A 57,422-nucleotide genomic window follows, 5' to 3' on the forward strand; every position below is an offset into this window, starting at 1 on the left:
CGCCGGACAGGCGGATCAGCGGATCGATGCCGTTCCAGTCGACCAGCACGCCGCCCAGATCGAACACCAGCACAGTCGGTTTCTTGCTCATTGCGTCCTGCTCTCCATTGCGTGGTTCACGGATACGTGTTGCTAGCTTGAGTGGCGCCGGCGCGGCATGGTTCCCGGCCGGCCTCAGAGTATCAAGGGCTCCGGCTCCAGCCTGACGCCGAAGCGCTGCGCCACGGTGTCCTGCACCTTGCGGGCCAAGGCCTCGATTTCGCTGCCTCGCGCCTGGCCGTAGTTGACCAGCACCAGCGCCTGTTTCTCATGCACGCCGGCGTCGCCATCGCGATAGCCCTTCAGCCCGCATTGGTCTATCAGCCAGCCGGCGGCCAGCTTCACCTGGCCGTCCGGCGCGGGGTAGTGCGGCAGCTGCGGGTGTTCGGCCAACAACGCCTCGGCGCGGGTCAGCGATACCACCGGGTTCTTGAAGAAGCTGCCGGCGTTGCCCAGCGCCGCCGGGTCGGGCAGCTTGCTCTGGCGGATGGCGATGACGGCGCGGCTGACGTCCAGCGGCGTCGGCGCGCTGATGCCTTGCCGCTCCAGCTGCTGCAGGATGTCGCCGTAGCCGGTGCGCGGCCGCGCCGCGCGGGAGAGGCGGAAGCGCGCCGCGGTCACCAGCAGCTTGCCGGCGGCTTCATGCTTGAACACGCTGTCGCGGTAGCCGAAGCGGCAGTCGGCGTTGGACAGCGTCAGCGCTTCGCCGCCGCGCTCCAGCTGCGCGCACGCCACTTCTTGCAGATGGTCCTTCACCTCGACGCCGTAGGCACCGATGTTCTGCACCGGACAGGCGCCTACGGTGCCGGGAATCAGGCTGAGGTTTTCCAGGCCGTACCAGCCTTGCGCCAGCGTGTGCAGCACGAAGTCGTGCCAGTTTTCGCCGGCGGCGGCCTCGACCAGCACATCGTCGCCGTTCTGTTCCAGCAGGCGAATGCCGGTCAGCGCCACTTTCACCACCAGGCCGGGGTAGTCGCGGGTCAGCAGCAGGTTGCTGCCGCCGCCCAGCCACAGCACCGGGCCCTGGCGGTAAAGCGGATGCGCCAGCAGCGCGGACAGGTCGGCCAGGTCGTCCAGCCGGCAGAAGTGCGCGGCGCGGGCGGCCAGGCCGAAGGTGTTGTGCGGGCGCAGATCGTAGTCGGCGCTAAACTGCAGGCTCATAGCAGGATTCCTTGGTCGCGGCGCAGCCGGCGGCGGCTGGCGCGGGCCAGATAATAGGTTAGCAGCAGGCCGGCCACGGTGAGGCTGATCACCAGCGCGGTCCAGAAGCCGTAAATGCCCATCCGCGGCACGATATGGTCGGTCAATCCCAGCAGGATGCCCAGTCCCAGGCCCACCACCCAGAACGAGGTGATGTGGATCAGCATCGGCACGGCGGTCACTTTGTAGCCGCGCAGCGCGCCGGAGGCGATGGTCTGCGCGGCGTCGGTCAGCTGGTAGACGGCGGCGAACAAGAGCAGCGTGGTGCCCATCGATATCACGCGCGGGTCGGCGCTGTACATCCACATGATGGGCGCGCGCAGCAGCAGCACCAGCACCATGGCCATGCCCGCCATCGCCAGCCCCATCAGCAGGCCGACGCCGGAAATGAAGCGCGCGGCCTGGTAATCGCCGGCGCCGGCGTGGTGGCCGACCCGCACCGACAGCGCGGTGGCCACGCTCTGCGGCAGCATGTAGATCAGGCTGGAGAAATTCAGCACCGACTGGTGGGTGGCGACGACGACGGTGCCTAGCTCGGCGATCAGCAGCGCGATGAAGGAAAACAGGCTGACTTCGACGAAGAAGGACAGGCCGATGGGCAGGCCCAGTTTCAAAAAGGCGGCGAAGCGGCGCCAGTCGGGGCGGGCGATGCCGGCGAGGATGCGGTTGCCGGCGAATTTCTTATGCCAGCTCACGTAGCCTAGCAAGGCCAGGCAGTTGAACCAGAACACCGCGCCGGTGGCCCAGCCGCAGCCGGCGCCGCCCATGCGGGGGAAGCCGAACAAGCCGTGGATCAGGATGTAGTTGAGCGGAATGTTCAGGGCCAGCGCGATCAGGCTGACCACCATGATGGCCTTGGGGTGGCCCAGGCTGGACGCGTAGGCGTGCAGCGCGCGGTGGGCCATCGCCGCCGGCATGCCGACGGCGGCGCCGGTGATGAACAGCATCACCTTGGCTATCACTTCCTGCGGCAGGTGCAGCCACTGGCGCAGCGCGGGTTCCAGCGCGATCATCAGCGCGCCGCCCAGCGTGCCCAGCAGCAGGCCGAACCACAGGCCCTGGCCGGCGTCGCGGCCGAAGCCGCGCGCGTCGCCGGAACCCAGATGGTGCGACAGGATGGGATTGAGCGCGGCCACCACGCCCATCAGCGTCACGTAGACGGTGATGAACACGCTGGCGCCGAGCGAAACCGCGGCCAGATCGTCGGTGCCGACGCGGCCGGCCATTACGGTGTCGACGAAGCCGGTGGCCACCTGGGCGATCTGGGCCACCATCATCGGCAGAGCCAGGCGGGCGATCTGGCGCCCTTCGCGCAGAATCTCCGAGCGCGAGGCGTGGTTGAGTTCAAACAGCATCAAATCCTGCCGGCATGGGTGCGAAACAGCACATTATAGCCGGCGCGCCCGCTTACTGTCTGCGTGCGTACCGACTAGAAGCGCACCGGCGGATCGCGGCGCAGATCGCAGCTGATGATCAGCGTTTCTCCGAAGCGGGTGTTGATCGCCAGCGCGTCGGCAAGGCTGATGTCGTGCACGGTGAGATGCTGTTCATGGTGATCGAGGCTGTAGCCCTGTTCGCGGGCGAAGGCGGCGAGATCGTAAAGGGCGCTGTCGTCGCTGGACGGCAGCGGTGTGGCGCTCAGGCTGCCACAGAGGGGGCGAGGTCTTCCCACGGCGTCGTAAATCGCAAAAGAAAAATCGGCATAGCTGTCTTGCTGGCAATCGTACATACGGCTCTCCCAAGGTCGGTCGCGCTGCGCGTGCCGGGCGGGTGGCCGTCGGCGACGCTTTAGCAGGATTTCTCGGCGCCCTGCAAGTTGTCATTAACTCGGCGCCTGGACGACCGCCGGATGGCGGCGCGTCCCGCGTCGATCAGACGGCTTGCGGGGGAGAGCGGTACGGCGCCAAGGCTGTGTCGCAGCCATGAAAAAACCCGCTGGCCACTTTACATCAGGAGCGCAAGCGGGTTCACCGTATACGCTTTAGCTGGCATTTGTATCGCGCCCGCAAGCTGTGTCAAATCGGCGCATGAACATCAGAATATGCCGCTGGCAGGGGGCTGTCAACCCTGGCCGCCGCGCTCAGGCGGTCTGGTTGCGGCTGGGGTCGCTTTCCACCAGCCGGTAGCCGACGCCGGTTTCGGTGACGATGTGGCGCGGCATCGCCGGGTTGTCTTCCAGCTTTTGCCGCAGGTGGCCCATGTAGACGCGCAGGTACTGGTTGTGCTCGGAGAACGACGGCCCCCATACCGCCAGCAGCAGCTCGCGGTGGGTGATGACTTTGCCGGCGTTGCGGATCAGCGTGGACAACAGCCGGTATTCGATCGGCGTCAGGTGCACCGGCGCATCGCCCTTGTGCACCAGGCGGTTGACCAGGTCGATCTTGATGTCGCCGAAGTGGAAGTTCTGCTGCGGCGCGGCGCTGCCCTGGATGCGGCGCCGCAGCAGCACGCGGATGCGCGCCAGGCATTCGGCCACGCCGAAGGGCTTGGTCAGGTAGTCGTCGGCGCCGGCGTCCAGCGCCGCCACCTTTTCCGTTTCCTGGGTGCGGGCCGACAGCACCAGGATGGGAATGTCGGTCCACTCGCGCAGGCTCTTGATCACGTCGATGCCGTTCATGTCCGGCAGGCCCAGGTCCAGTATCACCATGTCGGGTTTGCGGGTGGCCACTTCTATCTGGCCCTGCTTGCCGGTTTCGGCCTCGTAGACGGTGAGCCTTTCCTCATCCAGCGCCGACGACAGGAAGCGGCGGATCGGTTTTTCATCTTCGATGATCACTACGGAAATCGGTGCGTCGTTCATAGGGGTTCGCTCTTCTGGTTTCAGGCGTCTTCCGGCGGCAGCTCGGGCGGCGCGCCGGCGGGCAGGGTGAAGGAGAAGCGGGCGCCGTGCGGGCTGAGGTTGCCGGCTTCTATGCTGCCGCCGTGGTTTTCGATGATGGCGCGGCAGATGGCCAGCCCCAGCCCGACGCCGGGCGTGGTGGATTCCGGCGCGCCGCGCGAGAATTTCTCAAAGGCTTTCTGTTCCATATTGGCCGGCAGGCCGGGGCCGTCGTCGCTGACGCTGATGCGCACCCGGGCGCCGTCGTGCTGGGCCGCCAGCTCGATGCGCGAGCCGGCCGGCGTGTATTTGGCGGCGTTTTCCAGCAGGTTGACCAGCACCCGCTCGATCAGCACCGCGTCGTATTCCAGCACCGGCAGGTCGCGGTTCAGTTTTAGCGCCAAATGATGGCGGCGCAGGCTGTGCTCGCAGGCGCGTACCGCGCTGCCCACCACCTCGTCCAGCAGTTGCCATTCCTTGTTCAACTTGACGCCGGATTGCAGCCTGGCCATGTCCAGCAGATTGGTCACCAGCTTGTTCATCCGCATCGCCTCATCCTGGATCGACTGCGAGATGTCGGCCTGCTGCTCCGGCGGCAGGCTGGGCGAATTCAGCATATTGGCCAGGCCCAGCATGGTGGTCAGCGGCGTGCGCAGATCGTGCGACACCACCGACAGCACGCTGTTGCGCAGCCGTTCCGACTCCATCGCCACGATGGCGTCTTGCGCCACTTCCACATAATGCACCCGCTCCAGCGCCAGCGCGATCTGCGCGGCGCAGGTTTCCAAGAGCCGCTGCTGCTCCGGCAGGAAGGCCGGGATCGTTTCCTCCGGCAGCAGCGCGATCACGCCGCGGGTGCGCATCGGCGCCTTCAGCGGCACGTAGAGCGCGGCGTTGGACGGCAGCGTGTTGGTGCCCAGGCCGGCCGGCTGCAGGTTGTCGAACACCCATTGCGCGACGCCGGTGTCGGCGCCGTTGCCGGCCTCGGTGGCGGCGCGCAGCTGGTCTTCGCTATTGGGGATGAACAGCATCACCTTGGCGCGGAACAGCGGCTCCAGCCGGCCGACCGCGGTGTCGATGATCTGCGACGCGGTCAGCGCGCCGGCCAGCTCGCGGCCCAGGTCGTACAGCGCGCGGGTGCGGCGCTCGCGGTAGGTGGCGATGGTGGCCTCGAAGCGGAAGCGGGCGGTCAGCTGGCTGATCACCAGCGCCACCACCAGCATCACGATGAAGGTGAGCAGGTACTGGGTGTCGGACACCGCGAACGACAGCTGCGGCGGCACGAAGAAGAAATCGAAGGCCGCCACCGACAGGAAGGACGCCAGCACGCCGGGGCCGCGGCCGTAGCGGGTGGCGATCAGCACCACCGCCAGCAGGTGCACCATGATGACGTTGGACAGCGCGAAGTAGGGCACCAGCAAGTGGTTGAGCGCGGTGGTGGCGGCGCAGACCGCGGCGGCGGCCAGGTAGCCGCGCTGCGGCTTGCCGGATTCGCCGTCGCTGAACAGCAGGCTGGGCACGCGCTTGCCGCTCTTTTCGTCGGACGGGTCCAGGTCGTGGGCCACCACGTAGACGTCGACGTCGCCGGACTGACGGGTAAGCTCCTCCACCAGCGAGCCGCGCCACAGCCGCGCCAGCGGGCTGCTGGCCGACTTGCCGACCACCAGCTTGGAGACGTTGCGGGTGCGGGCGTAGGCCAGCAGGGTGGCGGCCAGCGAGCTGCCGCCCAGCACCGTGGTTTCCGCGCCCAGCTCTTGCGCCAGCTTCAGGCCCTTGAGGATGCGCGCGCGCTTTTCCTCCGGCAGCCGCTGCAGGCTGGGGGTTTCGACATAGACAGCGATCCAGTCGGCGTCCAGATTGGCGGCCAGCCGCTTGGTGCTGCGGATCAGCTTGTCGGTGCCCGGGCCGGGGCCGACGCAGACCAGCAGCCGTTCGCGCGCGTGCCAGACTGGGTTGATCGACTGGTCGGCGCGGTAGGCGCGCATCTGCGCGTCGACGCGGTCGGCGGTGCGCCTGAGCGCCAGTTCGCGCAGCGCCAGCAGATTGCCCTTGCGGAAGAAATTCTTGACCGCGCGCTCGGCCTGGTGCGGCAGGTAGACCTTGCCGGCGGCGAGGCGGGACAGCAGCTCGTCCGGCGGCAGGTCCACCAGCGAGACTTCGTCGGCCCTGTCGAACACATGGTCGGGCAGCGTTTCCCTGACGATGATGCCGGTGATCTGGCCGACAACATCGTTAAGGCTCTCCAGATGCTGCACATTGAGAGTGGTGTAGACGTCGATGCCGGCGGCGAGCAGCTCCTCCACGTCCTGCCAGCGCTTGGGATGGCGCGAGCCGGGGACGTTGGAGTGGGCGAACTCGTCGATCAGGATCAACTGCGGGCGGCGCGAGAGGGCCGTGTCGATGTCGAATTCCGACAGCGCGCGGCCCTTGTACTCGATCTGGCTGGGCGGAAGCACCTCCAGCCCGGCCAGCTGCGCCTCGGTTTCCTTGCGGCCGTGGGTTTCCACCACGCCGACCAGCACGCCGACCCCTTCCTGCTGCTTGGTTTTCGCCGCCGCCAGCATCGCGTAGGTCTTGCCTACGCCGGCGCAGGCGCCGAAGAAGATTTTCAGCCGGCCGCGCTGGGCGTCCAGCTCTTCGCGTTTCAATTCGTCCAGCAGGGCATCCGGGTCGGGGCGCAGATCGGTCATGCGGGTTTAGGCTTTCTTGGAAAGTTCGTCCAGCGCCAGGTTCAGCTCCAGCACGTTGATGCGCGGTTCGCCCAGCAGGCCGAAGGTTTCGCCGATGATGCGGCCTTCCACCAGCTTGCGCACTTCGGTTGCCGGCAGTTTACGCGCCGCGGCGACGCGGTCAACCTGGTAATAGGCGGAGGCGACCGAGATTTCCGGGTCGAGGCCGCTGGCGGAGGCGGTCACCAGGTCCACCGGCACCGGGCCGGTCTGGGTCGGGTGCGCCTTGCGGATGGCGTCGACATTGCCTTTCACCGCGTCCAGCTGGGCCTTGTTGGTGGGGCCCAGGTTGGAGCCGCCGGAGTTGCCGGCGTTGTACGGCATCGGGCTGGTGGCCGACGGGCGGCCCCAGAAATACTTGTCGCCGGTGAAGTTCTGGCCGATCAGGCGCGAACCCACCACTTTGCCGTCTTTCTCGATCAGGCTGCCGTTGGCTTGCGCCGGGAACAGCGCCTGGGCGATGCCGGTGGTGGCCAGCGGGTAGGCGAGGCCGGTGAGCAGCGACAGGCCGCCGAAGATCACCAGCAGGGGACGAATGACTTTCACGATAATCCTTTCCATTCTCTTGGCGAGAGGCCCGTTGCGCGTTCCGTGCGCCGGGCCTGCCGTGCGCCCGCTCCCCGGCGCGCCGGGAGGCGGGCTTGCCTGTTACACCAGACCCAGCGCGCCCAGCGCCATGTCGATCAGCTTGATGCCGGCGAAGGGCACCAGCAGGCCGCCCAGGCCGTAGACCAGCAGGTTGCCGCGCAGCAGCTCGGCGGCGCTCTTGGCGTGGTACTTCACGCCCTTCAGCGCCAGCGGGATCAGGAACACGATGATGACCGCGTTGAAGATCACCGCCGACATGATGGCGGAGGCCGGGCTGTTCAGGCCCATCACGTTCAGCGCGTTCAGCTGCGGGTAGGTGCTGGCGAACGCCGCCGGGATGATGGCGAAATACTTGGCCACGTCGTTGGCGATGGAGAAGGTGGTCAGCGAACCCCGCGTCATCAGCATCTGCTTGCCGATTTCGACGATCTCGATCAGCTTGGTCGGATTGGAGTCCAGGTCCACCATATTGCCGGCTTCCTTGGCCGCCTGGGTGCCGGTGTTCATCGCCACCGCCACGTCGGCCTGGGCCAGCGCGGGGGCGTCGTTGGTGCCGTCGCCGGTCATCGCCACCAGCTTGCCTTCGGCCTGATGGCTGCGGATCAGCTTCAGCTTGGCTTCCGGCGTGGCTTCCGCCAGGAAGTCGTCGACGCCGGCTTCGGCGGCGATGGCGGCCGCGGTCAGCGGGTTGTCGCCGGTGATCATCACCGTCTTGATGCCCATCTGGCGCAGTTCGGCGAATCGCTCCTTGATGCCGCCCTTGACGATGTCCTTCAGTTCGATCACGCCCAGCGCGCGGTTGCCTTCGGCCACCAAGAGCGGGGTGGAGCCGCGGCGGGCCACTTCGTCGGCGCTTTTCGCCAGCGCGTCCGGGAACTGGCCGCCCAGTTCGGCGATGTGGCGGCGGATCGCGTCGATGGCGCCCTTGCGGATCTGGCGGCCGTCGTAGTCGATGCCCGACATCCGCGTTTGCGCGCTGAAGGCGATGAAGCTGGCTTCATGGCTGGCCAGCTGGCGCTCGCGCAGATTGAACTTCTGCTTGGCCAGCACCACGATGGAGCGGCCTTCCGGCGTTTCGTCGGCCAGGGAGGCCAGTTGGGCTGCGTCGGCCAGGTCTTTTTCCGACACGCCCGGCGCCGGGATGAAGGCGGAGGCCTGGCGGTTGCCCAGGGTGATGGTGCCGGTCTTGTCCAGCAGCAGCACGTCGACGTCGCCGGCGGCTTCCACCGCGCGGCCGGAGGTGGCGATCACGTTGGCGCCCATCATCCGGCTCATGCCGGCCACGCCGATGGCCGACAGCAGGCCGCCGATGGTGGTCGGAATCAGGCACACCAGCAGCGCCACCAGGGTGGTGATGCTGATCGGGGTGCCGGCCTTGACCGCGTCCACGCTGAACAGAGAGAACGGCAGCAGGGTGACGGTCACGATCAGGAACACGATGGTCAGCGCCACCAGCAAGATGGTCAGCGCGATCTCGTTCGGGGTCTTCTGGCGCTTGGCGCCTTCCACCATCGCGATCATGCGGTCGAGGAAGGTTTCGCCCGGATTGACGGTGATCTTCACCACGATCCAGTCGGACAGCACGCGGGTGCCGCCGGTGACCGAGGAGAAATCGCCGCCCGATTCGCGGATCACCGGCGCTGATTCGCCGGTGATGGCGGATTCGTCGACCGAGGCCACGCCTTCGATCACCTCGCCGTCCACCGGGATCACGTCGCCGGCTTCCACCAATACGAAATCGCCCTTGCGCAGGCTGGTGCCGTCGACGATGGTCTTGGCCGCGCCATGGTTGCCGCCTGCCAGCTTCTTGGCCACCACGTTTTTCTTGGCCGACCTGAGGCTCGCCGCCTGGGCTTTGCTGCGGCCCTCGGCCAGCGCTTCGGCGAAGTTGGCGAACAGCACGGTGAACCACAGCCACAGCGCCACGCCCAGGATGAAGCCGGACGAGGCTTCGCCGTGGCCGCCCAGCGACTGTATCCACAGCGCGGTGGTCAGAATGCTGCCCACGTACACCACGAACATCACCGGGTTGCGCCACTGGGTGCGCGGCGACAGCTTCTTGAACGAATCGACGATGGCGGGTTTCACCAGCGCCGGGTCGAACATCGACTTGCCGGCGTTCTTGTTGCCGGTGGCGATAGGTTCCGCCACCACGGATTTCAAATGATTCTTGTCGTTCATTGTCGTTTCCTTGACTGACGGGCTTAGTGGACGGCGAGCATTTGCAGCTGCTCGACCACCGGGCCCAGCGCCAGAGCCGGAACATAGTTGAGGGCGCCCACCAGCAGCACGGTGCCGATCAGCAGCACCACGAACAGCGGGCCGTGGGTGGGCAGGGTGCCGGCGGTGACGGCCAGACGCTTCTTGGCGGCCAGCGAGCCGGCGATGGCCAGGATGGGCACGATCATGAAGAAGCGGCCGAAGAACATGGCGACGCCGGTGGCGATGTTGTAGAACGGCGTGTTGGCGGACAGGCCGGCGAAGGCGCTGCCGTTGTTGTTGGCGGCGGAAGTGAACGCGTACAGGATTTCGCTGAAGCCGTGCGCGCCCGGATTGGCGATGCCGGCCTTGCCCGCGGCCACGCTCACGGCGATGGCGGTCAGCGCCAGCACCAGGGTCGGGGTCACCAGAATGGTGATCGCGGTCATCTTCATCTCGTAGGTTTCAATCTTCTTGCCCAGGTATTCCGGGGTGCGGCCCACCATCAGGCCGGCGATGAACACCGCCAGGATGGCGAAGATCAGCATGCCGTACAGGCCGGAACCCACGCCGCCGAACACCACTTCTCCCAACTGCATCAGGAACATCGGCACCAGACCGCCGATCGGGGTCAGCGAGTCGTGCATCGAGTTGACCGCGCCGCAGGAGGCGGAGGTGGTCACGGCGATGAACAGTGAGGTGTCGATGATGCCGAAGCGCGCTTCCTTGCCTTCCATATTGCCGCCGGACTGCAGGTGGCTGGCTTGCTGGTCGATGTGCAGCGCCTTGTATTGCGGCACGCCGGCCTGCTCGGCGCTGGTTTCCACGACCACCGCGGTGGCGAACAGGATGGTCATCGCGGCGATGATGGCCCAGCCCTGGCGACGGTCGCCCACCATGCGGCCGAACAGGAAGCACAGCGCGGCCGGGATCAGGAAGATGGCGATGTCCTGCAGGAAGTTGGCCAGCGGCGTCGGGTTTTCAAACGGGTGGGCGGAGTTGGCGTTGAAGAAGCCGCCGCCGTTGGTGCCCAGCATCTTGATGGCTTCCTGAGAGGCCACCGGACCCATCGGCAGAGTTTGCGTCTGCGCAGTCTTGTCCTCCATCACCGGCTTGCCGTCCTTGCCGGTCACCGGGTTGCCCTTGGCGTCGACCTTGGGTTGCTGGTACTTGGTGACTTCCAGCGTGTGCACGTCCTTGTAGGCGGCCAGGTTCTGGATGGCGCCTTGCTGGGTGAACACCAGCGCGAACACCAGCGACAGCGGCAGCAGGATGTACAGCGTCAGGCGGGTGATATCCACCCAGAAGTTGCCGATCTTGGCGCTGCTGTGGCGGACGAAGCCGCGGATCAGCGCGATCACCACCGCGGCGCCGGTGGCGGCGGACAGGAAGTTCTGCACGGTCAGACCCAGCATCTGGGTCAGGTAGCTCATCGTGGTTTCGCCGCCGTAGCCTTGCCAGTTGGTGTTGGTGACGAAGGAAACGGCGGTGTTGAACGAGGAGTCCGGGCTGACCGCGGCCATCGCCTGCGGGTTGAACGGCAGAGAGCCTTGCAGACGTTGCAGCGCGTAGACGGCCAGCGCGCCCAGCACGTTGAATAGGATCAGGGCCACGGTATAGCCGCGCCAGCCCATCTCCTCATCCTTCTGAATGCCGGCCAGCCGGTAGAAGCCGCGTTCCAGCGGCGCGAACCAGAGTACCGGACCAACGTTCTCCCCCTGCATGATGCGCGTCATGTACGCGCCAAGAGGCCAGGCCAGCGCCAGAAGCACGGCCAGGAACAGCCCCAGTTGGAGCATGGCGGGTGTTGTCATGATTAGAAATTCTCCGGCTTGACCAATGCGTAGATCAGATAAACGAACAGACCCAGCGCCAACAGGGCGCTGATCAGGTACCAGGCAGTCATTGCTTGCCTCCCAATTGGTCGCAGGCTGCGATCAACAGCCAGGTCAACGCGCCGAACAGCGCGAACAGACCGATGTAAAGAAGATCCATAGTGAAAATCTCCATGCGTAATGTGCAACCTGGAAGGTACGCAAACGGACGTCAAAAACCTGATAAAAGCGGGAGTGGGGGTGTAAAGAAAGTATAAAAATACTGTCGGATGCCAGTTTTTTTGAAAAATGCCGCCGCGCAAGGCGGAATGTTTCAATTTTTTTTAGGTAGACCGGCGGAATGGGGATGAGTTCGGCGCTCTGGCCGAACGGGCATTCGGCGGTTTGGTCAGCCCAAAGCGGGCATAAAGAAAAAACAGCGGGCGCTTGCCTTGGGCGGAGCGGAGAAGGCAGAGGGCGGGGGCGCGGCCCCCATCGGGTCAGAACAGGTCGTCGCAGCGATCAGCCAGGAAGCGGGCGTCGTCGCGGTCATGCGCGCGTTGCCGCACTTTTTGCTGGCGGGATCTCTCCTCATCGCTCAGTTGCGGTTTCGCCACCGCGTAGAGGAAGCTTTCATGTTGGTCACGGGCTTGTTTTCTACGAACGCTCAGGGGGATACGAGAAATCATCCTGCACCTTTCGATCTCGAAACGTGGGCTTCTCAGGGGGCCTGGCGGCTGGCGCTCCATGCGGGCGTCGCAAGCGGTCAGGCTGTGCCCTGACAGTATCAAATTGACGCTATTCATCCGGTTTGTAAAGCGATTGCGTGAATATCCGCGAGGGATTGTGGCGTTCCTTGTCGTTTTGTTCTGATTGCAAACATAGGCCGCCCTTGTTACGGCGCCGTGATGGCGCGATGAATCTTGGCGCGCAGGGAGAGCTTGGAATTAATGTTTATAATGTTGTATCTAATTAATCTAAATTGTTATAAGCAAAGCGCGTAGCATCGGATGGATCTTGCAGGATGAATGGGGAATCCGATGGATTTGGGATATACGGTTGCGGGCCTGGCGGTGGGCTTCATCGTCGGGCTGACCGGAGTGGGCGGAGGCTCGCTGATGACGCCCATTCTGCTTTGGTTCGGCATCTCGCCTGCCACCGCCGTCGGCACAGATCTCTTGTACGCCGCGCTGACCAAGGCTGGCGGCGTGGCTGCGCATCACCGGCAGCGCCACATCGACTGGCGCATCACGCTGCACCTGGCGCTGGGCAGCGTGCCGGCGGCGATGCTGACGTTGGGCCTGTTGAGCTGGCTGCACGTGCCGTCGCAGGTGATGGACGCGCTGTTCCGTTTCGTGCTGGGCATCGCCTTGCTGCTGACTGCCGCCGCCATCCTATGCAAGCCGTGGCTGGTCCGCCTGGGGCAGCGCCATTTCGGCAGCCTGGGCGTAGGCGAGCGGCTGTGGCCGACCGCGCTGGTCGGCGCGGTGCTGGGTGTGCTGGTCACGCTCAGCTCCATCGGCGCCGGGGCGCTGGGCACGCTGGCCTTGTTTCTGCTGTACCCGGCTTTGCCGACTTCGCGGCTGATCGGCACCGAAATCGCCCACGCGGTGCCGCTGACGCTGGTGGCGGGCCTGGGCCATGCCGGCATGGGCCACCTGGACTGGGTGCTGCTGCTCAAGCTGCTCAGCGGCTCGTTGCCCGGCATCTGGCTGGGCAGCCGCTTGACCGGCAGGCTGGCCGACCATTGGCTGCGGCCGACGCTGGCGGTGATGCTGGCGCTGGCCGGCGGCAAGCTGGTGTTGTGAGTCAGGGGTGGGTGTAGCGCCTTAGCAAAGCCGCGTAGCGCCCATCCTGCTTGATCCTGTCCAGCGCGGCCTGCAGCCGGGCGATGTAGTCGGGATTGCTGTCCCTCTGCATCGCGAAATAGAACTGGGTGCTGTCGTCCAGCACCTGCACCGAATCCAGCCTGTCCGGCTGCTGGTTCTGCTGCTTGGCGGCGTAACGCTGGAACAAGCCGACCCCGACGCTGTATTGCACGCGACGGGCGTACAGCAGCCTGGCCGACTGGGCCTCGTCATTGGTCAGCACCAGATTGACATTGTCGACGAAGCCCAGCTTCTCCATCATTTTCTGTCCCGGCGTGTCGCGCGCCACCGCCACCATCGCATGCCTGGCGTCGTCTATGGAGGCGGGCTGCGCGGCCCGCGGCCCGCTCAGCCGGAACAGTTCTATCGGCAGCGGCAGCGCCGGGCCTATCCATTTAACATCTCTTCCCGCTCCGGCGTGCGCACGGCCAGATACAGCATGGTGTTGGGCGCTTGCTGCGCCTCGCGCAGCGCGCGGCTCCAGGGCTTGACTTGGATGACGGCGCGCAGGCCGCTGTCGCGCAGCATCATCGCCAGCAATTCGTTGGAGAAGCCCTTGTGCTCGCCGCCCTCGCCGTAGCTGAGCGGCGGCAGGATTTCGGTCAGCGCGTAGATGTCTGGCTGGGGCAGGTCGGCGCAGGCGGGCAGCGCTTGCAGGCAGCAAGCGAGGAAGGCGGCGCGGAGCAGGCGCATGATGCTCTCCGGTATCCGGTGCGTAATCCCACTATAAGCATTCCGCCGCGCGCGCCGGGCAAAAAAATGCCCCGGACGAGCCGGGGGCATCAAGCAAACAACAAAGGAGAAGCCATAAGAAGCCTCTGTATATTAGTAATGAATGATTTATTGCGTATTGATCTGGGACAAGCTTGCGCCGCGCTTCAGCACACCAGCTCCGCCAGCGGCTTGCTCAGCGTGACGCGTTCGTCGTCTATGCCCTGCGGATACGGTTGCTGCGCGCTGACCTCGTAGCCCAGCCGCTGGTAGAACTGCAGATTGCTGGGCAGGCGTCTGCGGGTGGATAGCTTGAGCTGCTGCACGCCCTGGCGTTGCAGCTCTTGCTCGGCGTAATCGAGCAGCGCCGCGCCCAGGCCCTGGCCTTGCAGGTCGGGATGGGTGCAGACGCGCTTGATTTCGGCGCAGCCGTTTTCCGGCGGCAGCACCAGCAGGCAGGCGACGATGCGCGATTGCCTGACGGCGACGAAGATCTGGCTGCCGCTGCTGAGGTGGCCGGTGAGGCTGGCGACGGTTTCATCCAGCGCGGTCGGCGGGCTTGGCAGCTGCGTCAGCAGCGGCGCGAAGGCCTGCTGGATCAGCTGGCATACCGCGGGCAGGTCATCCCAGCTGGCCTGGCGGAGTTCTATGGCGGACATGGCATGCTCCTAGTCTAGGGTGTGCCGACATTGTGAAAATTGATTATTACCATATGAAAAACGGCCACATGAATAACATGTGGCCGTTGGTACAGGTGCGTTTGGCTTTACAGCTTGCCGGCTACCCAGGCTTCCACGCCCTTCAGCGCGGCGGCCAGGTTTTCCGGCTGCGTGCCGCCGGCCTGGGCCATGTCCGGGCGGCCGCCGCCCTTGCCGCCCACTTGCTGGGCGACGAAGTTGACCAGCTCCCCGGCCTTGAGTTTGCCGGTCAGGTCGGCGGTGACGCCGGCCACCAGCGCCACCTTGCCGTCGCCCTTGGCGGCCAGCACGATGGCGGCGGAGCCCAGCTTGTCCTTCAGCTTGTCCAGCGTTTCGCGCAGCGCGGTGTTGTCTGCGCCTTCCAGCTCTGCGGCCAGCACCTTGACGCCGCTCACCACGGCGGCGCTGTCGGCCAGGCTGTCGCCGGCGGAGGCGGCCAGTTGGCCCTTCAGCTTGGCCAGCTCCTTCTCCAGCGCCTTGGCGCCATCCTGCAGCGCGGCGATCTTGGCCACCACTTCGTCGCTGGTCTGCGCCTTCAGCGCGCCGGCGGCATCCTTCAGCAGGGCGTCCTGCGCCTGCACGTGGGCTACCGCGCCTTCGCCGGTGACGGCTTCGATGCGGCGCACGCCGGCGGCCACGCCGCTTTCGGCGACGATCTTGAACAGGCCGATGTCGCCGGTGCGCTTGACGTGGGTGCCGCCGCACAGTTCGGCGGAGAAATCGCCCATGGTCAGCACGCGCACTTCATCGCCGTATTTCTCGCCGAACAGCATCATCGCGCCGGATTTCTGCGCGTCTTCCATGCTCATCAGCTCGGCCTTCACTTCCACGTTGTGGCAGATCACGCGGTTGACCACGCGTTCCAGCTCGGCGATCTGTTCGGCCGTCACGGCTTCGCCGTGGGCGAAGTCGAAGCGGGTGCGCTCCGGGTTGACCAGCGAGCCCTTCTGCGCAACGTGGCTGCCTAGCACATGGCGCAGCGCCGCGTGCAGCAGGTGGGTGGCCGAGTGGTTGCGCGCGCTGGCGAGGCGGGCATGCAGGTCGATGGTGGCGGTGACGGCGTCGCCCACCTTCAGCGCGCCGCTGAGCAGCCGGCCCTTGTGGCCGAAGGCCGCGGACTGGATCTTCTGGGTGTCGGCCACGTCGAACAGCGCGTCCAGGCCGGCGGTGGCGGAAATCTTGCCCACGTCGCCCACCTGGCCGCCGCCTTCGGCATAGAAGGCGGTGCCGTCCAGCACCACGATGCCTTCGTCGCCGGCGGACAGGCTGTCCACCGCTTCGGTGCCCTTGTACAGCGCCAGGATTTTTGCTTCCACGCTGCTCTTGTCGTAGCCGTGGAAGGCGGTGCCGGCGCCGCTGTAGGCGATTTTGCCGGTCATCTTGAAGTTGGAGCCGGCGCGGCCGCGCTCGCGCTGGGCCTCCATCGCGCGCTCGAAGCCTTCCAGGTCGGCGTGGATGCCGCGTTCGCGGCAGATGTCGGCGGTCAGGTCCACCGGGAAGCCGAAGGTGTCGTACAGCTTGAAGATGGTGTCGCCGTCCAGCGCTTTCTTGCCGCCTTCCAGCGCGGAGTCCACCAGGCCCATGCCGATTTCCAGCGTTTCGGCGAACTTGATTTCCTCGGCGCGCAGCGCGTCTTCGATATGCGCCTGCTTTTCGCGCAGTTCCGGATAGGCTTCGCCCATCTCGGCCACCAGGTCGGCGACGATCTTGTGGAAGAACAGGCCTTTCTGGCCCAGCTTGTAGCCGTGGCGGATCGCGCGGCGGGCGATGCGGCGCAACACGTAGCCGCGGCCTTCGTTGGACGGCAGGATGCCGTCGGCGATCATGAACGAGCAGGCGCGGATGTGATCGGCGATCACTTTCAGCGACGGCACGTCCTGGCTGTAGGCGACGCCGGTTTCGCGGGCGGCGGCGCGCACCAGACAGGCCAGCGCGTCGGTTTCATAGTTGGACTTCACGTGCTGCAGCACGGTGGACAGGCGCTCCAGGCCCATGCCGGTGTCGACCGACGGCTTCGGCAGCGGGTGCAGCGTGCCGGCTTCGTCGCGGTTGAACTGCATGAAGACGTTGTTCCAGATCTCCATGAAGCGGTCGCCGTCCTCGTCCGGGCTGCCCGGAGGGCCGCCGGCGACCGACGGGCCGTGGTCGTAGAAGATTTCGGTGCACGGGCCACAGGGGCCGGTGTCGCCCATGGTCCAGAAGTTGTCGGAAGCGTACGGCGCGCCCTTGTTGTCGCCGATGCGGACGATCTTGTCGGCCGGCACGCCGACGGTCTTGTGCCAGATGTCGTAGGCCTCGTCGTCGGAGGCGTAGACGGTGACCATCAGCTTGTCTTTGGGCAGGTTCAGCCATTGTTCGCCGGTCAGGAACTCCCAGGCGAAGGTGATGGCGTCGCGCTTGAAGTAGTCGCCGAAGCTGAAGTTGCCCAGCATTTCGAAGAAGGTGTGGTGGCGCGCGGTGTAGCCGACGTTTTCCAGGTCGTTGTGCTTGCCGCCCGCGCGCAGGCATTTCTGGCTGGTAGTGGCGCGGGTGTAGTCGCGTTTCTCGAAGCCGAGGAAGGTGTCCTTGAACTGCACCATGCCGGCGACGGTGAACATCAGCGTCGGGTCGTTGCCGGGGATCAGGCTGCTGGAGGGGACGACCTGGTGGCCTTTGGCGGCGAAGAAGTCCAGGAACTTCTTGCGGATTTCGGAGGTTTTCATGTTTTGTCTGGTCTATTTCAAAATTTTGCCCCGGACTGGCCGTCGGGGCGAATCCGTCGATTGTGTCAAGCCGTGGCGGCGCTGGCAAGGGTTTCGCAGCGCTGTTTCAACGCCTCGTTCATCAGCAGGAATCCCCGGCGCGCGCTTTCCTGGATTCCGGCGCCGCACAGCGGCAGCAGCACTCCGCTGAGCGCGCCGTCGTGATGCAGGCGGGTGGCGCCGCCGGCCAGCGCTTCCAGCCGCCAGCGGTGTTCGCGGTCCAGCAGGCCGGGCATCAGCGCGGCGCTGCGCCAGGCCAGCGCTTGCGGCGCGGAGAGTTCGATGACGACGGGGCGCAGGGTGGCGCGCGCGCCGCCGGGATAGCGCAGGGTGGCCACCAGGCGGGCGCCCAGCCGATGGCGGCCGTGCAGGCCGACGATGAAAGGATTCCATTCCGGGTAGCGCGGCCAGTCGCACAGCACCTGCCACACCGTTTCGTGGGCGGCGGTGATGTCGATCTCGGTGGCGATGGCGCGCGCCCTCATGCCTCAGTCCTCGTAGCCGTCGTCGTCCGCGCCGCCGGCCAGCACCTGGCGGATCACGTCGCCGGGAAAACCGCGCTGGGCGAGGAAGCGGTACTGCCTGGCCTTTTCCGCCGCGTCGGCGGGCGGGCGGCCGAATTTCTTGCGCCATTGCTCGCGCGCGCTGGCCAGGTCGTCCTGGCCGGACAGCGCCTCGCGTATGGTGTCGTCGTCGACGCCGCGCTGGCGCATTTCCTGCTGCAGCCGACGGCTGCCGAACTTGCCGCCCTTGCTGTTGGCGAACTGGCGGGCGAAGCGGTCGTCGGATTGCCAGTTGGCGGCGGCCAGCTCGTCCAGCGCCGCGTTCAATTCGTCTTCGCTGTCGGCAAAAGGCGCGAGCCGCCGAACCAGCTCGCGCCGGGAATATTCCCGGCGGGCAAGCAGTTCGACGGCCCGCGCCTTCAGGCTTTTGCCTGTCGCCGCCATCAGGCGTCGAGGGCGTCGTCGGCGAACTCTTCGTCGCCCTGGTTTTCGTTGATTTCGATCTTCACGCCCACCGCTTCGCGGATCTTGCGTTCGATTTCCTCAGCGATCGCCGGGTTGGACTTCAGCCATTCGCGGGTGTTGTCCTTGCCCTGGCCGATCTTCTGGCCATTGTACGCGTACCAGGCGCCGGACTTGTCGATGAAGCCGTGCTTGACGCCCAGCTCGATGATTTCGCCCTGGCGGGAGATGCCTTCGCCGTACAGGATTTCGAAATCGGCCTGGCGGAACGGCGGGGACACCTTGTTCTTCACCACTTTGACGCGGGTGTCGTTGCCGATCACTTCCTCGCCCTTCTTGATGCCGCCGGTGCGGCGGATGTCCAGGCGCACCGAGGCGTAGAACTTCAGCGCGTTGCCGCCGGTGGTGGTTTCCGGGTTGCCGAACATCACGCCGATCTTCATGCGGATCTGGTTGATGAAGATCACCAGGGTGTTGGTGCGCTTGATGTTGCCGGTCAGCTTGCGCAGCGCCTGGCTCATCAGGCGGGCTTGCAGGCCGACGTGGCTGTCGCCCATTTCGCCTTCGATTTCAGCCTTCGGCACCAAGGCGGCCACCGAGTCGATCACGATCAGATCGACGCCGCTGGAGCGCACCAGCATGTCGCAGATTTCCAGCGCCTGTTCGCCGGTGTCCGGCTGCGAGATCAGCAGGTCGTCGACCTTGACGCCCAGCTTTTGCGCGTATTGCGGGTCCAGCGCGTTTTCGGCGTCGATGTAGGCGCAGGTGCCGCCCAATTTTTGCATCTCGGCCACGGCTTGCAGACACAGGGTGGTTTTACCGGACGACTCCGGGCCGTAGATTTCCACCACGCGGCCGCGCGGCAGGCCGCCGACGCCAAGCGCCAAGTCCAGACTCAGCGAGCCGGTGGAGACCACCTGCAGGTTTTCGTTGATCTGGTTGTCGCTCATGCGCATGATCGAACCCTTGCCGAACTGCTTTTCAATCTGGGAGAGGGCGGCGGCGAGCGCCTTGCTCTTGTCTTCGGAAGCCATGCTGTCTCCAAATGGGGTAGGTCGGACCAATAATGGGGCGATTATCGCAGAAAACCAGAGCCCTAACAGCAGCTTGCCGGGGAACAAAAGCGCCTAACCGGCGCAAAGTCTTGCTGCTGGCCCTTTTGGCGCGGTTCAGGATGTGTACAATGGGGAACATGATGAACGAACGCGCCCAACGCCTGCTCAAGGTCCTGATCGAACGCTACATCGCCGACGGCCAGCCTGTCGCGTCCAAGGCCTTGTCGCTGCTGCCGGGGATGGAGCTGTCTTCGGCGTCCATCCGCAACGTGCTGGCCGAACTGGAGGGCATGGGGCTGATCGCCTCGCCGCACACCTCGGCCGGACGGGTGCCCACCGCGCGCGGCTACCGCCTGTTCGTCGACCGCTTGCTGACGATACGGCCGCTGGACGAGCTGGCGCGCCACGAGCTGGAGGCCAGCCTGCAGCCGGACAGCCCGCAGCGCATCGTCCAGGCGGCGTCGTCGCTGCTGTCGGAATTGACCAGCTTCGCCGGCGTGGTGATGACGCCGCAGCGCAGCGACGTCGCCTTCCGCCAGATCGAATTCCTGCGCCTGTCCGAGCGCCGCATCCTGATGATACTGGTGACGCTGGACGGCGACGTGCAGAACCACCTGCTGCTGACCGAGCGCGACTACACGCCGTCGGAACTGGTGGAGGCGGGCAATTTCATCAACCAGCATTACAGCGGCCAGGCGCTGGACGCGGTCACCTCCCGGGTGGAGGGGGAATTGCGCCAGCTGCAGGGCGACATCGCCGAGCTGATGTCGGCCGCGGTGCGGCTGGGACAGAAAACGCTGGCCAGCAGCGGCGAGGACGTGGTGGTCAGCGGCGGCTCGCGCCTGCTGCAGGTGAACGACCTGTCCGACGACCTGTCGCGGCTGCGCGAGTTGTTCGGCGTGTTCGAACGTAAGACCGAACTGCTGAAGCTGTTGTCGCAAAGCCGCGAGGCGCAGGGCGTGAACATTTTCATCGGCGAGGAGTCTGGCCTGGTGACGCTGGACGAATGCTCGGTGGTCACCGCCCCTTACCGCGTCAACGGCCAGGTGGTCGGCACGCTGGGGGTGGTCGGGCCCACCCGCATGGCTTACGAAAGGGTGATCCCCATCGTCGACATCACCGCGCGGTTGGTGGGCAGCGCCTTGTCCTTCCGCGAATGAACCGCGCCTACGCTCATAAAAGAAAGCAAAATCATGAAATCGATGTTGAAACTGGCTATTGCCGCCGCCCTGGCCGGCGCGGCCTTCTCCGCGCCGCAGGCCCAAGCCGACGCCGCCTTTCTGGGGCGCCCGGACGTGCAGCGCTATATCGACGAACAGGTGGCCAGCGGCCAATTCAACCGCCCCGAGCTGGAGGCGGTGTTCGCCAATGTCGAATTGAAGCCCAATATCATCCGCATTCTGGACAAACCGTCCACTTCGCGTCCCTGGTACCAGTTCCGCGCCTCCACCGTCAGCGACAAAGTCATCGCCGACGGCGCGGCGTTCTGGCAGGACAATGCCGACGCGCTGGCGCGCGCCGAGCGCCAGTACGGCGTGCCGCCTGAGGTGATCGTGGCCATCCTCGGCGTGGAAACCCACTACGGCCGCAACACCGGCAGCTTCCGGCTGGTGGATTCGCTGTCCACCATCGGTTTCGATTATCCGCGCCGCGCCGCCTACTTCCGCGGCGAGCTGACCCAGTTCCTGCTGCTGGCCAAGGAAGAGGGCAAAGACCCGCTGACGCTGAGGGGATCGTACGCCGGCGCGATGGGGCTGCCGCAGTTCATGCCGTCCAGCTACCGCAAGTGGGCGGTGGATTTCGACGGCAGCGGCCATCGCGACATCTGGAACAACCCGCACGACGCCATCGGCAGCGTGGCCCATTACTTCAGCCGCTTCGGCTGGAAGCGCGGCGACGACGTGGTGGCGCCGGCCAGCGTGGTGCCGGGGCCGCAGGTGGACAAATTGCTGGCCGACAAATTCAATCTGCACTACACGGTGGGCGATTTGCGCAAGATGGGCGTCGCGCCGCAGACGCCGCTGGCGGACAACGTGCCGGCGGTGCTGTTCGCGTTGGAAAGCTCGCCCGGCGTCACCGAATACTGGCTGGGACTGAACAACTTCTACGCGATCACCCGCTACAACCGCAGCACGCTGTACGCCAAGGCGGTGCAGGAAATCGCCGACCAGGTGCGCCAACGCTATTACGCCGCGCTGGCGCGGAAACTGCCGGAGCCGGCATCCGCCGCCCAGTAAGGCCGCAAGCGCCGGCGCGCCAGGCCTGGCCGCGCCGGTAAAATCAGTCGCCTTGCGCGGCAATTGCCATTAAAATCCGCCCCCATGAGCTATCAAGTCCTTGCCAGAAAATGGCGCCCCAAGCGTTTCGCCGACCTGGTCGGCCAGGAACACGTGGTGCGCGCCCTCAGCAACGCCCTCAAGGAAGCGCGGCTGCATCACGCCTACCTGCTGACCGGCACCCGGGGCGTAGGCAAGACCACCATCGCCCGCATTCTGGCGAAAAGCCTGAACTGCGAAACCGGCAGCACCGCCGACCCTTGCGGCGAATGCTCGGCCTGCCGCCAGATCGACAGCGGCCGCTTCGTCGACCTGCTGGAGATCGACGCCGCGTCCAACACCGGCATCGACAACATCCGCGAAGTGCTGGAAAACGCCCAGTACGCGCCGACCATGGGCCGTTACAAGGTCTACATCATCGACGAAGTGCACATGCTGTCGAAAAGCGCCTTCAACGCGATGCTGAAGACGCTGGAAGAGCCGCCGGCCCACGTCAAGTTCATCCTGGCCACCACCGACCCGCAGAAGGTGCCGGTGACGGTGCTGTCGCGCTGCCTGCAGTTTTCGCTGCGCAATATGACGCCGCAGCAGGTGTCCACGCATCTGGCGCACATGCTGGACGTGGAAGGCATCGCCTATGAGACGGCGGCGCTGGCGCTGCTGGGCCGCGCCGCGGCCGGCTCGATGCGCGACGCGCAGTCGCTGCTGGACCAGGCCATCGCCTACGGCCTGGGCGAAGTCAAGGAAGACGGCGTGCGCGCCATGCTGGGCGCGGTGGACCGCCGCTATCTGTACACCCTGTTGCAGGCGCTGTCCGCCGGCGACGGCGCGGCGCTGATGGCGGAGGCGGACAATCTGGCCGAGCGCGGCGTCAGCTTCGACGCGGCGCTAGCCGAACTGGCGGTGCTGTTGCAGCAGTTGGCGCTGGCGCAGACGGTGCCGGCGGCGCTGGCCGACGACGAGCCGGAGCGCGAGGCCTTGTTCGCGCTGGCCGACGCCATCGCGCCGCAGGACGTGCAGCTGTATTATCAGATCGCCATCCATGGCCGCAAGGATCTGGCGCTGGCGCCGGACGAGCATGCCGGCTTCAATATGACGCTGCTGCGCATGCTGGCTTTCCATCCGGTCAACGCGCCGGCCGAAGCCGCGGCGCCGGCTCGTGCGGCTGTCGCGCCCCAGGCCAGGCCCGCGGCCGCATCCGCCGCAGTAGCCTCCGTCTCGGTGCCGGCGGAGCGGGGCATGTCGCCGGCGGCGCGCGCCCTGCAGGCGGCTGGCTTGGCGGCGCCAACGCCGGCCAAGTCCGCGCCGCGCGCGGCCAGCGAAGAAAGCGTCCCGGCCGCCGAGCCGGAACCCGAGCCCGCGCCCCGGCCGCAGCCTGCGCCGGCCGCCGCGCCCGCGCCTGAAGCGCTTGTCGCCGCGCCGGCTCCGGCGCCGCAACCGCAGCTGGTCGCAACGGCAAGCGAGGCGGACGATGATGGCCGCGACGAGGACGAAATCGACGACACGCCGTGGCAGGCCGATGACGGCGACGCGATGCCCGACTACGCGCAGGCGCCGCCGCCGGACGACGAGCCGGTCGACTACCAGTTCGACGGCGACTGGCAGGCGCTGGTGGTGGATCTGGGCGGCAAGCTGGGCGCGGCGCGAATGCTGGCGCACAATGCGGTATTGAAAGGCTGGAACCAGCAGCGGCTGGAGCTGGCGGTGCCGGAAAGCTTCCGCCACATGAGCGGACGCGATTACCAGGACAAGCTGAAGGCCGCGTTGAGCGAGCGCTTCGGCCGGGCGGTGGAGCTGACGGTGACGGTGGAGGAACTGGGGATGGAAACCCCGGCCATGGTCGACGCCCGCCAGCGCCAGGAGCAATTGGCCATTGCCCGAGAATGCATGAAAAACGATCCGGTGGTGCAGCAACTGGTGCGCGAAATGGGCGCCGCGCTGCTCATCGAGACCATCCAACCCGTACAGGAGTGAACAGCAATGTTCGGTAAAGCTGGAATCGCGGGCCTGATGAAGCAGGCCCAGCAAATGCAGGAAAACATGAAGAAGGCCCAGGACGAGCTGGCCACGGTGGAAGTCGAGGGCCAGTCCGGCGCCGGCATGGTGAAGGTCGTCATGACCTGCGCCCATGGCGTCAAGCGCGTCGCCATCGACGACAGCGTGCTGGATGACAAGGAAATGCTGGAAGACCTGATCGCCGCCGCGTTCAACGACGCCGCGCGCAAGGTGGAAAGCACCACCCAGGAGCGGATGTCCGGCTTCACCAACGGCCTGAACCTGCCGGCCGGCATGAAGCTGCCGTTCTGATCCCCCAGGCCCGGCGACGGGCCTTTTTTGCCGGAGCCGGGATGTTCGGCCATTTCACCATGCGCAGCCGGCTGCCGCGCCCGCCGGAAACGGTATGGCGCGATGTCGTCAGCCGCGGTGGCATCGCCGACGAATTCTTCCCCTGGCTTGGCATGCGGCTCCCGGCGGGCGAGCTGCCCGCGCGGCTGGAAGCGCCGCTCCGCGTCGGCTCTTGCTGGCTGCTGCTGTTCGGCTGCCTGCCGGTGGAGTGCGACGATCTGACGCTGATGCGGCTGGAGCCGGGCGCTTTCGACGAGCGCTCCCGCATGCTGGGGCAGCGCGTCTGGTGGCACCGCCGCCGGGTGGCCGCCACGGCAGATGGCTGCGAGCTGGTGGACCGGGTGGCGTTCCTGCCGCGCTGGCCCGCCACGCTGCCGCTGTGCCGGCTTCTGTTTCGGCTGGTGTTCGCTTGGCGCCATCGCCGGCTGCGCCGGCGCTATCGCTGATTAAATGATTTCCGTGTGCGGCCCCGGCCGCTTTCCCCCAGGTTGATGCCGTGTCGATGAAGAATCCCCCCGCGCTGGAGCATTTGATTGCCGCGCTGAAAGTCCTGCCCGGCGTCGGTCCCAAAACCGCCCAGCGGATGGCTTTCCACCTGCTGCAACGCGACAAGAAGGGCGCCGACAAGCTGGCGCGCGCGCTGGACCGGGCGCTGACCCAGCTGACCCACTGCCAGCGCTGCAATACCTTCAGCGAGGCCGAGCTGTGTTCCATCTGCGCCGACGAAGGCCGCCGCCAGGACCAGCTGTGCATCGTGGAAATGCCGGCCGACCTGATGATGCTGGAGCAGGCCAAGTGTTTCGAGGGCCTGTATTTCGTGCTGATGGGGCGGATATCGCCGCTGGACAATATCGGGCCGAAAGACCTGAATCTGGACAAGCTGCTGACCCGGGCGCTGGACGGCCAGGTCAGCGAGATCGTGATCGCCACCAACTTCACCGCCGAGGGCGAGGTGACGTCCCACATGCTCAGCGAGCTGTTCAAGGAGCGCGGCCTGGCCGTCACCCGCATCGCGCGCGGCATGCCGGTGGGCGGCGAGCTGGAGTATGTCGATCTGGGCACGCTGGCGCAGGCGGTGTACGAGCGCCGCGGCGTGTAAACGGGCATTCTCTTGTCATGGCCGTTTCGCTAGAATCGGCCCTTCCCGCCCCGACTTTCATCCTCAGGAGTCCTGTCGAAATGAACAAGTGATGCCCGGATGCTTCCGCATCCCCGATTCGTTCCGCCGTCCGGCGCGTGCGAGCGTGCGCATTGCTTGTTTTCGACAATCCGTTCCGAATCCTTCCCGTCTCTTGAGTCTGATGGGAGGCCGCTTTCGCGCAGCGCGCGCGTCGGCATTGCTTTCCCTTCCCTCAATGGAGGACAAGATGCCTGATGCCGTTCAACAACACGATGTTTTTCATTACAACCAGGCCGCCTGGGACCGCCAGGCGCGCGCCGATTGCGAGTGGTCGCGGCCGGTGGATGCCGCCGCCATCGCCGAAGCCCGGCGGGGCCGTGTGCTGGCGCGGCTGACGCCCAGCCCCTTGCCCGCCGGCTGGCTGGACGACGCGCGCGGCCTGGACGTCTTGTGCCTGGCCGGAGGCGGCGGCCAGCAGGCGCCGCTGCTCGCCGCCGCCGGCGCGCGGGTGACGGTATTGGACGCGTCCGTTGAGCAGCTGGCGCGCGACCGCGAGGTGGCCGAGCGCGAGAGCCTGGCGTTCCGGCTGGAGCAGGGCGATATGCGCGATCTGTCGCGCTTCGCCGACGCGAGCTTCGACTGCGTGTTCCATCCGATCTCCAATCTGTATGTGCCGGATGTAGCGCCGGTGTGGCGGGAGTGCCATCGAGTGCTGAGACCGGGCGGACGCTTGCTGGCGAGCTTCTACAACCCGGCGGTGTTCGTCGCCGACCGCGATCCTGCGCTGATGGAGCAGGGCCTGATCCGGCCGCGATTCGCCATTCCATACGCCGATCCCGAGCATTTGTCCGAGGCCGAGCTGGAGGCGAAGCGAACGAGGGGCGAGGCGCTGGTGTTCGGCCACAGCCTGGACGAGCTGATCGGCGGGCAGACGGCGGCGGGCTTTCTGATCGCCGGTTTTCACGAGGACTGGCAGCCGCGGCCGCGCTTCCTGATCGACCGCTATCTGCCGACCTTCATCGCCACCTGGGCGCTCAAGCCGGCGTGAGGCGCGAAAAAAAGCCCGCCGGCACGGCGGGCTTTTTTTGCGCGGCGGGGGTCAGTCGCCGCTGACCACATCCACGCCCTTGGGCGGGACGAAGGCGAAGCGGTTGGCCGGAAGCACCACGTTTTGCTGCGGCTTGACGAAGCTGACGCGGGTGTCGTTGCCGAAGCTGTCGGTCAGCTGCATTTCCACCAGCATATTGCCCTTGAAGCCCATGCGCACGCTGCTGAAGGTGTTGTCCTGCTTCTTGGGGCTGGCGGTCAGCCACTCCACATCGCCCTGCTTGCCGGCCTCGTTCAGCCGGTAGTCGCGCTCGATGGCGTTGCTGCCGGCCAAGAGCGCCGCCGGGCTGGAGCCCAGCGCCGCGCCCTGGGCCTTGCGCGTCACCTGGGCCAGGTCCTGGTCGTAGATCCACAGCGTCTTGCCGTCGCCGACGATCAGCTGCGAGTAGGGCTTGCTGTATTCCCAGCGGAATTTGCCGGGACGGGCGATTTCCAGCCGGCCGCTGGCTTCCTCGCGCTTGCCCTTGTTGGTCACCAGCTGGGTGAAGTCGGCGCTGAGGGTCTTGCTGCCGGCGACAAAAGCCTTCAGCTGGGCGATGGCGGAGGCGTGCGCCGGCACGGCCAGGCAGGCCAGGGCGGCGGCGGTCAGGGCGAGCTTGAGCGGTTTCATCGGGTAAGGTCCTTGCGGGCGGCCGCGGCCGCCGGGAAAACAGGTATGACAGTCTGGCTTCCCAGCCGTTCCGGACGGCCGGGCGTTTGACGATTACTGCGCGCGCGGTTTGGCCTTTCTCTTCTTGGCCTTGGCGGCGGGCGCGGCCGGCTGCGGGTAGGCCGGGGCGGGCAGGGCGGCATCGGCGGCGGGCGCTTCGTCGGCGCCGGCCTTGCTCTTCAGCCAGTCCGGCAGCTCCAGCTTGTCGTAGTCGATGATGTCGCTTTCGGCCGGCTGGTAGACGAACTGCGGCTTGCCATGATGGCTGTAGCGCAGGTTGAAGTAGGCATCGGCGCTGAATTCGGCGCTGGTCATGTGGATGGTCTGGCGGATGGCTTCAAGCTCGCCGCCGCGGCTGACATAGATGTCGCTGACGGTCTGGCCGTTCATTTCGCCGGCGGGGCTGAGCTTGACCAGGTCGCGCACCAGCGTGAGCATGGATTCGGCGTTGAACTTGTCATCCGGTTGGGCAGCCTGCTGATGGGCGGCCTTGGCCAGGCCGTCCAGGATCTGCAGCGTCATTTTCTGCTCCTGTTCCTTGCTGAGGGTCAGGCGCAGCTTGTACTTGGCGCCGACCTCGTCGGCATAGGCGTCCAGCGGCTCGAAGCTGAAGGCTTTCTTGTCCACTTGGGCGTAGGCCTGGTCGAGAATCTGCGGCATCGCCTGGTACATTTCCTTCAGCGGGATCTTGGCGGCGATGTCTGCCGGCAGTTTGGCGCGGATGAATTTGCCGGGGTTTTTGCGCAGCGAGGGCAGGGCCAGGTCGATGGCGGACGGGTCCACCAGCAGCGACATGTCCTGGGCGTGGAACTGCAGCGGCACCTTGACGCTGGCCAGCAGGTTGCGGCGCTCGAAGCGCAGTTCCGGTGTCAGCTCCAGTCGGCCGGTCGGCGCGTCGATGGCGCCGCTGATGTTCATCTTGATGGAGCGGCCGACCTGATCGACGGTGTCGGCGATGTCGGGCTGGCTCAGTTTGCCTTCGCTGTCGATAAAACGCAGCTGGGTGAAGCCGAGCTGTCCGTCGAAATTGTAGCTGGCGTTTTGCCAGTTCTGAGCGATTACCTTGCGGGTTGCCTCGTCGGCCGGCTTGCCGGCCAGCGGCGTGGCGCAGCCGGTCAGCAGGGCGAGGGAGGAAAGCGCCGCGGCGGCGGCCAGTTTGATGCGAGTCATTGTTTTCAGGGTCCTGTGAAAGTCCGGTGATCCGAGGGCAGCTTGCCATTGTACCTGAAGCGGGAAGGGTTATGCCCTTGACCTGTTTTCGGCTTGGCGCGCAGGCGGGCGGCATGGCGCCGCCCGGGTGCGGATTCAGCTGAAGCGGTTGGTGATCGGGTAGCGCCAGTCCTTGCCGAAGCCGCGCTGGGTGACGCGCGGGCCCACCGGCGCCTGGCGGCGCTTGTATTCGTTGATCTTCAACAGCCGCACCACGCGGTTGACGTCCGCTTCGGCGAAGCCGGCGGCGATGATGTCGGCGGCCGACTGGTTGCCTTCTACATAGCGCGCCATGATGGCGTCGAGAATCTCGTACGGCGGCAGGCTGTCCTGGTCCTTCTGGTCCGGGCGCAGCTCGGCCGACGGCGGGCGGGTGATGATGCGTTCCGGGATCACGTCGGACACGTTGTTGCGCCAGCGGCAGAGCTCGAACACCAGGGTCTTGGCCACGTCCTTCAGCACCGCGAAGCCGCCGGCCATGTCGCCGTACAGCGTGCAGTAGCCGGTGGTCATTTCTGACTTGTTGCCGGTGGTCAGCACCAGCTTGCCGCTCTTGTTGGACAGCGCCATCAGCAGGGTGCCGCGGATGCGCGCCTGCAGGTTCTCCTCGGTGGTGTCCATCGCCAGGCCATCGAACGACGGCGCCAGCGCGGCCATGAAGCTTTCGTACATCGGCCAGATCTCGATTTCGTCGTACTTGACGCCCAGGCGGGCGATCATGTCGCGGCTGTCGGCCACGGAAATGTCGGCGGTGTAGCGCGACGGCATCATCACCGCGTGCACCTTGTCCGCGCCCAGCGCATCCACCGCCACCGCCAGCGTCAGCGCCGAGTCGATGCCGCCGGACAGGCCGAGCAGCGCGCCGGGGAAGCCGTTTTTGACTATGTAGTCGCGCACGCCGACCACCAGCGTGCGGTACACGCTTTCCAGCGCGTCCGGCAGCGCGGCTTGCTTGCCGGGCTGGAAGTCGCCGTCGGCATAGTCGACCAGCAGCAGCTCCTCGTCGTAGGCTGCGGCCTGGGCGACGACTTCGCCATCCTTGTTGACGGCGAAGGAGGCGCCGTCGAACACCAGTTCGTCCTGGCCGCCCACCATCTGCACGTAGGCCAGCGGCAGGCCGGTTTCCTCGACGCGGAAGCGCGCCATTTGCTGGCGGGTTTCGATCTTGTCGCGGTGGAAGGGCGAGGCGTTGAGCGCCACGATCAACTCGGCGCCGGCGTCGGCGGTTTCCGCGGCGGGCTCCAGATGCCAGATGTCCTCGCAGATCAGCACGCCCACCTTGACGCCGTTCTGCTCGAACACCAGCGGCGCGGCGCCCGGGGTGAAGTAGCGGCACTCGTCGAACACTTCGTTATTGGGCAGCTGCATCTTGTGGTACTGGCCCAGGCGATTGCCGTCGCGCAGCACGGTGGCGGCGTTGAAGCGCTCATTGCCTATCCGCGCCGGATGGCCGACGATCACGGTGATGCCGTCCAGTTGCTCGATGGCGTCCAGGCCCTTGGCCACCTCGCGGTAGAAGCTTTCGCGCAGCAGCAGGTCTTCCGGGCTGTAGCCGGTCAGCGCCAGTTCCGGCGTGACCAGCACGTCGGCGCCTTGGGCGATGGCGGCGTGGGCCAGGGACAGGATTTTTTCGGCATTGCCGGCGATGTCGCCGACGACGGGGTTGAACTGGGCGAGTGCGATACGCATCTTGAGAAGACACCGATGATTCTTGATCGTCCGATTTTACCTGAAGATGGCGTCGGTTCAGAAAGGAAAAGCATTGCAGCTGCAACTGTATGACGGCGTGGCCGCCATAAAGCGGCCGGCGTGGCCGCAGGGAGAGGGCGCGGGCGTGTTCGTCGGCCAAGCATGGCTGACGGCGCTGGAGGAGACCGGCTGTGTCGGCGGCGCCACCGGCTGGCAACCGATGCCGCTGGCGCTGGAGCGCGACGGCCAAGCGGTGGCGCTGGCGCCGGCTTATTTGAAACGGCACAACCGCGGCGAATACGTGTTCGATTGGTCGTGGGCCGAGGCTTACGCCCGTTCCGGGCTGGATTATTACCCGAAGCTGGTGGTGGCCTCGCCATTCACGCCGGTGACTGGCGGCCGGCTGCTGGGCGGCGCGGACGAGCAGGCGCATCTGATCGCCGGCCTGCGGCAACTGGTGGACGACAACGGCCTGTCGTCGGCCCACGTGCTGTTTCCGACTGCGGACGAGGCCAGCCGGCTGCGGCAGGCCGGTTGGCTGCTGCGCGACGGCGTGCAGTTCCATTGGCGCAATCGCGGCTACGCCGATTTCGACGATTTCCTCGCCACGCTCAGCCGCGACAAGCGCAAGAAAATCCGCCAGGAGCGGCGCAAGGTGGCGGAGGCCGGCGTCGAAGTGAGGGCCTTGGCCGGCGCGGAGATCTCCGACGCCGATTGGCGGCTGTTCTACCGCTGCTACCGGCAGACCTATCTGGAGCATGGCTCGGCGCCCTATCTGAACCTGGATTTCTTCCGTCTGATAGGCGAGCGGCTGGCCGGCCATTGCGTGATGTTCGTCGCCAGCCGCGGCGGCCGGCCGATAGCCGCCAGCCTGTGCATGCGCCAGAACGATGTGCTGTACGGCCGCTACTGGGGTGCGCTGGACGACGTGCCCTGCCTGCATTTCGAACTGTGCTACTACCAGGGCTTGGAATATGCGATCGCCCAGGGGGTGGAGGCCTTCGAAGGCGGCGCCCAGGGCGAGCATAAGCTGGCGCGCGGTTTCGAGCCGGTGGCCACCTGTTCCGCCCACTATATCGCCGATGGCCGTTTCCGCGCCGCGATCGCCGCCTGGCTGGAGCGCGAAAGGCAAGGCATGGGCGATTATGTGGACGAGCTTTTTTCACATTCCGCTTATAAAACGCTTGCGCCAGACGAATAGGACTTATATACTGCGCAGCCTCTGTCGGCGAAACGCCAAAGCGCAACGGCGACAGGGTCTGGAGAGGTGGATGAGTGGTTTAAGTCGCACGCCTGGAAAGCGTGTTTAGGGTAATACCCTAACGGGGGTTCGAATCCCCCCCTCTCCGCCAGATTTCATGAAAATCCGCCGCGCGGGTTTTTATTTGAGTAGTACACCTCACGGAGAGGTGGATGAGTGGTTTAAGTCGCACGCCTGGAAAGCGTGTTTAGGGTAATACCCTAACGGGGGTTCGAATCCCCCCCTCTCCGCCAGTATTATAAAAAGCCCCGGCATGCCGGGGCTTTTTGCATGTCCGGCGTTTGGTTTTGCGCCGCCGGTATTTTCAGAGCCCGTCAGAGGCCTTTATTTTCCCGTGATGAATGGAACGAATGATGAAACGATTGCATTGTGTTTTGGGCATCGCCATGGCGGCGTTGCTGAGCGCCTGCGGCAGTTTGCAGAGTATCCCGGCGGCGAAAGTGCCGGCCGCTGTCGCGGCGAATGGGGTGGCGCTGAGCCAAGCCCGTCCGACCAAGGATGAAGTCGATTCCCGCTCCTATGAAATTCCCGAACATTCCGCTTTTGTGCGGCAAACTTCGGGAGGCAGCGTGGCGGTGGGGGTATTGCTGGGACCGCTGGGGGTGTTGGCCAATTCGATGAATATCGACCGCCTGACCCAGGATATGGGCGAATCCGGCAAGTCTTCCGCTTTGTACCAGCTGGATGCGCGGGCGGAAGCCATCGCTGCGATCGGCGACGAGCTGGGCAAGCTCAACGCCGGCAGCATTAGGGACAAGGCGGCGTTGAAGCCTTACCTGATGTACTTCGTCGCCGACGAGAAGGTTGGCATTCAGGTTCAACTGCATTTGCGCGCCGAGTCCACCGTGGAGGAAGACGGCAAGAGCAAGCCCTGGGTCGGCGAATACGTGGTCTTGCTGCGCGATGCCCTGCCGTTTTCCGCGTTGACGAGCCAGGATCCGGCCGCTTTGCAGGCGCTGCGCGGCGATATCAAGGCGGGATATCGCGAATTGCTGGACGAAATGGCCAAGGATTTCAGCGCCGGGGCGCTGCCGCGCCGCGATATCGCCTGGGTTATCGCGCCGGTTCTCGGTCTGGGCATGCCTGGCGATATCGAATACAACGCCCAGGGCCACATGGTGCTGCGCTCGCAATGGGGCAAGTACAATCTGGTGATTTTCCAGGACAAGAAAAGCTATGCCTTCAGCAATGGCCCGGTGCCGCGCGAGCAAGGCTGATTCTCCCGGCGCCAGCCGCCGGATGCCCTTGAGCCGAAGCCCCTCGCGGGGCTTCTTTCATTTCATCGGTCGGCTGCGGTTTGCTGCGCGGCGGCTTCGCGCAATTTGTCCTTCTTGCTTTTGCGCTTGCCCTTGATGCCGCCGTTGCCGTCCGGGTCCGTCAGAGAGGCGGCTGGCGCGGCGGCCTCGCTCGGTTCGAAGCCGTCTATCCGTTCGCGCGGCAGCCGCAGTTGCTGGCGTTTTTCGATCAGCTTGAAGTGGGCGGCGCAATCGGCGCTGACGAAGCTGATGGCCTCGCCGCTGGCGCCGGCGCGGCCGGTGCGGCCGATGCGGTGGATGTAGTCGGCCGGCGAGCGCGGCAGGTCGTAGTTCACCACCAGCGGCAGCCGGGCGATGTCGATGCCGCGCGCCGCCACGTCCGTGGCCACCAGCACCCGCAAGCGCCCGGATTTCAGGTCGGCCAGCGCCTGGCCCCGCTGGCTCTGGCTGCAGTCGCCGTGCAGCGCGGCGGCGGCCACGCCGTTGCGCGCCAGCTTGCCGGCCACCCGGTCGGCGGCCTGGCGGCTGGCGACGAATACCAAGACCCGATCCCAGTCATGCGTCGCCAGCAGATGGCGCAGCAGCAGGGTGCGCTTGTCGGCGTCCACTTCGATGGCGCGCTGGCGGATGTCCGGCGCGGTGGCGGCGTTTTGTTCGATGTCTATCCGCAAGGGCTGGTTCAGCAGCGTTTGCGCCAGCGAGCATACCGCCGGCGGGAAGGTGGCGGACAGCATCAGGTTTTGCCGGCCCGCCGGCAGCAGGGCCAGCACGCGGTTCAATTCTTCGGCGAAGCCTTGGTCCAGCAGGCGGTCGGCCTCGTCCAGCACCAGGGTTTTGACCGACGACAGCCGCAGCGCGTTATGTTGATGCAAATCCAGCAGGCGGCCCGGAGTGGCCACCACGATGTCGGCGCCGCCGCGCAGCGCCATCATCTGCGGATTGATCGACACGCCGCCGTACACCACCGCCACTTTCAGCTTGCGGGGCAGGGCCTGGGCCAGGTCGCGCAGGATTTCGCCGACCTGGGCCGCCAGTTCGCGGGTGGGCAGCAGGATCAGCGAGCGCGGCTGGCGCAGCACGGCGCGCGGGCTGGCCAGCCATTGCTGCAACAACGGCAGGCAGAAGGCCGCGGTTTTGCCGGAGCCGGTTTGCGCGGTGGCCAGCACATCGCCGCCTTGCAAGATGGCCGGAATGGCGGCGTTCTGGATGGCGGTGGGCTGGATATAGCCTTGCTCGAGAGCGGACTGGACCAGGTCGGGCTGCAGGCCCAGGGAAGCGAATGACATGAATGATTACGGCTGTGGAAGATAAAGGGCGGAGCCCGAAGCGGCACGAGTATCGGCCGCGCCGGCCGTCCGGTCAAGGAAGATGCGCGACTGGCCAGCGGAGCGCGCCGTTTGCGGGTACTATCTGGGCTCTTCATCCAAAATAAAGCCATCCGTAGATGCAAACAGAAGTCAAAGAGAAGCCCCGCTACGCCATTGTGGCCTCGGTGCAGCTGCCGGAAGTCAGCGATGTCGAGTTCGAGGCCTCGCTCACCGAATTGAGCGAATTGGCCAAGACCCTGGGTTTCCAGGTGGTGCAGACCTTTGTGCAAAAGCGCAACAGCTTCGACCGCACCGCCTATATGGGCGTGGGCAAGCTGGAAGAAATCAGCATGTTCGTCAAACGCGGCATCCGCGCCGACGAGCTGGAAGACGAGCCGCAGCAGATGGACGCCAGCGCCGTCGAGATAGACGCGTTGCTGGTGGACCATGAAATCTCGCCGTCGCAGATGCGCAACCTGGAGCTGGCCGTCGGCTGCGAGGTGATGGACCGCACCATGGTCATTCTGGAGATTTTCCACCGCAACGCCCGCTCGCGCGCGGCGCGGGCGCAGGTGGAAATCGCCCGTCTCGGCTATATGGCGCCGCGCCTGCGCGAGGCGGCCAAGCTGGCCGGCCCGCAAGGCCGGCAGCGCAGCGGCATGGGCGGCCGCGGTTCCGGCGAATCGCACACCGAGCTGGACCGCCGCAAGGTGCGCGACCGCATCGCCGAGCTGCAGCGCGAAATCACCGCGATGGAGCTGGAGCGCAAGACCCAGCGCGCGCGCCGGCTGGAGCGTCAGGGCCAGGGGCTGGGCGGGGTGTCGCTGGTCGGCTACACCAACGCCGGCAAGTCCACGCTGATGCGGGCGCTGACCGGCAGCGAGGTGCTGGTGGCCAACAAGCTGTTCGCCACCCTGGACACCACGGTGCGGGTGCTGTACCCGGAAAGCGTGCCGCGCGTCTTGGTCAGCGACACTGTCGGCTTCATCAAAAACCTGCCCCACGGCCTGGTGGCCTCGTTCAAGTCCACGCTGGAGGAGGCGCTGGACGCCTCGCTGCTGCTGCATGCGATCGACGCCAGCGACCCCGGCTTCGAGCGCCAGCTGGAAGTGACCGACGTGGTGCTGAAGGAGATCGGCGCCGACGAGGTGCCGCGCATCCGCGTGTTCAACAAGATAGACCACGTCGGCGACGCCGCGGCGCAGGCCGCCTGGACCGCCGAACTGCGGCAGCGCTACCCGGGCTGCGTGGTGATGAGCGCGCTGCGCCCGGACGACGTGGCCGGCCTGCATGCGGCCATCGTCTCCTTCTTCCAGCAAGACCTGGTGGAGGAAGAACTGCTGTTGCCGTGGTCGGCGCAGCAGCTGCGCGGCGAGATCTACAGCCACTGCCAGGTGCTGGAAGAGCATGCCGAGGACGAGGGCAGCCGCTTCCGCGTGCGCGGCGAGCCGGAAAAGCTGCGCCGCCTGCGCGAGCAGCTGAATCCGGGCTCGCAGGGCCGGGAAAAGGAATATTGGGAACTGTGAGCGCCGCCGCGAGAAGGCGCAAGGCCCGGACGTCCGCGTCCGGGCCTTTTTCATGGCCGCGGCCGGCGCTGCTGGACTCCCGCCGCGGCTATGGTATTGTGCAAATAATAAACCACTATACGATATGACATCATGAAGATACGCATCGCGGAACGCTTCGGCTTTCTGGTCAGCGACACCGGGCGGTTGTACGGCCGGGTTTTCGACCAAAGGGCGCGGCAGCAGCTCGGCTTGTCGCTGGCGCAGTGCCGCTTGCTGGGCGCGCTGGCGGCGCACGAGGGCGAAAAGCCCTTGTCGCAGGCCGAACTGGCAGACAAGCTGGACCTGACGCCGATGGGCGTGGCGACGCTGTGCGACCGGATGCAGGCGGCCGGCTGGCTGCGGCGGGTGCCCAGCGCGACCGACCGCCGGGTCAATGAAATCGAACTGCTGGAGCCGGCCTTCGCGGCGTTGAAATCGGCGATGGCGCTGGGCGACGAGCTGCAGCAACAGGCGCAGCAAGGCCTGAGTCCGGAGGAGGACGCGCAGCTGCGCGCGCTGCTGGGCAAGGTGCACGGCAATCTGGCGAGCCTGCTGTCCCGATGAACGCCGCCGTCGGCGCGCCGCACCGCGGCATGATCACCGTGGCCATCATGCTGGCCACCATCATGCAGGCGCTGGACACCACCATCGCCAATGTGGCGCTGCCGCACATGCAGGGCAGCCTGCAAAGCTCGCAGGACCAGATCAGCTGGGTGCTGACTTCCTACATCGTCGCCGCCGCCATCGCCACCTTGCTGACCGGCTGGCTGTGCGCGCGCTTCGGCCGGCGCCGGGTGCTGCTGGCGTCGGTGGCCGGCTTCACCGTCGCCTCGGCCTTGTGCGGCCTGGCCGATTCGCTGTGGCAGATCGTCGCCGCGCGCTTGCTGCAGGGGGTGTTCGGCGCGGCGCTGGTGCCCTTGTCGCAGGCGGTGCTGCTCGACATCAACAGCAAGGAAAAAGTGGGGCAGGCGATGGCGATCTGGGGCGCCGGCATCATGGTGGGCCCCATCCTCGGGCCGCTCTTGGGCGGCTGGCTGACCGACAACGCCAGCTGGCGCTGGGTGTTCTACATCAACCTTCCGGTGGGCGTGCTGGCCTTTTACGGCATCGCCCGCTATCTGCCGGAGAGCCGCGCCGGCAACGACAAGCTGGACCGTTTCGGCTTGGCCACGCTGTGCGTGGCCATCGGCGCGCTGCAGCTGTTTCTGGACCGCGGCGAGCAGCTGGACTGGTTCAGCTCCGCCGAAATCTGTCTGGAGGCCATCGTCTGCGCGGCGGCCTTCGTCTATTTCATCATCCACACCTGGTCCGCGCCGGAAGGGCAGTCCTTCCTTAGCCGCGGCCTGCTGCGCGACCGCAATTTCGTCACCGGCAGCCTGTTCATTTTCGTGGTGGGGATGATCCTTTACGCCACCATGGCGCTGCTGCCCAGCCTGCTGCAAAGCCTGCTGGACTACCCGGTGGTGTTCACCGGCGAGGTGATGGCGCCGCGCGGGGTGGGCACCATGCTGGCGATGATGCTGGTGGGGCGGCTGGTGCACAAGGCCGACCCGCGGCTGATCATGGCCGGCGGCTTTCTGCTGACGGCGCTGTCGCTGTACCAGATGGCCGGCATCGCGCCGAACATGGGCAGCGGCATCATCGTGTTGTCAGGCTTCATCCAGGGCGCCGGGCTGGGCTTCACCTTCGTGCCCTTGAGCATGGTGACCTTCGCCACGCTGGAGCCGCAGCTGCGCAACGAGGGCACGCCGATCTACAGCCTGCTGCGCAATGTGGGCAGCAGCGTCGGCATCTCGCTGGTGCAGACCATGCTGACCGAGGACGCCGCGCGAGCGCATGCGGTGCTGGGCGAGCATGTGGCGCTGGGCAGCCCGCTGCTGCGGGAGTTGCCGGCGGCGCTCAGCCCGTTCACCGACGCCGGCCGCGCCTTGCTCAACCTGGAGGTGACCAGGCAGGCGGAGATGGTGGCCTATATCGACGACTTCACCGTGATGATGTGGCTGTCGCTGGCGGTGCTGCCGCTGTTGCTGCTCATCCGGCGTCCGGCGCCAAGCGCGCCGGCGGCGGGAGCGGACAGCGCGCACTGAAGTTGTTGCGCTGCAACATAAACATGCGCGCAGCGCTACGTGCTTACCATTATTTCGCTGGAATCTTGATCCCATCCGTATCCTGCCGGCTTGTGGCCGGGGCGGCCGAAGGCTATGCCTAACTCATGAGCCGGGCGCAGCCGCGCCCAGGCCGTCGCCGCATCGGCGCAGCCGCGCCATAAGGAAGCCGGATGTTCAACGATCTAAGGCATGAGAGGGCGCGGATACTGATCGTCGACGATATGGCGAGCAATATCCATGTCATCCGCGAGGCGGTGCGGGATCTGGGCGAGGTGCGCTTCGCCACCAGCGGCCGCGAGGCCTTGGAAATGGCGCAGCGGGCGGTTCCGGACGTGATCCTGCTCGATATCGAAATGCCCGGCATGGATGGCTACGCGGTATGCCGGGAGATCAAGGCCACGCCGCGGCTGAGCGACATCCCGGTGATTTTCGTCACCTCGCATGACGAAGACGGCCACGAGCTGCAGGCGCTGAACATCGGCGGCGTCGATTTCCTGCACAAGCCGCTGAACGTGCCGGTGGCGCGCGCGCGGGTGCAGACCCAGCTGGCGCTGCGTTTGCGAACCCGCCAACTGGCGGCCGCGCAGCGGGATCTGGCCGAGGTGCTGCGGCGGTTGCCGGCCTTCGTCGCCTACTGGAACGCCGATCTGTGCAACGAGTTCGCCAACGACGAGAGCGGCGCCTGGTTCGGCATCGCCGCCGCCGACATGCGCGGTCTGCCGGCACGGGCGGTGCTGGGGGAGGCCAACTTCCTGGCGATGGAGCTGCGGCTGCGGGCGGCGCTGAACGGCGACGCGGCGACTTTCGACCTCAGCCTGGCCAAGCCGGACGGCGGCACGCTGCATGGCCAGGTGGCGCTGGCGCACCGGCCGCAGGAGGGCGGCAGGCCCGGCTGCCTGATGCTGATCGCCGACGTCACCGAGCGCAAGCGCGCGGAGCTGGCGCTGCGGGATGAAAAGGAGCGCATCCGCATCACGCTCAATTCGATAGGCGACGCGGTGATCGCCACCGACGCCGCCGGCCGGGTCACGTTTTTGAACCCGATCGCGGAGGAGATGACCGGCTGGCTGGCGAAAGAGGCGCTGGGCCAGCCGATCGAAAGCGTGATGCCGCTGCAGGCCAGCGATGCCGGCCGCGGCGTCGACAACCCGGTGCGGCTGGTGCTGGCCGAACGCCGCGCCGTCGGCATGACGCTGGACCGGGCGCTGCTGCGCCGCGATGGCCGGCTGTTGGAGGTGGAGGATTCCGCCGCGCCCATCCTCGACCATGCCGGCGAGCTGACCGGCGCCATCATCGTGTTCCACAATGTCGGCGAAGCGCGCGCGCTGGCGGTCAAGATGATGCATCTGGCGCAGCATGACGCGCTGACCAATCTGCCCAACCGCATGCTGCTGCAGGACCGCACCCAGCAGGCGCTGCGCCAGGCAGAAAGCAGCGGCGAGCGGCTGGGGCTGTTCATTCTCGATCTCGACCATTTCAAGGTGATCAACGACTCGGTCGGGCATTCGGTCGGCGACCGCTTGCTGCAGCTGGTCGCCAAGCGCCTGCAGGCGATAGTGCGGCCCGGCGACACCATCAGCCGGCAGGGCGGCGACGAGTTCATCATCCTGATGCCGGATCCGGTCAGCATCGAACAACTGGGCGCCGTCGCCGCCCGCTTGCAGAAGGCGGTGTCCGAACCTTGCCTGCTGGACGAGGAACGATTTGACCTGTCGGTCAGCATAGGCGTCAGTCTGTACCCGGACGATAGCCGCGACCAGGAAGAACTGTACCGCCACGCCGACGCCGCGATGTACCAGGCCAAGGAGGACGGGCGCAACCGCTACCGTTTTTTCTCGGCCGAGATCGAGGAGGCGCTGCTGTCGCGGCAGGCGCTGGAGCGCCATATCCGCATGGGCGCGGAGTCGGGAGGGTTTCGCGCTTACTACCAGGCCAAAGTGGATGTGACGGAGGGGCGGATCGTCGGGGTGGAGGCGTTGATGCGCTGGCGCGATGAGAGCGGCGAAATCATTTCTCCCGGACATTTCATCCCGCTGGCCGAGGAAACCGGGCTGATTTTGCCGCTGGGCCGCTTCATCCTGCGCCAGGCCTGCCTGGACGGCAAGCGTTGGCACGACGCCGGCTTGCCCTTGCGCATCGCCGTCAATGTCTCGGCCGCGCAGATCGCCGACGGCTGCTTCAGCGATACGGTGCGCGCGGTGCTGGCCGAAACCGGCATCGCTCCCCAACTGCTGGAGCTGGAAATCACCGAAGGGGTGCTGGCGGCCAATATCGCCCAAACCATGAGCGTGCTGGCCGAGCTGAAGCGCTTGGGCGTCGCCATCGCCGTCGACGATTTCGGCACCGGTTATTCCAATCTGGCCTATCTCAGGCAGTTTCCCATCGACGTGCTGAAGATAGACCAGAGCTTCGTCCGCGACATGATAGGGGACAAGAGCAATCTCGCCATCATCTCCGCCATCGTCAGCATGGCCCAGGGCCTGGATCTGCAACTGGTGGCCGAAGGCGTGGAGTCGGCCGAGCAGGAGAGGGCGCTGCTCGCGCTGGGCTGCCGCGTGATGCAGGGCTTTCTGTACGGCAGGCCGGTGCCGGTGGAAGAGATGGATCGCCAGTTGGGCAATGGCGCCCGCCTGGCCGGCAGCCAGGCCTGAGGCGCGGACGGCGGCGGTTTGCACACGGGAGGATAGGGTGGACGGGGAATCGGGCGCTCGGGCCAGCCATGGCCGTTCTTTTTTCGCATTGAGCTGGTCCTTGCTGGCCTTGCTGGCAGGGCTGGGATTGAGCGCCCTGGTATCCTGGCAATTGGCGCGCCAGAACGACGCCGATGTCCAACTGGCGGTGCGGAGCGCGACGCAGCGGATGGCCAGGCAGGTGGCGTACCGGGTGCTGCGCTATCAGTTCGGCCTGAAGGCGATGCGCGGGGTGGCCATGGCGGCGGGCGAGCGCGGCCTCAGCCGCGAACGTTTCCGCGATTACAGCGAGGGGCGCGACATCGCGGCCGAATTCCCTGGGGCGCAGGGCTTTGGTTACATCCTCAGGGTGCCTCTGCGGCAAAGCGCGGCGTTCGAGCGCCGGATGCGGCGCGAGGGCATGTCCGATTTCCGCATCTGGCAGTTGCAGCCGCATCAGGGCGAGCGCGATGTCGTGGCCTACATCCAGCCGGAGCTGGGCAATCTGCGCGCGGTCGGTCTGGACATTGCCTCGGAGCCCAATCGCCGCGCCACCGCGGAGCAGGCGCTGCGCAGCGGCCAGATGACGATGACTGCGCCGATCAAGCTGGTGCAGCGTTCGCTGGCCCAGGATCCGGCTTTTGTGGTTCTGCTTGCGGTCTATCGCGGCGGCGTGGTGCCCGCCACCGGCGCCGCCAGAATGGAGCAAGGCTACGGCTGGGTGAGCGTTCCCCTGCACATGAAAACCGTGATGGGAGGACTGGAGCAGGAGCAAGGCGGCGTGCGGGTGGAACTGAACGATGTCACCGACCCGGCCCGGCCGATCGCGGTGTACGCCAGCGCGGCGCCGGCCGGGCAAGCGCTGGCGAGCTATTCCGAATACCAGTTGGTGCTGGGGCGGCGCTGGCAGCTGACGCTGCGCGCATATCCTGGCTTCGCCGCCCGGCTGCAGCAGCCGCGGCCGGCGGCGGCCGGCCTGGCCGGCGCGTTTCTGAGCCTGCTCGGCGCGCTGTTGGCTTTCATCTGGCAGCGCAGCCACCAGCGGCGGATGCAGCTGGCGGCCACCCAGGCGCGGCTGGCCACCATCGTCGAGAACTCGGCCGACGCCATCATCGGCAAGACGCTGGCGGGCGTGATCACCGACTGGAACCGCAGCGCGGAGCGGATGCTGGGTTTTTCCGCCGCGGAAGCCATAGGCCGGCCGCTGGCGGGGCTGGTGGTGCCTCAGGAGCGGCAGTCCCAGGTGGAGGACATCCTGGCGCGGGTCGGCAGGGGCGAGCCGGTCGAGCATTTCGCAACCCGCTGGCGGCGCAAGGACGGCAGCCTGGTGGACGTGTCGGTTTCCATCTCGCCGGTGCGCGACGCCGCCGGCGAGGTGGCCGGAGCGTCCACCTCGGTGCGGGACATCAGCCGGCAAAAGCAGGTGGAGGCGCAGCTGCACAGCCTGAACAGCCACCTGGAGGAGCTGGTGGCCGAACGCGGCGCCGAGCTGGGCAAGGCCAGGCATACCCTGCGGACGGTGGTGGACGCGGTGCCGTCGCTGATCGGCTATTGGGACCGCGGCCAGATCAACCGGGTGGCGAACCGGGCTTACCTGGATTGGTTCGGGGTGGCCGCCGACAGCCTGCCGGGCCTGTCATTGCGCGAGTTGCTGGGAGCGGAGCTTTACCGCGCTAACCAGCCTTACATCGAGGCGGCGCTGCGCGGCGAACCGCAAACCTTCGAGCGGCGGATTCCCGGGCCGGACGGCCGGGTGCGCGACGCGCTGACCCACTATCTGCCGGATATCGTCGACGGCGAAGTGCAAGGTTTCTACGCGGTGGTGCACGACGTGTCCGAACTGGTGGAAAGCCGCGACCGCCAGGCGCGCGCGCGCCAGGAGGTGGACTTGCTGCTGAGCACCATCAATCGCCAACTCCTGTACTCGGTGACCGGCGCCGACGGCCGGCTGCTGGAGGTCAACGATCTGTTCTGCCGCAGCCACGGCTACGCGCGCGAGGCGCTGCTGGGCCGGGATCTGCAATGGCTGGACGGCGGCGGGCAGACGCCGGCGTTCTGGTCGGCGTTATCGGATGCGCTGCGCCGCGGCGAGGCCTGGCGCGGCGAAATGTGCAACCGCGCCAGCGACGGCGGCCTGCGCTGGCTGGACACCGTGATCGCGCCGCAGCTGGGCGCCGATGGCAGCCTGGGCCGCTGCGTGGCGTTGAGCATAGACACCACCGAGCGGCGGCGCGCCGACGCCGAGCTGGGCCGGGTCAATCGCCTGCTGAGCGATGTGCTGGGCGCGGCGTCGGAGATTTCCATCATCGCCACCGACGTCGACGGCGTCATCACCCTGTTCAACCGCGGCGCCGAGCGCATGCTGGGCTATCGCGCGGAGGAGCTGGTCGGCGTCAGCACGCCGGGACGCTTCCATCCGGCGGAGGAGATCGCCGCCCGCGGACGGGAGTTGAGCGAGCGTTACGGCCAGCCTATCGAAGGCTTCCGCATTTTCGTCCATGAATCGGAAATCCTGGGCGCTGATCATAGCCAATGGACCTATCTGCGCAAGGATGGCTCGCAACTGAAGATATCGCTGGTGGTGACCACCATGCGCGACGACGAGGGGCGGATCAACGGCTATCTGGGCATCGCCGTCGACATTACCGCCCAGCTGCAGCAGCAGCAGGAACTGACAGTGGCGCGCGACCAGCTGCAAATGGCGGCGGATGTCGCGCAGCTGGGCGTGTGGAGCTGGGTGCCGGCGGACGGCATGCTCAACTGGAACCACAGGATGTTCGAAATCCACGGCCTGGCGCCGCAACCGGAGCCGGCGCGGCAGGAACTGGAGTACCGGAGCTGGCTGGAGCGGCTCCATCCCGACGACGCGCGGCGGATGGAGGCAGGCATGATGGCGGCGGCGGCGGAAGGCGGGGCCTATGACGCCGCCTTCCGCGTGGTGCGTCCTAACGGCGAGGTGCGCCAGTTGCAGGCCGGCGCGCGGATCGAGCGCGACGGCGACGGGCGCGCGCTGCGCTTCACCGGCATTTGCGAGGACGTCACCGAGCGCCAGGCCTACGAAGCCACCTTGCTGGAGGCCAAGCGGCAGGCGGAGCAGGCCAGCATCGCCAAAGGCCAGTTCCTGGCCAATATGAGCCATGAGATCCGCACGCCGATGAACGCGGTGCTGGGTCTGCTGCAGCTGCTGCAGCGCACGGGGCTGGACGGGCGCCAGCGCGACTACGTCGAAAAAACCCAGGCGGCGGCCCGCTCTTTGCTGGGCCTGCTCAACGACATCCTCGATTTCTCCAAGATCGACGCCGGCAAGCTGCAGCTGGACCCGCACCCCTTCGACCTGGAAAGCCTGATGCGCGATCTGGCGGTGGTGCTGTCGGGCAATCACGGCGACCGCAATGTGGAAGTGCTGTTCCGGATGGATCCGACCCTGCCTTCCATGCTGTATGGCGACCGGCTGCGCCTGCAGCAGATCCTGATCAACCTGGCCGGCAACGCGCTGAAGTTCACCGTGGCGGGACAGGTGGTGGTCAGCCTGTCGGCGACGCGGCGCGGCGAGCGCGACGTCGTGCTGCGGTTCGAGATTCTGGACAGCGGCATCGGCATCAGCGCCGAGCAATTGAACCGCATTTTCGAAGGCTTCTCCCAGGCGGAAGCCTCCACCTCCCGACGGTTCGGCGGCACCGGGCTGGGCTTGGTGATCAGCAAGGGGCTGATCGAGCTGATGGGCGGCCGCCTGCAGGTGGAGAGCCGGCCCGGCGAGGGCAGCCGCTTCTGGTTCGAGCTGGCCTTCGGCTTGAGCGGGGGCGCGGCGCTGGCGGCCAGTTGGCCGGGGGATGGCCTGCGGGTGCTGGTGGTGGACGACAATGCGCTGGCCGGGGAGATCCTGCTCGACACCTTGTCCTTGGTGGGCTGGCATGCCGATTACGCCAATGGCGGCGAAGAGGCGATAGCGTTGGCGCGCGCGGCCATCGCCGGCGGCTGGCGCTACGACGTGGTGTTGATGGACTGGCGCATGCCGGGGCTGGACGGCGTGGAAACGGCCAGGCGCATGCGGCAGCAGGCCGCGCCCAACCATTCGCCGGTGATCGTGATGGTCACAGCCTTCGGCCGCGAGGTGCTGGCGGGCATCGCCCAGCAGCCGCAGGCACCGTTCTGCGACGTGCTGACCAAGCCGGTGACGCCGCAGCAGCTGGTGGACGCCATTCGCCGCGCGGTGGCGGGCGCGGATAACGATTTGTGCGAGGCGATGCCGCCGGCCGCGCCGAGGCGGCTGGCCGGGTTGCGCCTGCTGCTGGTGGAGGACAACGCCTTGAATCGGCAGGTCGCGATGGAATTGCTGCGCGACGAAGGCGCCGAGGTCGCGCTGGCGGAGGGAGGCCTGCAGGGGGTGGCGCTGGCCAGCGCCGCCGATCCGCTTTACGACGTGGTGATCATGGACGTGCAGATGCCCGATATCGACGGCCTGGAGGCGACGCGCCGCCTGCGCGCCGATCCGCGCTGCCAGGCGCTGCCGATACTGGCGATGACGGCCAACGCCTCCCGGGCCGACCGCGACGAATGCCTGGCCGCCGGCATGGACGACCATGTCGGCAAGCCGATAGACATAGACGAACTGGTGGCCAAGCTGCAGGCGCTGGCCGGCTGGCAGGCGCGTAATACGCAGATGACCGGCGGGGAAGGCGAAGACGGCGGGAGCGACGATGGGCCGGCGATAGAGGCGCTGCCTTCGCGGCTGCGCCGCTTCGGCAACAAGCTCAAGGTATACCGCGCGGCGCTGGCGACTTTCCGTCCGGAGTGCGAAAGGCTGCTGGCTGATATGGAGCGGCAGGTGGACAAAGGCGCCTGGCCCGGCTTGCTGGTCAGCCTGCATGCGCTCAAGGGCGTGGCGGCGACCATGGGAGCGACGGCGCTGAATCGGCAGGCGCAGGAGCTGTCGCGGCTGGTGAAGGCCGGCAATCCGGGGCGGCTGGCGGCAACGGCGCTGGCCGACCGGCTGCGCGAACTGGAGCGGCTGGCCGACAGCAGCGCCGGCCAGCTGGCGGCGTCGCTGCCGGCCGAAGCGCGGAGCGCGCCGGCGTCCGGCGCGCTCGCGCTGGAGCGGGACCGGCTGCGGGATGTGCTGGCGCTGCTGGAAGACCACAATCTGGCGGTGATAGACCTGATCGAAGAATTGCTGGCGTTGGAGCTGGGCGACAGCGAGGCGCGGGTGCGCCAGGCGGCCGCCTGCGTGCAGCGCCTGCAGTTCGGCGACGCGATAGCGATCGTCCGCGGCCTGGTGGCGGCCGGCTGAGGGCCGGTCGCGCGGGCGCTCAGCCGGCGGCGCGGCGCAGGAGCACCGGCACCGATTTGGAGGTGGGGGTGTTGGAGACGTCGGCCACGCTGTCTAGCGGGATCAGCGGATTGGTTTCCGGGAAGTAGGCGCCCAGGCAGCCGCGCGGAATATCGTATTCCACCAGCAGGAAACCGTCGGCGCGGCGCTCCACGTCGTCGTCCCAGACTGTGAACAGGTCCACCCGCTCGCCGGCGGAAAAACCCAGCCGCGCCAGGTCGTCGCGGTGGATGAACAGCACCCGGCGCTGGCCGTAGACGCCGCGGTAGCGGTCGTCCATCGCGTAGATGGTGGTGTTGTACTGGTCGTGCGAACGCGCGGTCATCAGCACCATCAGTTGGTCGCCGTGGCGGGCGCGGGCGCGCTGGATGGGGGTGTCGCGCTCCAGCGCGTGGACGATGAACTGCGCCTTGCCGGCCGGGGTCAGCCAGCGCCGCTCGCGCGAGGCGGGCGTGAGGTGGAAGCCGCCCGGCTTCGCCACGCGGGCGTTGAAGTCGCGGAAGGCGTCCAGCACCTTGGCGATCTCGTCGCGGATTTTGGCGTAGTCGTCGACGAAGCTCAGCCAGTCCACTTTGCCGCCGCCCAGCGTCGCCTGCGCGATGCCGGCGACGATGGCGGTTTCGGAGCGCAGTTCGCGCGAGGCCGGCGGGTTGATGCCGTAGGACAGATGCACCATGCACATCGAGTCCTCCACCGTCACGCCCTGCGGGCCGCTTTTCTGCAGGTCTATCTCGGTGCGGCCCAGCGTCGGCAGGATCAGCGCGTCCTTGCCGTGGATCAGGTGGCTGCGGTTGAGCTTGGTGGAGATCTGCACCGTCAGCGCGCAGTTGCGCAGCGCGGCGAAGGTGAGCGGGGTGTCCGGCGTGGCCATCGCGAAATTGCCGCCCAGGCCGACGAATACCTTCACCCGTCCGTCGCGCATCGCGGCGATGGTGTCGACGGCGTCCAGGCCGTGATGGCGCGGCGGCTCAAAGCCGTAGACGTCGCGCAGCCGGTCGAGGAAGGCCGGGGTTGGCTTGTCCTCGATGCCGACGGTGCGGTCGCCCTGCACGTTGGAGTGGCCGCGCACCGGGCATAGGCCGGCGCCGCGCTTGCCGATATTGCCGCGCATCATCATCAGGTTGGACAGCATCTGTATCGCCGCCACCGAATTCTTGTGCTGGGTCAGCCCCATGCCCCAAGTGGCGATCACCGCCTTGCCGCGCGCGTACAGCCGGGCCAGCGCGTCGATGTCGCTCCAGGGCACGCCGGAATCGGCCGCCAGCGCCGGCCAGCTTTCGGCGCGCAAGTCGGCGGCGAAGGCGTCGAAGCCGCTGCAATGCTCGGCGAGGAAGCCGGCATCCAGCACCCGCTCGCCGCCGGCGGCCACGGCCTCGTCGTCCAGCTCCAGCACCCGCTTGGCCACGCCCTTGATCAGCGCGAAGTCGCCGCCCAGGGTCGGGCGGATGAACATCGAGCTGATGGCGACGCCGCCGCCCACCATGTCCAGCGGATGCTGCGGGCTGGCGAAGCGCTCCAGGCCGCGTTCCTTCAGCGGGTTGATGGAGACGATGGCCGCGCCGCGCTTCGCGCATTCGCGCAGCTCGTTCAGCATGCGAGGATGGTTGGTGGCCGGGTTCTGGCCGAATACCAGGATGGTGTCGGCGTGCTCGAAATCGTCGAGGATCACCGTGGCCTTGCCCACACCCACCGTGGCCGGCAAGGCGCGGCTGGTGGATTCATGGCACAGGTTGGAGCAGTCCGGAAAATTATTGGTGCCGAACATGCGCACGAACAGCTGGAACAGGTAGGCGGTTTCGTTGCTGGTGCGGCCGGAGGTGTAGAACGAGGCCTGGTTGGGGTCCGGCAGCGCCCGCAGGTGGCGCGCCGTCAGCGCGAAGGCGTCGTCCCAGGAGATGGGCAGGTAGCGGTCGCTGGCGGCGTCGTAGGCCAGTGGTTCGGTCAGCCGGCCATGCTGCTCCAGTTCGTAGTCCGACTGTTCCAGCAGCGCCGTCACCGTGTGGCGGGCGAAGAAGTCGGCGCCTATCCTCTTGCCGGTGGCTTCCGCCGCCACCGCCTTGACGCCGTTTTCGCAGAATTCGAAGGTGGAGGTGTGTTCGCGGTCGGGCCAGGCGCAGCCCGGGCAGTCGAAGCCGTCGGGCTGGTTCTGATGGAACAGCGTCTTGTAGCGGCTGCCCGGCACCTTTTCCTTGACCAGGGCGACGGTGGTGCTTTTCAGCGAACCGAGGCCGCCGGCCGGCGGCGCGTAGGGTTCGATTCGTCCCTTGGTCTTGGAATGGTCCATGCTGAAACAGGCTCCTGCGGCGGGTGGGTTAAGGGCGGGGCGGCGCCCCGCGTCGGGATGCAAGGATAAAGCATGCGGCCGCTTTGGTGGGAGTTTCCGGCGCGGCGGCTGGCGCCCCGTTCGGCAGGGGGGGATAATGTCAGCCTTCGTCGCCGGGCTCGAACAGCTGGCGGCACAAGGCCAGGCCGTCGTCGCTGAGCCAGGCGCGGCCGCGGCCGTCGGCGTACAGCTCGATGGCGGCCAGCTCCAGTTCGGCGAGCAAGGTCAGGCTGCGCCGCAGCGTGCTCATGCGCAGGCCGGACTGTTTGCACAGCCGCGGCAGCGACCAGGCCGGCCCGCCGGATTGGGCGGCGCGCCATAGCTGCGCCAGCAGGGCGGCGATGGCGGGGTCGAGCTGATCGGACGAGGGCTGGGTCATGGTTCGTCGGTCGGAGGTGGCAGGCGGTGTAGTGTAGGCGGATTGCGGCGCGGCGGAAATGCCGGCGCGCGCCGGTGGCGGGATGGCGGGAGAGGGCGATATGCGGGAGCAGCCAATGGGCGAGGGCGACGGTTTCATTCAATGCGCGGTGACGCGCCATCAGGAAGACGGCGGGCAGCGCGCCGACGCGGACCGGGTGGCGGAGGAAACGCCGGTGGCGCTGGTGTTCAACGGCATTTCCCACGCGGTGATGATGGCCACGCCATGCGACCTGGAGGCGCTGGCGGTGGGCTTCGCGCTGACCGAGGGCATCGTGGCGCGGCGCGGCGAGATCTTCGACGTCGAGGCCGAGTTTTTCGCCAGCGGCGCCGAGGTGAGGCTGGAGATCGCCCAGCCGGCTTTTTTGGGTTTGAAGGAGAGGCGGCGCTCGCTGGAAGGCCGCAGCGGCTGCGGCGTCTGCGGCATCGAGAGCCTGGCCTTGCTCGACCTGGCGCCGACGCCGATCGCCGCGGCGCGGCGGATAATCGCCCGCGCCGACATCATCGCCCGCGCCGCGCGCGAGTTGCCCGAGCATCAGCGGCTGATGCGCGCCACCGGCGGCGTGCACGCGGCGGCCTGGTGCGGGCCGGACGGCGCGGTGCTGCGGGCGTTCGAGGATGTGGGCCGCCATAATGCGATGGACAAGCTGATCGGCCATCTGGCGCTGCAGGGCGCGGCGCTGGATGAGGGCTTCGTGTTCATGTCCAGCCGCGCCAGCTACGAGTTGGCGCGCAAGGCGGCCAGGATGGGCATTCCGCTGTTGGCCACCATTTCCGCGCCCACCTCGCTGGCGGTGGACATCGCGCGCCAGGCCGGAATGTCGCTGGCCAGCTTCTGCCGCAAGAACGGCTTTGTCGAATACACCGCGGGCTGAGGTCCGGAGGCACTTACAGAAAGGTCATCGAAATGCATGACGAACAAGCGGTTTCGCTGCGCTGCGCGGTGCTGACCATCAGCGACCGCCGCACCCTGGACAACGACGGCGCCGGCGACCTGCTGGCGGAAAAACTGAGCCAGGACGGCCATGTCTGCGCCCGGCGCGGCATCGTCGCCGACAATATCTACCAGATCCGCCGCGTGCTCAGCGAATGGATAGCCGAGGACGAGGTGCAGGTGATCCTCACCAGCGGCGGCACCGGCTTCTCGCCGCGCAACTCGGCGCCGGAGGCGGTGCTGCCGCTGCTGGACAAGGAGATAGACGGCTTCGGCGAGCTGTACCGCCATTTCTCGCTGGCGCAGGTCGGCAGTTCGGCGCTGCAGTCGCGCGCGCTGGCCGGTTTCGCCAACCGCACGCTGATCTTCTGCCTGCCGGGGGCGGAGCGGGCGTGCGAGCTGGCCTGGGACAAGATACTGCGCGAGCAGCTGGACAGCCGCCACCAGCCCTGCAATTTCGCCAGCGCCTTCCGCGTCAAGGAGGAGAGCTGATGTTGGCATTCGAGGATGCCCAGCGCTACCTGGCCGATTACGCGCCGCCGTTGACGGGGACCGAAACCGTGCGATTGGACGAAGCGGCGGGCCGGGTGCTGGCACGGACGCTGACGGCGGCGCTGGACATGCCGCCGGCCGACAACAGCGCGATGGACGGCTACGCATTGCGTTGCGCCGACGCCGCGCCGGGCGTGGCGCTGCCGGTGCAGCAGCGTTGCTATGCCGGCCAGGCGCCAGAGGCCTTGCTGCCCGGCCAGGCTATCCGCTTGTTCACCGGCAGCCTGCTGCCGGACGGCGCCGACGCGGTGGCGATGCAGGAGGACGCGGAAGAGGCCGACGGCATGGTGACGATCAGCCGCCCGCCGCTGCCGGGCCAGCATATCCGCCGCCGCGGCGAGGATGTGGCGGCGGGCGCGATCCTGCTGGAGGCCGGCTGCGTGCTGGGGCCCGGCCATATCGCCTTGCTGGCGTCGCAAGGGATGGCCGAAGTCCCGGTGTTCCCGCGCCTGAAGGTGGGCATCCTGACTTCAGGCGACGAGCTGGTCGCGCCGGGCGAGGCGCGCGCGCCGCAGCAGATCTACAACAGCAACGGCGCGATGCTGGCGGCGCTGGCGGCCGGCATGGGCGCGCGGGTGGCGGCGCGGCGGCATGCCCGCGACGTCGAGGACGAGCTGCGCCAGGCCTTCGTCGAGCTGGCGCGCGAATGCGACCTGGTGCTGAGCGTCGGCGGGGTGTCGGTGGGCGAGCGCGACCTGGTCAAGCCGGTGCTGGCCGGATTGGGGGCGGAGCTGGATTTATGGAAGGTGAGGATGAAGCCCGGCAAGCCGGTGGCGCTGGCCCGGCTGGGCGCGACGCCGGTGGTGTGCCTGCCCGGCAACCCGGTTTCGGCCTACGTGGTGTTCGCCTTGCTGGTGACGCCGTTGATGCGGCGGATGCAGGGGCGCGGCGAATGCTTCCCGCCGGTGGGCCAATTGCCCCTGGCCAGCGGCGCGCAGCGCAAGGACTGCGGCCGAGAGGACTTCCTGCGGGTGCGGCTGGAAAGCGACGCGCGGCTGCATCCGCATGGCCGCCAGGCCGCCGGCATTATCAGCGCGCTGCCGGGATCGTCGGGCTTGGCCAGGCTGCCGGCGGACCGGCAACTGGCCGATGGCGACAGGGTCGCCTATTACGACTGGCGCCACTGGCTGGCGTAGGCTTCCGCCGCGGCCAGATCGTCCGGGGTATTGAGATTGCGAAAGGCCTCGGGCGCGTCGTCGAAATCTATCTGCAGCGCGCCGACGCGGGCCTGCCATTCCCTGACCTTGCGGCCGTCGGCGCGCAGATAGGCGCGCAGATCCTCCAGCAGCTCCACCGACAAAGCCATGCAGGCCGGGTGCTGCCGGCCGGCGCAGCTGGCCGCGCTCAGACTGGCCTCCCCGCGCAGCAGCGGCGCCAGCAGCCGCGAGGCCAGGTCGGCGGGCAGGAAAGGCAGGTCGCAGGGAACCGCCACCAGCCAGGGGGCCGCGCAAGCCGCCAAGCCGGCTTCCAGGCCGGCCAACGGCCCGCAGCCGGCGAACTCCGGCGCGTCCGGCAGCGCGCGGGCCAGCGCGGCATAGCGTTCCAGGTTGCGGTTGGCGCTGATCAGCAACTCTCCGTTTGCCAATTGCGGCCGCAGCCGCGCCAGCGTCAGCTCGACCAGCGGCGCGCCGACCAGTTCCAGCCAGCCCTTGTCCTGCCCGCCCATCCGCATGCCCTGGCCGCCGGCCAGAATCAGGCCGCTGACGCGGCGCGCTTCCATGGTCTGTTTCATTTTTTCGCTTTGCTTGCCGCGCCTGCGGCAGATTTCGGGCTGCGCCGCCGGCCGGGCGATGCAGCAGCGCGGGCCAGCGTCATGACTGCCCCGTCCGGGAATGCGATTTTGGCGGAGCATGGCGCAATGATTGAGTCATTTGGAATAATTTGGCGGCCGGTGCGTGTGGTAATGGCATGTTGGCTGCTGCGCGCCTTCTCCGCGCCGGCCAGCTTGGTTCTGGCAAAGGGGTTTCGCATGAGCATCACCATTCAGGCGGCCGGCGCTTCGGTCAATTATACCTGCAGCGGCGTTGGCCGGCCTTTGGTTCTGTTGCACGGCACCAGCGTCGATGCGCAGGGCAATTTCGGCCAAGTGGCGGAACGTTTCGCCGACCACTGCCAGGTGGTCATGCCCAATTACGGCGGTTGCGGCGGCTCCACTCTGCCGGACGGCGAACTGACGTTGGACATTTTGGTAGAGCAGGTCGCGGCGGTGATCCGCCATGCTGCGGACGAGCCGGTCGATCTGTTGGGCGATTCGCTGGGCGCGGTGGTGGCGGCCGCCGTCGCGGCGCGGCACCCGGACCGGGTGCGGCGCCTGATCCTGGTGGCCGGCTGGGCGGACAGCGGCGATGCCCGCCACCAGATGGTGTTTGAAGGCTGGCGGCGGCTTCTGGCGGCGGACGCCGAGCTTTGCAACCGCTATGCCTTCGCGCTCGCGGTCAGCCCGGCCGCGCTGACCCGGTTTGGCGGCGACAGCATCGACGCCTTGCTGCGCCAGCCCATGCCGCCCGACACGGCGCGCCGTGTCGAACTGGGCCTGCGCATCGATATCCGCCAAGCGGCGCGGACGATCGCGGCGCCGACGCTGGTGGTGGCGTGCCGCCAGGATTACCTGGTGCCGCCTTACCAGACGCGTGGGCTGCATCAGCTGATCCCGGGCAGCCGCTGCGTCGAAATCGACAGCGGCCACGCCGCTTTTCTGGAGCGGCCGGATGAACTGGTGGCGTTGGTGCGCGAATTCTGTCTGGCCTAGCCCGGTGGCGGCGCAAATGAAAACGGGCGGCTCCCAAAGGAGCCGCCCGGCGCGAATGGCGCGGCTGGCTTAGCGCGGCTGGTTTTCCAGCGCGGCGTCGCCGGCGGTTTCCACGGCGGTTTCGCGTTTGGAGGCCAGGAACATATACATCGCCGGCACCACGAACAGCGTGAACAGCGTGCCGATGGACAGGCCGGTGAAGATCACCAGGCCCATCGCGTAGCGGCCGGCGGCGCCGGCACCGGAGGCGATCACCAGCGGAATCACGCCGAACACCATCGCGGCGGTGGTCATCAGGATCGGGCGCAGCCGGATGGCGGCAGCCTGCTCGATGGCGTCCTGCTTGGACAAGCCGGTCTTGCGCAGCTCGTTGGCCACTTCCACGATCAGGATGCCGTGCTTGCTGATCAGGCCCATCAGCGTCACCAGCCCCACCTCGGTGTAGATGTTGAGCGAGGAGAAACCGAGGAAGATGAAGATCATCGCGCCGAACAGCGCCAGCGGCACCGACACCAGGATCACCACCGGGTCGCGGAAGCTTTCGAACAGCGCCGCCAGCGCCAGGAACACGATGATCACCGCGAACATCATCGTCACCAGGAAGCCGCCGGACTCCTGCATGAACTGGCGCGACTGGCCGGAGTAGTCGACGGTGTAACCGCTGGGCGCGACCTGCTGCACGGTATCGCGCATGAACTGCAGCACTTCGCCCTGCGACACGCCGGCCACGCCGGAGATGGTCACCGAATTGAGCTGCTGGAAGCGGGTGATCGACTCCGGCACCACGTCGTATTTCAGCTTGGCCACGGTGCCCACCGGGATCACGCCGCTGTTCGGCGTCTTGATGTAGTAATCCAGCAGCTGGGATGGATTCAGCCGGTCGGTTTGCAGCACCTGCGGAATCACCTTGTAGGAGCGGCCGTCGATCGAGAAGTAGTTGACGTAGCCGCCGCCCAGCGCCGCAGACAGCGAGTTGCCGACGTCCTGTTGGGTCAGGCCCAGCGCGGTGATCTTGTCGCGGTCCACTACCACCGTCGCCTGCGGCTTGTCGATTTTCAGGTCGGCGTCGACGAAGTAGAACTTGCCGGAGGCGCGCGCCTTGTCCATCACCTGCTGCGCCACCTGGTTCAGGTTCTCGAACGGCTCGGTGGTGGTGATGACGAACTGCACCGGCAGGCCGGACGCGCCGGGCAGGGCGGGGAACTGGAAGGCCGCCACGCGCGCGCCGGCGATCTTGTTCCAGCGCGCCTGCAGGTCCAGCTGGATTTCATGCGCGCTGCGCTTGCGCTGGTCCCATTCCTTGAACAGCACGCCGCCGATGCCGGCGTTGGTGGTGGGCACGCCGGTGATCTGGAACATCTGCTTGTATTCCGGCATGCTCTTGCCCACCTGGAACACTTGGTCGGCGTAGGCCTGCATCTGGTCGGCGGTGGCGGTGGGCGCGCCCACCACCTGCGACAGCACGATGCCCTGGTCCTCTTCCGGCGCCAGCTCCGACTTCGACATCTTGAACATCAGGCCCAAGAGCGCGATCAGGATCACGCCCATCACGATCAGCACCGGCCAGGTCTGCAGCAGGCTGCGCAGGATGCGCTGGTAGCGGTGGCGCACGCGTTCGAAGGTGCGGTCGATGGCGTGGACGAAGGGGCTGTTGTCCATGTCCGACTTGAAGAAGCGCGAACACATCATCGGCGACAGCGTCAGCGCCACCACGCCGGACACGGTGACCGAGGCGGCCAGCGTGAAGGCGAATTCGGTGAACAGCGCGCCGGTCAGGCCGCCCTGGAAGCCGATCGGCACGTACACCGCCACCAGCACCACCGTCATCGCCAGAATCGGGCCGCCCAGCTCGCGCGCGGCGATGATGGCGGCTTCGAGCGGCGTCTTGCCCTCGCGCATGTGGCGGTCGACGTTTTCCACCACGATGATGGCGTCGTCCACCACCAGGCCGATGGCCAGCACCAGCGCCAGCAGCGTCAGCAGGTTGATCGAGTAGCCCAGCATCAGCATGATGAAGAAGGTGCCGATCAGCGACAGCGGCATCGCGATCACCGGCACCACCACCGCGCGGAAGCTGCCGAGGAACAGGAAGATCACCACGGTCACGATCACCAGCGCCTCCAGCAGCGTCTTCACCACCTCGTGGATGGAGGTGTTGATGAAGTCGGTGGAGTCGTAGACGATCTGGCCGGTCAGGCCGGTGGGCAGCTGCTGCTGGATGGACGGGAACACCGTGCGCACGCGTTCGGCCACATCCAGGATGTTGGCCTCCGGCGCCACCTTGATGCCGATGAACACCGAGCGCACGCCGCTGAACGCGACGTTGAAGTCATAGTTTTCCGAACCCAGCGTCACGGTGGCCACGTCTTCCAGCCGCACGATGGCGTCGCCGTTGCGCTTGACCGCCAGCTGCTTGAATTCGTCGACCGAGTGCAGGTCGGTGGCGGCGGTCAGCGGGATGGTCACCATCTGGCCCTTGCTGGCGCCCAGCGCGGTCAGCGTGTTGTTGTTGGCCAGGGCGGCGCTGACGTCGGCCGCGGTGACGCCGTGCGCCGCCATCTTGGCCGAATCCAGCCAGGCGCGCAGCGCGAACTGGCGCGCGCCCAGGATTTCCGCCGTCTGAACCCCCGGCACCGAGTCCAGCTTGGGCTTGACCACCCGCACCAGGTAGTCGGTGACGTTGTTGGTCGGAAGCGTGTCGCTGTAGAAGCCCATGTACATCGCGTCGGTGGTCTGGCCGGTCTGCACCGTCAGCACCGGCTGCTGCGCTTGGGCCGGCAGCTGGTTCTTCACCGAGTTGACCTGGGTGTTGATCTCGGTCAGCGCGCGGTTTGCGTCATAGTTCAGCCGCAGCGTGGCGGTGATGGTGGACACGCCGCTGGTGCTGGTGGACGACAGGTAGTCTATGCCCTGCGCCTGGGCGATGGCGGATTCCAGCGGCTGGGTGATGAAGCCGGCCACGGTCTTGGCGTCGGCGCCGTAATAGGCGGTGGAGATGGTCACCACCGCGTTTTGCGTGCGCGGATACTGGTTGACCGGCAGGCCGAACAACGAGCGCAGGCCCAGCACCACGATGAGCAGGCTCACCGTGGTGGCCAGCACCGGCCGTCGGATGAAGATATCGGTAAAGTTCATGGCGCGGCCTCAGTGTTCTTGCGGCGTCGGGTTCGGGCTATCGGCCGGCTGCACCGAATTGTTGACGGCGATCGGCGTGCCGGTCTTCAGTTTCAGCTGGCCGCTGGTCACCACTTCCTGGCCTTCCTTCAGGCCGGAGAGGATGGCCACCTGGTCGCCGCGGGTGTCGCCGGTGGTGACGAAGGCCTGCTGCGCCTCGGGGCCGTTCTTGCCGGCCTTGACGATGAACACCGTCGAACCGTACGGGTTGTAGGTGATCGCGGTCTGCGGCAGCGTCAGGTGCTTCTGCTTGCTGCCCACGTCTATGGTGGTGTTGGCGAACATGCCCGGCAGCAGCTTGCGCTTGGGGTTGGCGATGGTGGCCTCCACCTGCACGTTGCGGGTGGCCGGGTCGATCTTGGGGCTGATGGCGTTGATCTTGCCGTGGAACAGCTCGTTGCCGAAGGCATCGCTCTTCAGCGACACGCTCTGGCCGATCCGCACTTGGCCGATCTGGCGCTGCGGCAGGTTGAAGTCGACATAGACCGGGTCTATGGTCTGCAGGGTGACGATCTTGTCGCCGGGGTTGAGGAACTGGCCCGGGTTGACGGTGGTGATGCCCAGCCGGCCGGCGAACGGCGCGCGGATGGTCTTTTTCGCCACCAGCGCCGCCTGTTGCGCCACCAGGGCCTTCTTGCTCTTCAAATCGGCCTCGTCGGCGTCCACCTGGGCCTGGCTGACGCCCTGCACCGCCAACTGGGCGCGGTCGCGCTTCAGCGTGGTGGCGGACAGCTCGGCCGCCGCCTGCAGCGAGCGCAGCTGCGCGACGTCAGCGTCGGCGTTCAGCTGCACCAGCACCTCGCCGGCCCTGACGTCCTGGCCGGACTTGAAGGCGATCTCGCGCACCTGGCCGGCCACTTCGCTGCTGATGTCCACGCCGTGGACGGCGGTGAGGGTGCCCACCGAGCCCAGTTGCGGCTGCCATTCCTGAGTTTTGGCGATGGTGGTGGACACCGTCTGCGGCCCGGGCTTGGGCGAGCTGGCGATCAGTTTCTGGATGTGGAGGAAAAAGCCCACGCCCAGCGCCGCTACCAGCAGCACTACGCAGCCCAGCATGATCAACATTCGCTTGGTCATGATTCGTTTTCTCTATATGGCAATTCGGATTGTGTTGGCGCAGGCCGCCGCGGTTGCGCCGGCCTGCGCGATGCGTGCTTTGTCCGCCGCTCAGCCCCCGGCCCCCTGGCCGTCGGCGGCGGGGTGGCGCCACCAGCCGCCGCCCAGCGCCAGGAACAGCGCCGCGGTGTCGTTGTAGCGGGCGGCCTGGGCCTGGATCAGGCCGATCCGCGCCTGCTGATAGCTGCGCTGCGCGTCCAGCAGCGACAGGTAGCTGATGCCGCCCAGCTGGTACTGGCGGGTGTGCACCTGCAGCGATTCGCGCGCCTGGGTTTCGGCGTCGGCCTGGGCTTTCAGCGCCAGCGCGTCGGCATCCACCGCGCGCAGGCTGTCGGCCACGTTCTGGAAGGCCTTCAGCACGGTGGAGCGGTACTGGGCCTCCGCCTGGCGGTAGGCGGCTTCTGCGCCGCGGCGCTTGGCGCTGAGTGCGCCGCCGTTGAACAGCGGCTGGGTCAGGCCGGCGGAGAGGCCCCACAGCGTGTTGCCCAAGTCCATGCCTGGCAGAACGGTGTGCTGGGTGCCGTAATTGCCGCTGAGGGTGATTTGCGGATACTGGTTGGCGGTGGCCACGCCGACATTGGCGCTGGCCTGGTGCAGCAGCGCCTCGCTGGCGCGGATGTCCGGCCTTTGCTTCGCCAGGTCGGACGGCAGCGATACCGGCAGCTCGGCCGGCAGCCGCAAGGAGTCGAGGTGGAATTCCGGCAGGCCGCCTTCGCCGGGGAAGCGGCCGACGAACACCGCCAGCTGGTGGCGGGTTTGCGCCAGCGCCTTGTCCAACGGCGGCAGCAGGGCGCGGGTCTGCGCCACCAGCGTGCCCTGGGTCAGCGCGGCCGCGCGCGGCTGCGCGCCCAGCGCGACCTGC

Annotated in this window: 48 protein-coding genes and 2 tRNA genes (2 of these 50 cut by a window edge); 21 read left to right on the top strand and 29 right to left on the bottom strand. The window is 66.9% G+C overall.

Translation table 11 applies throughout. From position 1 onward, the window contains the following. From MY55_RS04315 to MY55_RS23285, 11 genes are all read right to left on the bottom strand, one after another. On the bottom strand, positions 1-91 hold the beginning of the coding sequence (locus MY55_RS04315) for an HAD family hydrolase (protein WP_052257997.1). The gene continues 518 nt to the left of window position 1, outside the view; the window shows 91 of its 609 coding nt (coding positions 1-91); it begins with the start codon at positions 89-91; its stop codon lies beyond the left edge, outside the window. 83 nt (positions 92-174) lie between these two features. Further along, positions 175-1,200: a UDP-N-acetylmuramate dehydrogenase gene (gene murB / locus MY55_RS04320; RefSeq protein ID WP_043574043.1), complete on the bottom strand. Its 1,026-nt coding sequence runs from the start codon at positions 1,198-1,200 to the stop codon at positions 175-177. Continuing rightward, entirely contained in the window at positions 1,197-2,594 is a 1,398-nt protein-coding gene (locus MY55_RS04325) for an MATE family efflux transporter (protein WP_043574040.1), read from the bottom strand. Before MY55_RS04325 ends, murB begins: the two co-directional genes overlap by 4 nt. Before the next feature lie 74 nt (positions 2,595-2,668). After that, complete coding sequence (locus tag MY55_RS04330) at positions 2,669-2,968, bottom strand: hypothetical protein (protein WP_047236901.1); 300 nt, start codon at positions 2,966-2,968, stop codon at positions 2,669-2,671. Between the two features lie 351 nt (positions 2,969-3,319). Continuing rightward, positions 3,320-4,039, bottom strand: coding sequence for a two-component system response regulator KdpE (gene kdpE / locus MY55_RS04335; protein WP_043574034.1), 720 nt, complete (start codon positions 4,037-4,039; stop codon positions 3,320-3,322). A gap of 20 nt (positions 4,040-4,059) precedes the next feature. After that, positions 4,060-6,747 (bottom strand): sensor histidine kinase, encoded by a 2,688-nt coding sequence (locus tag MY55_RS04340; protein ID WP_065202019.1) that lies wholly within the window; start codon positions 6,745-6,747, stop codon positions 4,060-4,062. 6 nt (positions 6,748-6,753) lie between these two features. Further along, the gene (gene kdpC, locus MY55_RS04345) at positions 6,754-7,332 is read right to left on the bottom strand and encodes a potassium-transporting ATPase subunit KdpC (RefSeq protein WP_272900403.1); all 579 of its coding nucleotides are present in this window, start codon (positions 7,330-7,332) and stop codon (positions 6,754-6,756) included. Positions 7,333-7,434: 102 nt separating this feature from the next. Beyond that, on the bottom strand, positions 7,435-9,555 hold the full coding sequence (gene kdpB / locus MY55_RS04350; protein WP_047236899.1) for a potassium-transporting ATPase subunit KdpB: 2,121 nt from the start codon (positions 9,553-9,555) through the stop codon (positions 7,435-7,437). A 23-nt stretch (positions 9,556-9,578) separates the two neighbouring features. Then, positions 9,579-11,387 (bottom strand): potassium-transporting ATPase subunit KdpA, encoded by a 1,809-nt coding sequence (kdpA, locus tag MY55_RS04355; protein WP_065202020.1) that lies wholly within the window; start codon positions 11,385-11,387, stop codon positions 9,579-9,581. A 2-nt stretch (positions 11,388-11,389) separates the two neighbouring features. Further along, positions 11,390-11,479 (bottom strand): K(+)-transporting ATPase subunit F, encoded by a 90-nt coding sequence (kdpF, locus tag MY55_RS04360; RefSeq protein WP_021476355.1) that lies wholly within the window; start codon positions 11,477-11,479, stop codon positions 11,390-11,392. 408 nt (positions 11,480-11,887) lie between these two features. Continuing rightward, positions 11,888-12,076, bottom strand: coding sequence for a hypothetical protein (locus MY55_RS23285; protein ID WP_011135152.1), 189 nt, complete (start codon positions 12,074-12,076; stop codon positions 11,888-11,890). A gap of 351 nt (positions 12,077-12,427) precedes the next feature. Here MY55_RS23285 and MY55_RS04370 point away from each other — a divergent pair, with 351 nt between their 5' ends. Beyond that, positions 12,428-13,195 carry a sulfite exporter TauE/SafE family protein gene (locus MY55_RS04370; protein WP_043574022.1) on the top strand — a complete coding sequence of 256 codons (768 nt, stop codon included), beginning with the start codon at positions 12,428-12,430 and terminating at the stop codon, positions 13,193-13,195. Between the two features lies 1 nt (position 13,196). Here the strand turns inward: MY55_RS04370 and MY55_RS04375 are convergent, their stop codons facing one another. The 7 genes from MY55_RS04375 to recA form a co-directional block, all read right to left on the bottom strand. Beyond that, positions 13,197-13,517, bottom strand: coding sequence for a hypothetical protein (locus MY55_RS04375; RefSeq protein WP_425266089.1), 321 nt, complete (start codon positions 13,515-13,517; stop codon positions 13,197-13,199). Positions 13,518-13,642: 125 nt separating this feature from the next. Then, the gene (locus MY55_RS04380; RefSeq protein WP_065202022.1) at positions 13,643-13,948 is read right to left on the bottom strand and encodes a type 2 periplasmic-binding domain-containing protein; all 306 of its coding nucleotides are present in this window, start codon (positions 13,946-13,948) and stop codon (positions 13,643-13,645) included. Positions 13,949-14,133: 185 nt separating this feature from the next. Beyond that, the gene (locus MY55_RS04385) at positions 14,134-14,625 is read right to left on the bottom strand and encodes a GNAT family N-acetyltransferase (RefSeq protein WP_047236896.1); all 492 of its coding nucleotides are present in this window, start codon (positions 14,623-14,625) and stop codon (positions 14,134-14,136) included. Between the two features lie 107 nt (positions 14,626-14,732). Beyond that, positions 14,733-17,366, bottom strand: a complete 2,634-nt coding sequence (gene alaS / locus MY55_RS04390) for an alanine--tRNA ligase (RefSeq protein ID WP_065202023.1) — start codon at positions 17,364-17,366, stop codon at positions 14,733-14,735. Positions 17,367-17,431: 65 nt separating this feature from the next. Then, positions 17,432-17,890: an SRPBCC domain-containing protein gene (locus MY55_RS04395; protein ID WP_065202024.1), complete on the bottom strand. Its 459-nt coding sequence runs from the start codon at positions 17,888-17,890 to the stop codon at positions 17,432-17,434. Between the two features lie 3 nt (positions 17,891-17,893). Continuing rightward, a complete protein-coding gene (recX, locus tag MY55_RS04400) occupies positions 17,894-18,352 on the bottom strand; it encodes a recombination regulator RecX (RefSeq protein ID WP_043574012.1) in 459 nt (152 codons plus the stop codon). Continuing rightward, positions 18,352-19,404: a recombinase RecA gene (recA, locus tag MY55_RS04405; protein WP_043574009.1), complete on the bottom strand. Its 1,053-nt coding sequence runs from the start codon at positions 19,402-19,404 to the stop codon at positions 18,352-18,354. Before recA ends, recX begins: the two co-directional genes overlap by 1 nt. A gap of 161 nt (positions 19,405-19,565) precedes the next feature. Between recA and hrcA the strand changes: the two genes are divergently transcribed. From hrcA to MY55_RS04440, 7 genes are all read left to right on the top strand, one after another. Next, positions 19,566-20,585, top strand: a complete 1,020-nt coding sequence (gene hrcA / locus MY55_RS04410; protein WP_236686499.1) for a heat-inducible transcriptional repressor HrcA — start codon at positions 19,566-19,568, stop codon at positions 20,583-20,585. Between the two features lie 33 nt (positions 20,586-20,618). Next, a complete protein-coding gene (mltB, locus tag MY55_RS04415; RefSeq protein WP_172670379.1) occupies positions 20,619-21,662 on the top strand; it encodes a lytic murein transglycosylase B in 1,044 nt (347 codons plus the stop codon). A gap of 84 nt (positions 21,663-21,746) precedes the next feature. Then, entirely contained in the window at positions 21,747-23,675 is a 1,929-nt protein-coding gene (dnaX, locus tag MY55_RS04420) for a DNA polymerase III subunit gamma/tau (RefSeq protein ID WP_043574007.1), read from the top strand. A 6-nt stretch (positions 23,676-23,681) separates the two neighbouring features. After that, complete coding sequence (locus MY55_RS04425) at positions 23,682-24,008, top strand: YbaB/EbfC family nucleoid-associated protein (RefSeq protein ID WP_043574004.1); 327 nt, start codon at positions 23,682-23,684, stop codon at positions 24,006-24,008. 41 nt (positions 24,009-24,049) lie between these two features. Beyond that, positions 24,050-24,493, top strand: coding sequence for a hypothetical protein (locus MY55_RS04430; protein ID WP_081284623.1), 444 nt, complete (start codon positions 24,050-24,052; stop codon positions 24,491-24,493). 56 nt (positions 24,494-24,549) lie between these two features. Next, positions 24,550-25,146, top strand: a complete 597-nt coding sequence (recR, locus tag MY55_RS04435; protein ID WP_043574002.1) for a recombination mediator RecR — start codon at positions 24,550-24,552, stop codon at positions 25,144-25,146. Positions 25,147-25,414: 268 nt separating this feature from the next. Next, entirely contained in the window at positions 25,415-26,215 is an 801-nt protein-coding gene (locus MY55_RS04440; RefSeq protein ID WP_047238451.1) for a class I SAM-dependent methyltransferase, read from the top strand. 51 nt (positions 26,216-26,266) lie between these two features. Here the strand turns inward: MY55_RS04440 and lolA are convergent, their stop codons facing one another. From lolA to MY55_RS04455, 3 genes are all read right to left on the bottom strand, one after another. Next, entirely contained in the window at positions 26,267-26,884 is a 618-nt protein-coding gene (lolA, locus tag MY55_RS04445; protein ID WP_047238447.1) for an outer membrane lipoprotein periplasmic chaperone LolA, read from the bottom strand. A gap of 93 nt (positions 26,885-26,977) precedes the next feature. Further along, on the bottom strand, positions 26,978-28,093 hold the full coding sequence (locus MY55_RS04450; protein WP_047238448.1) for a hypothetical protein: 1,116 nt from the start codon (positions 28,091-28,093) through the stop codon (positions 26,978-26,980). A 135-nt stretch (positions 28,094-28,228) separates the two neighbouring features. Further along, positions 28,229-29,821: an NAD+ synthase gene (locus MY55_RS04455; protein WP_065202025.1), complete on the bottom strand. Its 1,593-nt coding sequence runs from the start codon at positions 29,819-29,821 to the stop codon at positions 28,229-28,231. Positions 29,822-29,894: 73 nt separating this feature from the next. Here MY55_RS04455 and MY55_RS04460 point away from each other — a divergent pair, with 73 nt between their 5' ends. The 4 genes from MY55_RS04460 (at position 29,895) to MY55_RS04475 (ending at position 32,299) form a co-directional block, all read left to right on the top strand. Continuing rightward, complete coding sequence (locus MY55_RS04460) at positions 29,895-31,022, top strand: GNAT family N-acetyltransferase (protein WP_244270649.1); 1,128 nt, start codon at positions 29,895-29,897, stop codon at positions 31,020-31,022. 60 nt (positions 31,023-31,082) lie between these two features. Beyond that, positions 31,083-31,173, top strand: a tRNA-Ser gene (locus MY55_RS04465). Positions 31,174-31,224: 51 nt separating this feature from the next. After that, positions 31,225-31,315: transfer RNA gene (locus MY55_RS04470), tRNA-Ser, on the top strand. A gap of 120 nt (positions 31,316-31,435) precedes the next feature. After that, a complete protein-coding gene (locus tag MY55_RS04475; protein WP_152680272.1) occupies positions 31,436-32,299 on the top strand; it encodes a hypothetical protein in 864 nt (287 codons plus the stop codon). 62 nt (positions 32,300-32,361) lie between these two features. Here MY55_RS04475 and MY55_RS04480 read toward each other — a convergent pair whose 3' ends face one another. Beyond that, the gene (locus MY55_RS04480) at positions 32,362-33,624 is read right to left on the bottom strand and encodes a DEAD/DEAH box helicase (protein ID WP_208856019.1); all 1,263 of its coding nucleotides are present in this window, start codon (positions 33,622-33,624) and stop codon (positions 32,362-32,364) included. A gap of 158 nt (positions 33,625-33,782) precedes the next feature. Here MY55_RS04480 and hflX point away from each other — a divergent pair, with 158 nt between their 5' ends. From hflX to MY55_RS04505, 5 genes are all read left to right on the top strand, one after another. Beyond that, a complete protein-coding gene (hflX, locus tag MY55_RS04485; protein ID WP_065202026.1) occupies positions 33,783-35,171 on the top strand; it encodes a GTPase HflX in 1,389 nt (462 codons plus the stop codon). Positions 35,172-35,303: 132 nt separating this feature from the next. Further along, complete coding sequence (locus MY55_RS04490) at positions 35,304-35,756, top strand: MarR family winged helix-turn-helix transcriptional regulator (protein ID WP_043573988.1); 453 nt, start codon at positions 35,304-35,306, stop codon at positions 35,754-35,756. Continuing rightward, on the top strand, positions 35,753-37,279 hold the full coding sequence (locus MY55_RS04495; protein ID WP_043573984.1) for a DHA2 family efflux MFS transporter permease subunit: 1,527 nt from the start codon (positions 35,753-35,755) through the stop codon (positions 37,277-37,279). The genes MY55_RS04490 and MY55_RS04495 overlap by 4 nt, the downstream gene beginning before the upstream one ends. Before the next feature lie 191 nt (positions 37,280-37,470). Beyond that, the gene (locus tag MY55_RS04500; RefSeq protein ID WP_047237952.1) at positions 37,471-39,951 is read left to right on the top strand and encodes a two-component system response regulator; all 2,481 of its coding nucleotides are present in this window, start codon (positions 37,471-37,473) and stop codon (positions 39,949-39,951) included. Between the two features lie 127 nt (positions 39,952-40,078). Continuing rightward, complete coding sequence (locus MY55_RS04505) at positions 40,079-45,256, top strand: PAS domain S-box protein (RefSeq protein ID WP_167595284.1); 5,178 nt, start codon at positions 40,079-40,081, stop codon at positions 45,254-45,256. Between the two features lie 19 nt (positions 45,257-45,275). On the opposite strand, the gene MY55_RS04510 is transcribed toward MY55_RS04505, so the two are convergent. Continuing rightward, entirely contained in the window at positions 45,276-47,579 is a 2,304-nt protein-coding gene (locus MY55_RS04510) for an FdhF/YdeP family oxidoreductase (RefSeq protein ID WP_065202028.1), read from the bottom strand. Positions 47,580-47,718: 139 nt separating this feature from the next. After that, entirely contained in the window at positions 47,719-47,997 is a 279-nt protein-coding gene (locus tag MY55_RS04515; protein WP_065202029.1) for a hypothetical protein, read from the bottom strand. 100 nt (positions 47,998-48,097) lie between these two features. On the opposite strand from MY55_RS04515, the gene fdhD reads away from it, so the two are divergent. The 3 genes from fdhD to MY55_RS04530 are packed head-to-tail and all read left to right on the top strand — an operon-like array spanning position 48,098 to position 50,657. Further along, complete coding sequence (fdhD, locus tag MY55_RS04520) at positions 48,098-48,910, top strand: formate dehydrogenase accessory sulfurtransferase FdhD (protein WP_047244475.1); 813 nt, start codon at positions 48,098-48,100, stop codon at positions 48,908-48,910. A 32-nt stretch (positions 48,911-48,942) separates the two neighbouring features. Next, positions 48,943-49,461 carry a molybdenum cofactor biosynthesis protein B gene (gene moaB / locus MY55_RS04525; RefSeq protein ID WP_065202030.1) on the top strand — a complete coding sequence of 173 codons (519 nt, stop codon included), beginning with the start codon at positions 48,943-48,945 and terminating at the stop codon, positions 49,459-49,461. Further along, on the top strand, positions 49,461-50,657 hold the full coding sequence (locus MY55_RS04530) for a molybdopterin molybdotransferase MoeA (RefSeq protein ID WP_065202031.1): 1,197 nt from the start codon (positions 49,461-49,463) through the stop codon (positions 50,655-50,657). Before moaB ends, MY55_RS04530 begins: the two co-directional genes overlap by 1 nt. Here MY55_RS04530 and mobA read toward each other — a convergent pair. Further along, entirely contained in the window at positions 50,630-51,253 is a 624-nt protein-coding gene (mobA, locus tag MY55_RS04535) for a molybdenum cofactor guanylyltransferase MobA (RefSeq protein ID WP_208856020.1), read from the bottom strand. The two genes, MY55_RS04530 and mobA, sit on opposite strands and share 28 nt — an antisense overlap. Further along, on the bottom strand, positions 51,250-51,492 hold the full coding sequence (locus MY55_RS23290; RefSeq protein ID WP_157889258.1) for a hypothetical protein: 243 nt from the start codon (positions 51,490-51,492) through the stop codon (positions 51,250-51,252). Before MY55_RS23290 ends, mobA begins: the two co-directional genes overlap by 4 nt. Here MY55_RS23290 and MY55_RS04540 point away from each other — a divergent pair. Continuing rightward, positions 51,491-52,270: an alpha/beta fold hydrolase gene (locus MY55_RS04540; RefSeq protein WP_052257994.1), complete on the top strand. Its 780-nt coding sequence runs from the start codon at positions 51,491-51,493 to the stop codon at positions 52,268-52,270. The genes MY55_RS23290 and MY55_RS04540 overlap by 2 nt on opposite strands. Positions 52,271-52,339: 69 nt before the next feature. On the opposite strand, the gene MY55_RS04545 is transcribed toward MY55_RS04540, so the two are convergent. From MY55_RS04545 to MY55_RS04555, 3 genes are all read right to left on the bottom strand, one after another. Next, positions 52,340-55,405, bottom strand: a complete 3,066-nt coding sequence (locus MY55_RS04545; protein WP_043573965.1) for an efflux RND transporter permease subunit — start codon at positions 55,403-55,405, stop codon at positions 52,340-52,342. A gap of 9 nt (positions 55,406-55,414) precedes the next feature. Further along, positions 55,415-56,521, bottom strand: coding sequence for an efflux RND transporter periplasmic adaptor subunit (locus MY55_RS04550; RefSeq protein ID WP_065202032.1), 1,107 nt, complete (start codon positions 56,519-56,521; stop codon positions 55,415-55,417). Positions 56,522-56,611: 90 nt separating this feature from the next. Continuing rightward, on the bottom strand, positions 56,612-57,422 hold the 3' portion of the coding sequence (locus tag MY55_RS04555) for an efflux transporter outer membrane subunit (RefSeq protein ID WP_065202090.1). It continues 740 nt past the right edge of the window; 811 of the gene's 1,551 nt are visible here — the last part of the coding sequence; the start codon falls outside the window, past its right edge — the gene reads right to left on this strand; its stop codon occupies positions 56,612-56,614.

The sequence above is a fragment of the Chromobacterium subtsugae genome (assembly GCF_001676875.1).
Taxonomy (GTDB): Bacteria; Pseudomonadota; Gammaproteobacteria; order Burkholderiales; family Chromobacteriaceae; genus Chromobacterium; species Chromobacterium subtsugae.

Coding starts and splice junctions, on each gene's coding strand:
- murB (WP_043574043.1), bottom strand. CDS start 1,200: ATGAGCCTGCAGTTTAGCGCCGACTACGATCTGCGCCCGCACAACACC.
- MY55_RS04325 (WP_043574040.1), bottom strand. CDS start 2,594: ATGCTGTTTGAACTCAACCACGCCTCGCGCTCGGAGATTCTGCGCGAA.
- MY55_RS04330 (WP_047236901.1), bottom strand. CDS start 2,968: ATGTACGATTGCCAGCAAGACAGCTATGCCGATTTTTCTTTTGCGATT.
- kdpE (WP_043574034.1), bottom strand. CDS start 4,039: ATGAACGACGCACCGATTTCCGTAGTGATCATCGAAGATGAAAAACCG.
- MY55_RS04340 (WP_065202019.1), bottom strand. CDS start 6,747: ATGACCGATCTGCGCCCCGACCCGGATGCCCTGCTGGACGAATTGAAA.
- kdpB (WP_047236899.1), bottom strand. CDS start 9,555: ATGAACGACAAGAATCATTTGAAATCCGTGGTGGCGGAACCTATCGCC.
- kdpA (WP_065202020.1), bottom strand. CDS start 11,387: ATGACAACACCCGCCATGCTCCAACTGGGGCTGTTCCTGGCCGTGCTT.
- kdpF (WP_021476355.1), bottom strand. CDS start 11,479: ATGACTGCCTGGTACCTGATCAGCGCCCTGTTGGCGCTGGGTCTGTTC.
- MY55_RS23285 (WP_011135152.1), bottom strand. CDS start 12,076: ATGATTTCTCGTATCCCCCTGAGCGTTCGTAGAAAACAAGCCCGTGAC.
- MY55_RS04370 (WP_043574022.1), top strand. CDS start 12,428: ATGGATTTGGGATATACGGTTGCGGGCCTGGCGGTGGGCTTCATCGTC.
- MY55_RS04375 (WP_425266089.1), bottom strand. CDS start 13,517: ATGATGGAGAAGCTGGGCTTCGTCGACAATGTCAATCTGGTGCTGACC.
- MY55_RS04380 (WP_065202022.1), bottom strand. CDS start 13,948: ATGCGCCTGCTCCGCGCCGCCTTCCTCGCTTGCTGCCTGCAAGCGCTG.
- MY55_RS04385 (WP_047236896.1), bottom strand. CDS start 14,625: ATGTCCGCCATAGAACTCCGCCAGGCCAGCTGGGATGACCTGCCCGCG.
- alaS (WP_065202023.1), bottom strand. CDS start 17,366: ATGAAAACCTCCGAAATCCGCAAGAAGTTCCTGGACTTCTTCGCCGCC.
- MY55_RS04395 (WP_065202024.1), bottom strand. CDS start 17,890: ATGAGGGCGCGCGCCATCGCCACCGAGATCGACATCACCGCCGCCCAC.
- recX (WP_043574012.1), bottom strand. CDS start 18,352: ATGGCGGCGACAGGCAAAAGCCTGAAGGCGCGGGCCGTCGAACTGCTT.
- recA (WP_043574009.1), bottom strand. CDS start 19,404: ATGGCTTCCGAAGACAAGAGCAAGGCGCTCGCCGCCGCCCTCTCCCAG.
- hrcA (WP_236686499.1), top strand. CDS start 19,566: ATGAACGAACGCGCCCAACGCCTGCTCAAGGTCCTGATCGAACGCTAC.
- mltB (WP_172670379.1), top strand. CDS start 20,619: ATGAAATCGATGTTGAAACTGGCTATTGCCGCCGCCCTGGCCGGCGCG.
- dnaX (WP_043574007.1), top strand. CDS start 21,747: ATGAGCTATCAAGTCCTTGCCAGAAAATGGCGCCCCAAGCGTTTCGCC.
- MY55_RS04425 (WP_043574004.1), top strand. CDS start 23,682: ATGTTCGGTAAAGCTGGAATCGCGGGCCTGATGAAGCAGGCCCAGCAA.
- MY55_RS04430 (WP_081284623.1), top strand. CDS start 24,050: ATGTTCGGCCATTTCACCATGCGCAGCCGGCTGCCGCGCCCGCCGGAA.
- recR (WP_043574002.1), top strand. CDS start 24,550: ATGAAGAATCCCCCCGCGCTGGAGCATTTGATTGCCGCGCTGAAAGTC.
- MY55_RS04440 (WP_047238451.1), top strand. CDS start 25,415: ATGCCTGATGCCGTTCAACAACACGATGTTTTTCATTACAACCAGGCC.
- lolA (WP_047238447.1), bottom strand. CDS start 26,884: ATGAAACCGCTCAAGCTCGCCCTGACCGCCGCCGCCCTGGCCTGCCTG.
- MY55_RS04450 (WP_047238448.1), bottom strand. CDS start 28,093: ATGACTCGCATCAAACTGGCCGCCGCCGCGGCGCTTTCCTCCCTCGCC.
- MY55_RS04455 (WP_065202025.1), bottom strand. CDS start 29,821: ATGCGTATCGCACTCGCCCAGTTCAACCCCGTCGTCGGCGACATCGCC.
- MY55_RS04475 (WP_152680272.1), top strand. CDS start 31,436: ATGAAACGATTGCATTGTGTTTTGGGCATCGCCATGGCGGCGTTGCTG.
- MY55_RS04480 (WP_208856019.1), bottom strand. CDS start 33,624: ATGTCATTCGCTTCCCTGGGCCTGCAGCCCGACCTGGTCCAGTCCGCT.
- hflX (WP_065202026.1), top strand. CDS start 33,783: ATGCAAACAGAAGTCAAAGAGAAGCCCCGCTACGCCATTGTGGCCTCG.
- MY55_RS04490 (WP_043573988.1), top strand. CDS start 35,304: ATGAAGATACGCATCGCGGAACGCTTCGGCTTTCTGGTCAGCGACACC.
- MY55_RS04495 (WP_043573984.1), top strand. CDS start 35,753: ATGAACGCCGCCGTCGGCGCGCCGCACCGCGGCATGATCACCGTGGCC.
- MY55_RS04500 (WP_047237952.1), top strand. CDS start 37,471: ATGTTCAACGATCTAAGGCATGAGAGGGCGCGGATACTGATCGTCGAC.
- MY55_RS04510 (WP_065202028.1), bottom strand. CDS start 47,579: ATGGACCATTCCAAGACCAAGGGACGAATCGAACCCTACGCGCCGCCG.
- MY55_RS04515 (WP_065202029.1), bottom strand. CDS start 47,997: ATGACCCAGCCCTCGTCCGATCAGCTCGACCCCGCCATCGCCGCCCTG.
- fdhD (WP_047244475.1), top strand. CDS start 48,098: ATGCGGGAGCAGCCAATGGGCGAGGGCGACGGTTTCATTCAATGCGCG.
- moaB (WP_065202030.1), top strand. CDS start 48,943: ATGCATGACGAACAAGCGGTTTCGCTGCGCTGCGCGGTGCTGACCATC.
- MY55_RS04530 (WP_065202031.1), top strand. CDS start 49,461: ATGTTGGCATTCGAGGATGCCCAGCGCTACCTGGCCGATTACGCGCCG.
- mobA (WP_208856020.1), bottom strand. CDS start 51,253: ATGAAACAGACCATGGAAGCGCGCCGCGTCAGCGGCCTGATTCTGGCC.
- MY55_RS04540 (WP_052257994.1), top strand. CDS start 51,491: ATGAGCATCACCATTCAGGCGGCCGGCGCTTCGGTCAATTATACCTGC.
- MY55_RS23290 (WP_157889258.1), bottom strand. CDS start 51,492: ATGCGAAACCCCTTTGCCAGAACCAAGCTGGCCGGCGCGGAGAAGGCG.
- MY55_RS04545 (WP_043573965.1), bottom strand. CDS start 55,405: ATGAACTTTACCGATATCTTCATCCGACGGCCGGTGCTGGCCACCACG.
- MY55_RS04550 (WP_065202032.1), bottom strand. CDS start 56,521: ATGACCAAGCGAATGTTGATCATGCTGGGCTGCGTAGTGCTGCTGGTA.